Source organism: Amycolatopsis methanolica 239 (assembly GCF_000739085.1).
GTDB classification, from domain to species: domain Bacteria; phylum Actinomycetota; class Actinomycetes; order Mycobacteriales; family Pseudonocardiaceae; genus Amycolatopsis_E; species Amycolatopsis_E methanolica.
Genome location: NZ_CP009110.1, coordinates 1,455,868 through 1,511,469, shown reverse-complemented (window position 1 = coordinate 1,511,469; position 55,602 = coordinate 1,455,868). Strand labels below are relative to the sequence as shown.

The window sequence follows — 55,602 nt, the reverse complement described above, 5'->3', positions numbered from 1 at the left end:
CTGGTGCCCGCGCACCTCTTCCGCGAGCGCGCCGTGGCGCTCGCGGACCTCGGCGGGGACCTCGGTGACGTCCTGTGCGGCTGGAGTCTCACTCACAGTCCGTCAGCTTAGTCAGCACCACCGACAGTTTCCGGGCGTTCCTCGTCCAGACCACGGACCAGGTCACGCAGTTCGAGGAGCGTGATGGCGCCGGCAGGCTCGGTCTCGGCCGTCTCCACCCTGCGTAACCGTTCCGCCGCGAGGCGTTCGCCGAGCGTGGCGTCCAGCGGCAGGAACGTCATGGCGGACCGCGCGGCCGCGTCGAGTTCACCCAGCAGCGGGTGGTGGACCGCGACGTCGACCACCCCCTCGGCCTCGTCCACCTGCGCGGCGACCCGGACGTCGGCCAGCGCGACCGAGCGCGTCCCGAGGTTCACCGTCACGCCCGTCGGATCGGGCACCGGCGGCACCGAATCGTGGTACTCCCAGATCGCGTCCTCGGGCGGCGCGGCGGCCTTCCACGCGTCGGTGAACGGCCGCAGCGCCGGGTCCTCCTGCCCGCTCACCACGAGGGCGTAGATGGCCCGCTGCCCCCGTTCGAGTGACACGTGCAGGTCCGGGTGCAGCTCGGCGACGGCCGCGGCCAGCTCGCCCTCGACGCGTTGCGGCTCGCGGTCACCCAGCGCCGCGCTGATCTCCGGCAGCATCGCCGACCAGCGGCGCCAGAAGCGCTCCGCGGCCGCCACCGGGTCGTCCGGCACCGCCTGCTCCGGCCACGCCGTGCGCGGGTCGGGCAGCTCGTCCTCCGGACGCCGTCGTCGAAACCATCGCATCGGGTAGGTCCTACCAGCCTTCCGGCGGCTCCACGAACGCTTTGCCCAGATCCGTGGTCAGCTTCAGCGCGCGGCGCACCCAGTCCGCGGTCGCCCCGGCGAAGCCGCACGTCGGCGTCGGCACCGCGCGGTCGGCCAGCGTCGTGCGGTTGAACCCGAGCCGGTCGGCCAGCGCCAGCGCGGGCTGCGCCAGCTCCCGCAACGCGGGCAGCCGGGCCGGTTCCAGCGCCGGCACCAGTCCGAGGAACAGCACGGTCCCGCTGTCCCAGGCCTCCCCCAGTTCGTCGAGCAGGGCCGAGGGCGCTCCGCCGAGCAGCGTCGCGTCGATCGCCAGCGCCCCCGCGCCCGCGGCCTGCAGGAGGCCGACCGGCGGCCGCGCGGCGCAGCAGTGCACGACGACCGGTTGCCCGGTGAGCTCGCCCGCCCGCTCGATCACGCGGCTCAGCAGTTCCCGCGCCTCCGGCTCGGGGACCGCCGGGACGGTGCCGTAGCCCGACGGCGTCGGCAGCGAACCGGCCAGCACGTCGGGCAGGGTCGGCTCGTCGAACTGGACCACGACCTCCGCACCGGTGCGCGCCTTCAACTCGGCGACGTGCGCGGCGAGCCCCTCCAGCGCCGATTCGGTGAACTCCCGCACCGCGCCGCGGTCGGTGAGCACGCGGTGCCCGCGCGGCAGCTCGATCCCGGCGGCCAGCGTCCACGGCCCGGCCAGCTGCGTCTTGATCACGGGCGCGGCACCCGCCTCGGTGACCGCGTCGAGGTCCCAGCGCAGCAGGTCCACCGCGCGCCGGTGGTCACGCCCCGGCCGCGCCGCGACCCGGTAGCCGCTGGGCACGACCTCGATCGCGAGGTCCACCAGCATCGCGGCGGTCCGGCCGATCAGGTCCGCGCCGACGCCGCGGGCAGGCAGTTCCGGCAGGTGCGGGAAGTCGGGCAGCTCGCCGAAGACGACGGCGGCCGCCTCCGCCGGGTCGGCGCCGGGCATCGATCCCACCGCGGTGGCCGCACCGGGTGGCCAGACGTGTTCGCTCACACCCCGATTCTCCAAGGCCACCCCACCGGTCGCGCCGCGGCCCCGCGCGCGGCCCGGAAAATGGCGCGGGAGAAAGAGCGGAAAGGCGCCGATGTCGGAAAATCCGGTCAACCGGACATTTCTCCGCAATTCCCCGGTCATCTCCCGTTCTTGATTTCCGCTGGCTAACCTTGACGGGCATGACGAGCGGTTCGCGGCACGCGGGCGGTGGCACCCTGTTCACCGAGCCCTTCCTGGTGGTCAGCCACCGTGCCGGGGCGCCCGGACCCGGCGTGCGGGACCAGCACGGACGGCCGCTGGGAAGCGTCGCGGAGGCCGATCACGGCACGTTCCGGAAAGCGTTGTGGGCGCTCACCGGATCCGCCCGCTTCCGCCCGAACTGTTTCGCCGTGCGCGACTCCGGCGGAAGTGTCGTGCTGAAAGTGCGGGCGCACGACTCGCACTTTCTGGTGACGCGCGCGGACGGCACGCCGATCGGCGGAATCGTGCCCGACGGGCCGGACCGGTTCACCCTGACGGCCCACGGCCGCCCGGCGGGAGTACTGGAGCACCGGCGGACGCGGGAGTTCAGCATCACCGACGCCTCCGGCCGGGAAGTGGCGCGCGCGGCGGACGGGGACGGCCGCGACTACGTCGTGGAGGTGTTCGCGCAGCTCACAGATCCGCTGGCGAGCCTGATGCTCGCCGCCGCGCTGACCGTGGACACCGCGCTGCGGCCGGGGTGACACGGGTCTCAACCACGGCAGGTGGACATTCCACCCGGGAAGTTCCAAAGTGAAATTTCCCGGGTCGGAAAGGACGATGAGGTCTCGTGGAAGCAACTCCGGAAGGCAGCGCCGAGTGGAGCGAGCCCGGCCTGTACACCGTGGCGCCGGGCGTGCACCGGATCCCGTTGCCGCTGCCGAACGACGGGCTGCGGGCCGTCAACGTCTACGCCCTCACCGAGGGGTCGGACCTGGTGCTCATCGATTCCGGCTGGGCGCTGGACGAGGCGCGCGAGCAGCTCGCCGCCGCGCTCAAGGGACTGGGCGCCGAACTCGGTGACGTGAGCCAGTTCCTGGTCACCCACGTGCACCGCGACCACTACACGCAGGCGGTCGCGCTGCGGCGGGAGTTCGGCGGGCGGATCGCGCTGGGCTCGCTGGAGGAACCGTCGCTGCGCATGACGGCGGACCCGGACGTGGTGCCGCTCATCGGGCAGATCCGGTTGCTGCGCATGTGCGGCGCGGATCCGGTGGCCGACGAACTGGTCCGGGTGTTCGAGATCCACGGCCGCAACACGGAGGCGTCGATCTGGGAGCAGCCCGACGAGTGGCTCACGCCGGGCCGCCGGTCCGTGCTGCCCAGCAGGCAGCTCGACGTCGTGCACACGCCGGGGCACACGGCCGGGCACGTCGTGTTCGACGACGGCGCGGCGGGGCTGATGTTCACCGGCGATCACGTGCTGCCGCACATCACGCCGTCGATCGGTTTCCAGCCCGCGGTGGCGGAGATGCCACTGCGCGACTTCCTGGACTCGCTGCGCCTGGTGCGGGGCATGCCGGACCGGCGGATGCTGCCCGCGCACGGCCCGGTGGCCGACAGCGTGCACGCCAGGGTCGACGAGCTGCTGGACCACCACGCCCAGCGGCTCGACGTCATCGCGACGACCATTGTGGACGGTGCAGCGACCGCGTACGAGTCCGCGCTGCGGCTGGGCTGGACGCGGCGGCAACGCAAACTGGGCGAGCTGGACGTGTTCAACCAGATGCTGGCCGTCCTGGAGACCGCGGCGCACCTCGACCTGCTGGTGCACCAGGGCAAGCTGGCGCTGCTCGTCGAGGACGGGGTGCGGCGCTACTCGGTGGCCTGAGCGGGCGGCGAGGACGGCCGTGTGAGCGACTTCGCGTAGGGTGGGTGCCGGCGGGCGGGTTCGGTCGCCGTCGACGCCGGTTGCGAGGAGCACCGGAACGGTGAACCTGCTGCGATGCTGATGCTCGCCCCCCGCTGCCATCGACTCCGCCGGTCACGGGCTGTTTCCCGGACCGGCCGTCCTCACCGCTTGGCTGCCGCGCCGGACGGCGCCGGCCACCCCTCCAGGAGCTCACCTTGATGAAGACCACCCGTCACACCCGTACCCCGGACGCGGCCGCGCCCGTCCTGTTCAGCCACCCCTTGGTCGAGGAACCCGCGCGGACCGCGGGCCAGGTGGACGTCACCCCCGCGCGGCACGTCCGCTTCGCGGCACCGACGTCCGCCCCGGCCCGCCGCCGGTGACCGGCGCCACGGCTACTACGCCCGCCGGATCACGACCACGCTCCTCGTCTTCGCCGGCGCCTGGACGGCCTTCGCCTTCCTCGGCGACAGCTGGTGGCAGTTGCTGATCGCCGCGCTGCTCGCCGTGGTCTCGGCGCAGCTGGCGTTCCTCGGGCACGACGCCGGGCACAAGCAGATCTTCCGGACGCGCCGCCCCAACGACGCGCTCGGGACTCTGCACGGCGGCCTGATCGGCATGAGCTACCAGTCGTGGATCTCCGGGCACAACCGGCACCACGCGAACCCCAACCACGAGGAACACGACCCGGACCTGGACATCGCGGCGCTGGCCTTCACCCGCGGGCAGGCGAGCCGCAAACAGGGTTTCCTCCGCTGGATGGCCAAGCACCAGGCGGTGTTGTTCTTCCCGCTGCTCACGCTGGAGGGGCTGAGCCTGCACGCCTCCGGCATCCGTTCGGTGTGGCGGGGCGAGACCAGGGCCCGGTGCCTCGAAGGCGCGCTGCTGGTCGCCCACACCGTGGGGTACCTGGCCGCCGTGTTCCTCGTCCTGTCGCCCGGCGTCGCCGGGTTGTTCGCCGTGGTGCACCAGGCGCTGTGGGGTGTCTACATGGGATGCTCGTTCGCCCCGAACCACAAGGGCATGCCGACGATGACCGGCGAGTCGCCCGACTTCCTGCGCAAGCAGGTGCTGACGTCGCGCAACATCCGCGGCGGCCGGTTCACCGACTTCCTGCTCGGCGGGCTGAACTACCAGATCGAGCACCACCTGTTCCCCAGCATGCCCCGGCCGCACCTACGGCACGCGCAGCCCATCGTGCGGCGGTTCTGCGCCGCGCACGGGATCTCCTACCGCGAGACCGGCCTGGTGCAGTCCTACCGCGAAGTGTTGCGGCACCTGCACGAAACGGGCGCACCGCTGCGGGCCCGGACCGTGTAGTGTCCGTGGTGCCGGGACTTCCCGGCACCACACCGGCCGTTCTTCCGGCCGGGGACGGGAGCGCCGGCATGACGCCGGGTTCACCCACATCCACCACTTCCACGGCCGCTGGGCAGCCCGGGCCGGGTCTGCGCATGACGCTGAAGCCGGAGACGCCCACCACCGGGCAGGTCGACGGCGCGTGGTGGCCCAGGTCCCGGGACCTGTCCGCCGAATTGCCCGCGCTGCTCGCGGCGCTGGCGACCCGGCTGGGCGCCGTCGAACGGTCGACCTACCAGCTGCACGGCTGGAACCCCACCGGCACCAAGCTCGCCACCGGCGGGCGCACGGTGCGGCTGGACGGGTTCCGGTCGCAGCGCCCCGGCACCGTCACGCTGGTCGGCACGGGCACGCGCCGCCTGACGCTGTTGGTCGTGCCGCCGGACACCACCGACGCCGCCGCGGCGGAGGCGATGCGTGAGGCGTCCCGGCCGGGCGGCGACGACAGCGTGGACAGCCTGATCGGCGACGAGCTCAGGAGAACTGCTCCCGCAGCTCGCGCTTGAGGATCTTACCCGAGGCGTTGCGCGGCAGGTCCGGGACGAAGCGGACCGCCTTCGGGACCTTGAACGCGGACAGCCGTTCCCGGACGTGGGCGATCAGCTCCTCCGGAGCGACGTCCGCTTTGGACACCACGACCGCGGTGATCGCTTCGATCCACTTCTCGTCCGGGACGCCGATCACCGCGGCTTCGGCGACCGCCGGGTGGGTGTACAGCGCGTCCTCGACCTCGCGGGACGCCACCAGCACGCCACCGGTGTTGATCACGTCCTTGATGCGGTCGACGACGTAGATGTAGCCCTCGTCGTCGATCCGCACCAGATCGCCGGAGTGGAACCAGCCTCCGTGGAAGGCTTCCGCCGTCTCGTCGGGCTTGTCCCAGTACCCCTCGCACAGCTGGGGGCTCCGGTAGACGCATTCGCCGGACTCGCCGGGTGCCACGTCGTTGCCTTCGGCGTCCACCACCCGCAGCTCCACGAACAGCACCGGGCGGCCGGCCGAGTCGGGGCGCTCGGCGTGGTCCTCGGGGCGCAGGATCGTCGCCAGCGGGCCGATTTCGGACTGCCCGAAGCAGTTGTAGAAACCGAGCTGCGGCATGGCCTGGCGGAGGCGGTCGAGCACCGGCCCCGGCATGATCGACGCGCCGTAGTACGCCTTGCGCAGCGCGCTCAGGTCCCGTGAGCCGAAGTCGGGGTGGTTGGCCAGCGCGACCCACAGGGTCGGCGCGGCGAAGAACGCGCCGTGCCGGTCATCGGCGAGCCGGCGCAGGATGTCCGTCGGATCCGGGGTTTCCAACAGGGTGTTCGTCGCGCCGACGGCCAGCCACGGCACGAGGAACACGTGCATCTGCGCCGAGTGGTAGAGCGGCATGACGTGCAGCGGGTCGTCGTCCGCGGTGAGGTCGAGGCCGGTGATGCACGAGAGGTACTCGTGCACCAGCGCGCGGTGGGTCATCATCGCGCCCTTGGGGCGGGACGTCGTGCCGGAGGTGTACAGCAGCTGCACGAGGTCGCCGTCGGCCACGTCGACGTCCAGCGCGGGCGCCTCACCGGACAGCGCGACCAGCGCGCCCTCGGCGTCGCGCAGCGGCACCACCTGCTCCAGCGGCGGCAGGTTGCCCGCCAGTGCGGGGTCGGCGAGCGCGACGCGGCTGCCGGACTGCTCGACCAGGTACGCCAGCTCGTCGCCGGTCAGGTTGTAGTTGACAGGCACGTGCACGAGCCCGGCGCGGGCGCACGCGAGGAAGCCGATCAGGTAGGCGTCGGAGTTCTTGCCGTAGGCGGCGACCCGGTCGCCCTTGACCAGTCCGAGGCCGAGCAGGTGCGCGGCGGCGCGGGTGACGGCGGCGTCGAGTTCGGCGTAGGTCCAGGTGCGGTCGGCGAACTTCAGCGCGACGCGGGCGGGCCAGCGCGCCGCACTGCGCCGGAGGATGTCCGCGACGGTGCTGGAGCGGAGCGTGGTCAAGGGGACTCCTCCTTCGGCGCCGGTGCCATACTCGACTGTCGTGAGTGAGATCCACATTAGACGTGCTCGGCGCTCCGATGTCGAGGAGATCGTGGCGATGCTGGCCGACGACCACCTCGGCGCGCAGCGGGAGGCGCCCGGTGACCCGGCCTACCTGCGGGCGTTCGAGGCGATCGACGCCGACCCCGGCCAGCTGCTGGTGGTCGCCGAACGGGACGGCGACGTGGTGGGCACGCTGCAGCTGACGTTCATCCCGGGCCTGTCCCGCCGCGGCGCGACGCGCGCGCTGGTCGAAGGCGTGCGGGTGCGGTCCGACCAGCGCGGGGGCGGGCTCGGGGCGGCACTGATGGAGTGGGCGGTCGAGGAGTCCCGGCGGCGGGGCTGCACGCTGGTGCAGTTCACCTCCGACGCCTCCCGCACCCGCGCGCACCGCTTCTACGAGCGGCTCGGCTTCGAGGCCACCCACCTCGGGTTCAAGCTGCCGCTGTAGGCGGCTCCCAGTTCCGCCCCAGGTCGAGCAGCCCCGGGAACCGGGCGTCGAGGTCGGCGCCCCGCACCTCGCTGCGGCGCTCCAGGCCGTACTGCCGCTGGGTCGTCACCCCGGCCCGCAGCAGCTTGAAGTGGTGGGTCAGCGTCGACTGCCGGCGGTCGATCCGAGAGGACCTCCGCCTGGAGGCGGTGCTGTCCGTGCTGAGCGAGCCGCTGCGGCTGGGGATGGTGCGGAAGCTGCTGGTGGACTCGCTGGGCGTGCCGCGATCGTGCGAACTGGTTCGGAATCGTGAGCGCACCACCTGGCCGGTCCTCGCTTCTCCGCCGGCGTCCTGACGGTCGCGGGCGTGCTCTCGGACCGGATCGGGCGCAAACCGGTCCTGCTGACCGCGCTCGCGCTGGGCATCGTGGCGTGCGTCCTCTTCGCGACGGCAGGTTCGGTGCTCGTGCTCGCGGTCGCGCGGTTCCTCACCGGGCTCGCGGTGGGCGGCGCCGTCGCCGGGGCACTCGCATTCGTCATGTTCCTCGGCGCGACGGGCGTTCAGTTCGCGGTGCGCGGCCTGCCGGTGCGGGCGATACCGCCCGCGGGCGCCGCCTCGACCACGGCCGGCATGGTCGCGCTGGTCGTCTCGCTGCAGACCTCGTCGCCGGCCCTGCTGGCGGTCGCCGCGGTGCTCGCCGGGACCGGTCATGCCAGTTCGGGCGGCCTCACCCTGATCAACGCGAGCGTCCCGGCGAACCGGCTCGCCGAGGCGACCGCCGCGCAGAACGTCGCCAGGCTACGTGCCCGCCGCGGGCCTGCCGCTCGCCGCCGGGTTCCTCAGCGACGCCGCCGGCCTCGCGACCGGCGCGACCGCGTTCGGCGCCGTCGTGATCGCCGCCGCCGGGGCGGGCGGCCTCGTCGCGGGACGAGGCCGCCCTGACGGTCAGGTCGCCGCCTCCACCGGGCTGCGGAACTGCGCCGAGTACAGCCGGTAGTAGGCGCCGCCCGCGTCGAGCAGCTCCTCGTGCGTGCCCTGCTCCACGATCCGCCCCGACTCCATCACCAGGATGAGGTCGGCGTCGCGGATCGTGGACAGGCGGTGCGCGATCACGAAGGACGTCCGGTCGGTGCGCAGCGCCGCCATGGCCTGCTGCAGCAGCGCCTCGGTGCGGGTGTCGACCGAGCTGGTGGCCTCGTCGAGGATCAGCAGCGACGGGTCGGCGAGGAACGCCCGCGCGATCGTCACCAGCTGCTTCTCCCCCGCGCTGAGGTTGGTGCCCTCGTCGTCGATCACCGTGTCGTAGCCGTCGGGCAGGCTGCGCACGAACCGGTCGACGAACGTGGCCCGCGCGGCCGCCTCCACCTGCTCCGGCGTCGCCGACGGGTTGCCGTAGGCGATGTTGTCCCGGATCGTGCCGTTGAACAGCCAGGTGTCCTGCAGCACCATGCCGGTCTGGCCGCGCAGGTCGTCGCGGGTCATCGCGGTGATGTCCACGCCGTCGAGCGTGATCCGCCCGGCGTCCAGCTCGTAGAACCGCATGATCAGGTTCACCAACGTGGTCTTGCCGGCCCCGGTCGGCCCGACGATCGCCACCGTCTGCCCCGGCTCCGCGACCAGCGACAGGTCCTCGATGAGCGGCCGCTGCGGGTCGTAGGAGAAGTCCACGTGCTCGAACTCCACCCGGCCCCGTCGCCGCTCCGGCAGGACCGGGGACGCGGTGTCCGGCTCCTGCTCCGCCGCGTCGAGCAGCTCGAAAACCCGCTCGGCGGAGGCGACGCCGGACTGCAGCAGGTTCGCCAGCGACGCGGCCTGGGTCAGCGGCTGGGTGAACTGGCGCGAGTACTGCAGGAACGCCTGCACGTCGCCGAGCGTCATCGTCCCCGTCGCGACCCGCAGCCCGCCGACGACGGCCAGCACGACGTAGCTGAGGTTCGACAGGAACATCATCGCCGGCATGATGATCCCGGAGATGAACTGCGCGCCCATGCCCGCCCGGTAGAGGTCGGCGTTGCGGCGCCCGAACTCCTGCTCCACCTCGCGACGCCGGCCGAACACCGTGACCAGCTCGTGCCCGCTGAACGCCTCCTCAATGTGCGCGTTGAGGGCGCCGGTGTGCTTCCACTGCGCCACGAACAGCTTCTGCGAACGCTTCCCGATCGCCCTGGTCAGCACGATCGACGCGGGCACCACCAGCAACGCGATCACCGCGAGCAGCGGCGACACCACGAACATCATCACCAGCACGCCGATCAGCGACAGCAGCGACGTGAGCAGCTGGCTCAGGGCCTGCTGCAGCGTCAGCGCGATGTTGTCGATGTCGTTCGTGACGCGGGACAGCAGTTCCCCGCGCGGCTGACCGTCGAAGTACCGCAACGGCAACCGGTGCAGCTTCGCCTCGACGTCCGCACGCAGCCGGTACACCACGCGCTGCACGGCGCCGTTGAGCAGGTAACCCTGCAGCCAGCCGAACACCGACGCCGCCACGTACAGCACCAGCACCCAGGACAGCACCCGGCCTAGGGCGGCGAAGTCGATGCCGGCGCCCGGCACCACGTCCATCCTCGCGAGCATGTCGGCGAGGTTGGTGTTGCCCTCCGCCCGGGCCGCCGCGATCGCCTGCTCGGTGGTGGTGCCCGCGGGCAGGCGGCGGGAGACGAACCCGCCGAAGATGATGTCGGTGGCGTGACCGAGGATCTTCGGCCCCACCACGGTGAACGCGACGCTCGCGACCCCCAGCGCGACCACGAACACGAGCGTGAGCCGTTCCGGGCGCAGCCGGCCCATCAGGCGGCGGGCGCCCTCGCCGAAGCTCTTCGGCTTCCGCACCGGCCCGGCGGGAGCGCCCGGGAAACCTGGTCTGGTCACGCCGCTTCCTCCGCGGTGAGCTGGGACTCCACGATTTCGAGGTAGGTGGGGCAGTCACGCAGCAGCTCCGCGTGCGTGCCCAGCCCGACGATCTCCCCGTTCTCCAGCACGACGATCTGGTCGGCGCCGACGATCGTGGAAACCCGTTGCGCCACCACGATCACCGCCGCCTCCGCGGTGTGCGGGGCCAGCGCGGCGCGCAGCCGGGCGTCAGTGGCGAGGTCGAGCGCCGAAAACGAGTCGTCGAACAGGTACACCTCCGGTTTGCGCACCAGCGCCCGCGCGATCGCGAGCCGCTGCCGCTGCCCGCCGGAGACGTTCGTGCCGCCCTGCGCGATCGGGGCGTCCAGGCCGCCGGGCATCTCCGCCACGAACTCCCGCGCCTGCGCGATCTCCAGCGCCTGCCACAGTTCTTCGTCGGTGGCGTCCGGTTTCCCGTAGCGCAGGTTGCTCGCCACGGTGCCGGTGAACAGGTACGGCCGCTGCGGCACCAGCCCGATCCGGCTCCACAGCACGTCCGGGTCGAGTTCCCGCACGTCGACGCCGTCGACCAGGACGCGCCCCGCCGTCGCGTCGAACAGCCGCGGCACCAGTGACAGCAGCGTGGTCTTGCCTGCGCCGGTGCTGCCGATGATCGCGGTGGTCTTCCCGGCCTCCGCGCGGAAACCGATGTCCCGCAGCACCGGTGCGTCCGCGCCCGGGTAGCGGAATTCGACCCCCTGGAACTCGACGACGCCGTGCTCGGCGACCTCCCGCACCGGGCGCAGCGGCGGCCGCACCGACGACTCGGTGTCCAGCACCTCGGCGATGCGCTCCGCGCACACGGACGCGCGGGGGATCATCGTCGCGATGAAGGTGGCCATGGTGACCGACATGAGGATCTGGATCAGGTAGTTCAGAAACGCCGTGAGCGCCCCGATCTGGATTTCGCCGCCGGCCACGCGGTGGGCGCCGAACCACAGCACGGCGACGCTGCTGGCGTTCATCACCAGCAGCACCGTCGGGAAGATGACCGCCTGCAGGCGGCCGACGCGCAGCGCGGTGACGGTCAGCTCGTCGTTCGCGACAGCGAACCGGCGCACCTCGTCCGGTTCGCGCACGAACGCCCGCACCACGCGGATGCCCGACAGCTGTTCCCGCAGCACCCGGTTGACGCGGTCGATGCGGGTCTGCATGAGCCGGAACTGCGGCACCATGCGCGACACCACGAGCCCGATGGCCGCCAGCAGCACCGGCACCGCGACCAGCAGCAGCCAGGACAGCCCGGCGTCCTGCCGCAGCGCGAGCACGATGCCGCCGACGCACATGATCGGCGCCACGATCAGGATCGTGCAGCCCATCACCACGATCAGCTGCACCTGCTGCACGTCGTTGGTGGTGCGGGTGATCAGCGACGGCGCCCCGAACTGCGCCACCTCGCGCGCGGAGAAACCGCCGACCCGGTGGAAGACGGCGGCCCGCACGTCGCGCCCGAAACCGGCCGCGCTGCGCGCGCCGAAGTACACCGCCGCGACGGAACAGGCGATCTGCAGCAGCGTCACGGCCAGCATCCACCCGCCGACGGAGAGGATGTAACCGGTGTCGCCGGTGGCGACGCCGTGGTCGATGATGTCGGCGTTGAGGCTCGGCAGGTACAGCGACGCGATGGTGCCCGCGAGCTGCAGCACCACCACCGCGGCGAGCGCTCGCCAGTACGGACGCAGGAATGTCCGCAATATCCGGTTGAGCACGTTTCCCCCTAGGAACGGTCGGTATCCGCTGTGTAGCGCTACGCCCCTAAGAAACGCAACGTTTTTTAGGAGGGTGGGTGCCGGAGCCCAAGTCGAGGCGCCACGGGGCTGAGCTGGAGGCCGCGATCCTGGACGCGGCGTGGGCCGAACTCGTCGAGGTCGGGTACGCGAGACTGACCATGGAAGGCGTCGCGGCCCGCGCGGGCACCAGCAAACCGGTCGTCTACCGGCGCTGGCCCGGACGTCCCGAACTGGTCCTCGCCGCGTGGCGCCGTCGAATCCCGGACGCCGACAACCTGCCGGACCTCGGCGACCTCCGCTCGGATTTGCCGGCATTCATGCACCGGTTGGCGCATCGTTTTCACGACACGCCTCGCGATGTGCTGGCCGGACTGATGAGCGAAACGTTCCGCGACCCCGAGGTTTTCGCCTTGCTCCTCAAGCAGATCGCCGCCGCGAAACACCGTCCGACGTTCGAAACGATCGTGCGCAGGGCCGTGGCACGCGGGGAAATCCCGCCCGTCGAGATCACCCCACGCGTCGCGCGGGTCCCCCTCGACCTCATCCGCGCGGAGGCGATCTTCCACCACAAGGAGATGGATGAGAAAACGATTACCGAGATTGTCGACGAAGTTTTCCTCCCTCTGTTGCGCGGATTGGCGCACAAGGAGTTCGATGGGGAGGAATGACCGGCCCTCCGGCGGGTATCCACCCCGCTGACACGACCGACGAGAAGTGTGGAGGCGGTGTCGGGAGAATGAGCACCGCTGAATGGGTTCTGATCCGGCAACGGGACGTCGCGGGGTGCACTGTCGTCGACCTCGCCGGCAGGCTGAACGCCCTGACCTACGGGGAACTGCGGGACAACCTGATCAAGCTGACGCTGGACCAGCCGCGGGCGTTGATCGCACAGGTCGACGACCTCGACATCGCCGCTGAACCCGCGCTGGCGGTCTTCTCCGCCGTCCGGATGCGCACCGACGAGTGGCCGTCCGTGCCGGTGCTGCTCGTCGCGCACGACCCGCAGCGGCACCGGATGATCGCCGGCAGCGCCATCCGCCGGTTCGTCCCGGTCCACTCCTCCCTCCACGCCGCGATCGAGGCGGTGGCGGAACCGCCGCCCCGGCGACGGCGAAGGGCCGTCTTCCTCCCGCTCCCCAGCAGTTCGCACGGCGCGCGGGCGTTCGTCCAGGAGACCTGCCGCGAGTGGAACATCCGGCACCGGCTGGAGGACGCGCTCGGCATCGCCACCGAACTGGTCGAGAACGCGATCACACACGCGGGCACGGCGCTGGAGGTCCGGCTCGAGCTGCGCTCGGGTTACCTGACCATCGCCGTCCGGGACGAGAACGCGCACCCGGCCGTCCTGCGCCAGCGGCCGAGCGGCCGGCTGCAGGGCTACGGCCTGCAGGTCGTCGCCGCACTGTCCCGGGCCTGGGGCTGCTCCCCCGCCCAGGACGGCGGGAAGATCGTCTGGGCCGTGCTCAGCGTCGGTCCCCGTCGCCTCGCGCCGTTCCCTGTTTGACGTCCGGCAGCGCGTCCGAGATCCCGTCGAGGGTTTCCATCACCAGGATCGCGCCCGCCGACTCACCGCGGCGGTTGCGCAACGCGCCGCAGGCGATCCGGACGGTGACCGAACGGCCGCGCCGGTTGACCGCCTCCAGCACGACCTGCTCCGTGAAGGACGCGTCGGCGAGCGCGGGCCGCACCACCGGGCGCAGCTCCGCCACCGGCAGCCCGATGTCGAGGTTCAGCAGGTGCTCGCCCTCGGCCTCCTCCGAGCGCAGTCCCCACAGGTCCTCCGCGCCCGCGTTCCAGGCGACCACGCGCATCTGCTGGTTCACCACCACGACGCCGGCCCGCAGCGAGGTCAGGACCGACTCCAGGAACTCGTTGACGTCGTCCAGTTCGCTGGTGCGGTCCCGCAACGTGTTGTTGATCGTCTGCAGCTCGTCGTTGGTGGACTGGAGTTCCTCGTTCGTGGTCTCCAGTTCCTCGTTGGTGGACTGGAGTTCCTCGTTCGTCGTCTCCAGCTCCTCGACCGTGGACTGCAGTTCCTCGTTCGTCGTCTCCAGTTCCTCCGTGGTGGACTGCAGCTCCTCGTAGGCGTTCTCGCGCTGCCGGTTCGCGGTCGCCAGCTCGGCCAGCAGTCGGTGGTTCGTGGTGACGTCGTGGAACACCACCGACACACCGACGATGTCGTCGGACAGCGAGATCAGCGGGCTGATGTGCAGTTCCAGCGCCAGCACCTCACCCGGCCCGCGCTGCCACTCCACGTCCTTGACCCGCACGGCGCGCCGCTCCATGCGCACCTGTTCGATGTAGGGCCGCAGTTCGACCGGCCGGTAGGAGATCTCCAGGTCGCGCAGCGGGCGGCCGATGTCGCGATCGGTCAGGGTGAAGATCTGCTGCGCCTGCTGGTTGGCCAGCGCGAGTGCGTCGTCGGCCGTCACCACGACCTGCGCGACCGGGTTCGAGTCGAAGGTGAGGGCACGCAGCTCGTCGACCTGTTCCAGCGAGCTCCGGCGCTCCGGGATCAGCGGGTGGCCGAACGGCGACGTGTTCTGGATCCCGGTCGGCACCTTGCGGAAGATCCGGTACCGCAGGTTCACCGGGTCGAAGATTCGGCTGTGCGACAGCAGCATTTCGGCCTTGCCCATGAACAGCACCCCGCGCGGCACGAGCGCGAAGTGCAGTTTCCGCAGGATGTTCGTCTGCGTGTCGGCCGTGAAGTACATCAGGGTGTTGCGGCAGACGAGCAGGTCGATGCGGGAGATGGGCGCGTCCTGGACCAGGTCGTTGCGGCCGAAGATCACCGACCGCCGCAGGTCCTTGTGGAAGACGTACCGGCCCGCGGTGTGCTCGAAGTAGCGCTGCACGTACTCCGACGGGAGGTCTTCCAGGTCCTTCGCGGTGTAGGCAGCCTGCCGGGCCTGGGCCAGCGCTTCCTCGTCGACGTCGGTCGCGTAGATCTTGACCCGCTGCCGGAACTGCTCCAGTCCCAGACTCTCAGCCAGCACGATGGCCAGGCTGTAGGCCTCCTCGCCGGAGGCGCAGCCCGCGCTCCACACCCGGATCTGGTCGTCGGGCGAGCGCTCGGCGAGGATCATCGGCACGATGTCCGACTGCAGGTAGTCCCACGCGTCGGGGTCGCGGAAGAAGTTCGTGACGTTGATCAGGATCGTGTTGAACAGCGCGCCGAACTCGTCGCTGTTGGCCTGCAGGTGATCGAGGTAGTCTCCGTAGTCCTCGCAGCTGATGACGCTCATCCGGCGTCCCACGCGGCGCATGAGGCTGCTGCGCTTGTACCCGGTGAAGTCGAAACCGCGCGTCTCCTTCAGGTAGTCGAGGATGGCCTCGAAACCCTCGTCCGTCGCAGGTTCGATCTGCTCGTTCACGTTGCGGACCTTACGAGGTCAGGCGGTTTCGTCCGAGGCGCCGTCCGGCAGGTCCGTCACGGTGGGCAACCCCTCGAACAGGAACTTCCGCAGCACCAACGCCGCGTGGCCTGCTTCGTCCCGGTGCCGGGAGTAACGCCCGGCGACGAGGGGGTAGCCGCGGCGTTCGGCGTCCCGCGTCATCCGGCCCGCCAGGTCCCGCTTCTCCTCGAGCGCACGAAGAGCCGCCCACAGCGCCTGCTCGATGTCGCGGGACTGCTGCTGGAAGAGGGCTTTCGCCGTCCAGGCGTGGCCGACGCGGCAGCGGTACCGGGTGCCCTCCTTGTCGAGTGAGAACAGCACCCCCTGGCAGTCCGGGCACCCCAGGCCCGATGGCTCGGACACGTCGAGCACCTCCAGCGAGACCGCGTTGCCGGGACCGTCGGACCGGGCGATGCGTGCTTCGATCTCCTCGATCAGGGGCAGGGGTTGGTCGTCGCGCACCCCGACCGGCTCCCGCACCCGTCCGGCCAGCACGCGGCCGATCTCCACGGCGGGGACCATGTGGTCCACGGACACCCTGGCCATCGCGTTCTCCGGCATCGCCGGGTAGATGGCGTCCTCCGGGTCCTGCACGATCGCGAGACCCCCGCGGGACTTGATCGTGTCCAGCCCGGTCGAACCGTCGTCGAGCGAGCCGGAGAGCACCACGCCGATCACCGCCGGACCGTGCGAGAGGGCCGCGGACCGGAACAACGCGTCGATCGCCGGCCGGTACCCGTTCTCGGTGGGCCCGCGCGAGAGCCGGCACGCGCCGTCCTCGACCAGGAGGTGGTGGTCCGGCGGGGCGACGTAGATCCGCCCGTGCCGCAGCGGCTCGCCGGAGCGGGCCGCCACCGCCGGCAGCGAGCCGGACCGGCTCAGGATCGCAGGCAGCGCGCTGGCCCCGCCGGGCGGCAGGTGCAGCACGACCAGCACCGCGGCAGGCAGGTCCCCGGGGAGACCGTCGGCGAAACTGCGCAGCGCTTCGACCCCGCCGGCCGACGCACCGACGACGACGATGTCCCTGAACCGTTCGGCCACCAGAATGCGCCTCCCGCGAGGGTCCCGAGTCCGCACCTCCGACGGTAGCCCCTTTCGCGGTGGTCAGCAGATCATGGAGCCACGGCCTCGCACACGGACTCGTAACGGGGCAGGACCGAGGTCAAGCCGGTGAGGTCGAGGACGCGGTTCGCGCGGCAGCTCCGCGGCGCGACCAGACGCAGCTCCCGCCCGCGTCCGCGCACCTCGAGCATCGCCTGCACACCGGCGGCGCTGAGGAACGCGACCGCGGTGAGGTCGAGCACGACGGTCCCGGGCTGTTCGGCGAGGGTCTCCGCGAGCCGCGGCGCGGTGGACAGGTCGATCTCGCCGGCCGCGTGGATGACGGACATCCCGGACCGGTACTCGACGGCGAGGTCCAGCAGCCGCTCGGTGAGCGGCGTGCGCGGCTCGTCGGACACCAGGTTCGCCCCCTCGGCACGTGGTCGCGTCTCCGGCCGGAACCGGACCATGATGCTAGCGCCACCGGGCTAAACCGAACAGCCACCCGGTTCACCGGTTCGGGCGTTACCCGTCGGTTGCCGCGATCTTCGCGCTGCCCAGCACGACGTCACCTGCCGCGTCCGGCCGGTAGAGCACGGCGACCTGACCGGGCGCTACGCCGGTGAGCGGTTCACGCAACTGGATCCGCACCTGGTCGCCGTCCACCTCGGCGACGGCCTCGCCGAGACCGCCGTGCGCCCGGACCTGGACGACGCACTCGGTCGGGCCGTCGAGCGGGCCCGCCGGCCACACCGGGCGGTGGGCGCGGATCTCGCGGACGGTGAGCGCGTCGGCCGAGCCGACCTTGACCGTGCCGGAGACCGGCTCCAGCGCCAGCACGTACCGCGGCTTGCCGTCCAGCACCGAGCGGTCGATGCCGAGGCCCTTGCGCTGACCGATGGTGAAGCCGTGCACGCCGGTGTGCCTGCCGAGCACGGCGCCGGTCTCGGCGTCCACGAGGTCGCCGGGCCGATGGCCGAGGCGCTTCTCCAGGAACTTCTTCGTGTCGCCGTCCGGGATGAAGCAGATGTCGTGGCTGTCCGGCTTGCGGGCGACGGCGAGGCCGCGCCGCTCGGCTTCCGCGCGGATGTCCGGCTTGCGGGTGTCGCCGACCGGGAACATCGAGTGGCGCAGCTGCTCCGGCGTCAGCGAGGCCAGCACGTAGGACTGGTCCTTGTCCGAGTCGACCGCCCTGCGCAGCTCCGGCACACCGTCCGCAACGGACAGCCGGGCGTAGTGTCCGGTGGCGACGGCGTCGAAGCCGAGCGCGATCGCCTTCTCCAGCAGCGCCTCGAACTTGATCTTCTCGTTGCAGGTGACGCACGGGTTGGGGGTGCGGCCCGCGGCGTACTCGCCGACGAAGGTCTCGATGACCTCCTCGGTGAACCGCTCGGCGAAGTCCCAGACGTAGAACGGGATGCCGAGGATGTCCGCGGCGCGGCGCGCGTCGTGCGAGTCCTCGATCGTGCAGCACCCGCGCGAACCGGTGCGCAGGGTGCCCGGCTTGGCCGACAGCGCCAGGTGCACGCCGACCACGTCGTGCCCGGCGTCCACCGCGCGGGCCGCCGCCACGGCCGAGTCCACTCCCCCGCTCATCGCGGCAAGTACCCGCATCACACCTCCTGCTTGTTCTTGCGCAGCCCGGACAGCCCGGCCTGCCGCGCCCGAGCGACCACGGCCGCGATCTCCCGCGCCACCGCGTCCACGTCGTCCGGAGTGGACGTGTGCCCGAGCGAGAACCGCAGCGAGCCGCGGGCCGACGCGGCGTCGGCGCCCATCGCCAGCAGCACGTGGCTGGGCTGCGCGACCCCCGCGGTGCACGCCGAGCCGGTCGAGCACTCGATGCCCTTGGCATCCAGCAGCATCAGCAGGCTGTCGCCGGCGCAGCCGGGGAACGTGAAGTGCGCGATGCCGGGCAGCCTGCCCTCGCCCGTCGGCATGCCGTTGAGGATCACGTCCGGCACCTCGCGCCGGACGGCCTCGATGAGCGCGTCCCGCAGGCCGCCGACCCGCTCGGCGTAGCGGGGCTGCTCGCGCACCGCCTCCTCGACAGCCGTCGCGAAGGCGCGGATGGCGGGCACGTCGAGCGTGCCGGAGCGGACGTCGCGCTCCTGGCCGCCGCCGTGCAGCAGCGGCACGCACTCGGTGTCGCGGGACAGCACGAGCGCGCCGACGCCGTAGGGCCCGCCGAGCTTGTGGCCGGTGACGGTGAGCGCGCTGACGCCGCTGTCCGCGAAGTGCACCGGGACGCCGCCGACGGCCTGCACGGCGTCGGTGTGCAGCGGGATGTCGTGCTCCGCGCAGATCGCCGCGAACTCGGCCATCGGGTTGACCGTGCCGACCTCGTTGTTCGCCCACATGACGGTGACCAGGGCCACGTCGTCCGGGTCGGCCTCGATGGCCTTGCGCAGGGTCTCCGGCAGCACGCGGCCGTGCTCGTCCACGTCGAGCCAGGTGACCTCGGCCTGGGCGTGGTCGGCGAGCCACTGCACCGCGTCCAGCACGGCGTGGTGCTCGACCGCGCTGGCCAGCACGCGGCGGCGCTTCGGGTCGGCGGCCTGGCGCGCCCAGTAGATGCCCTTGACCGCGAGGTTGTCGCTCTCCGTGCCGCCCGCGGTGAAGATCACTTCGGACGGACGGGCGCCCAGCGCCTCGCCGATGACCTCCCGCGCCTCCTCGACGGCCCGCCGCGCGCGGCGGCCGGAGGAATGCAGCGAGCTGGCGTTGCCCACCGTGGACAGCGCCTCGCTCATCGCCGCAATGGCGGACGGCGACATGGGGGTGGTCGCCGCGTGGTCGAGATAGGTCATCGCACTACCAGGGTAGACCGTGCGGTATCACTCGCGTGTGGGCCACCGCCGGGTGATGACGACGCCCACCGTGGCGAGCGCGGCGAGCGTGAGCGCGAGCACACCCAGGGCCGGAGCGGGTTCGGCTGCCGAGGCGAGCAGGCCGAGCAGGACCCCGCCGAAGCCGACCGTGAGCGCCGAGGTGACCCAGTCGCCCAGCTGCATGGCCGAGGTGTTGAACCCGCGCTCGTGCTCGGGTGAGAACCGCAGCAACAACAGGGAGATCGACGGGTAGGCGATGCCCATGCCCGCCCCGCCGGCCAGGCAGGCGACGAACGCCAGCCAGCCGGGGAACCACGGCTGCGCGACGAACCCGAACAGCAGCACGGCCACGGCGACCATCCCGAACCCGGCGCGCAGCAGCTTCTCGCGGGACCAGTCCGGGTGGCGGCCCTGCACGGCGGAGGCCGCGGACCAGGTGAGCGCGGAGGCGGTCAGCGGGAGCCCGGCCAGCGCCGGGCTGTAGCCGTGGACGGTGGTCATGGCCAGCGGGAGGTACGCCTCCATCCCGGCGAAGGCGCCGCCGAGCAGCGCGCGGGAGGCGACGACCGTCGGCAGGCCGGGCCGCGCCGTGACCGTCCCCGGCGGCACGAGGCGGCGGACGGCGATGGCGAGCGCGAGGAGGCCGGCCGCGCCGTAGCCGAGCGCGGCCGGGCTGGGATGCTGGGCGGCCCAGGTCAGCGCGGCGACCCCGGCCGCGGCGGCGAAGGCCACCACGACCCCGGCGCGACGTTGTTCGGCGCCCGCGGTGTGGGTGAGCCGTCGCGCGACCGGGATCAGCATCAGCAGGCCGGCCAGGGCCAGCGGCACGAGGCCGAGGAACACCCAGCGCCAGCCGAGGTGCTCGGTGATGAGGCCGGCGACGGTCGGCCCGACGACGGCCGGCAACACCCAGGCGGCGGCGTTGGCCGCGTACATGACGGGCCGTTCCCGGTCGGTGTAGACGAGCGCGATCAGCAGCGAGACGGCGACCAGCACGGTGCCCGAGCCGAGCCCCTGGAGGATTCGGCCGGCGAGCAGGAAGCCCATGTCCGTGGCGGTTCCGGCGACGACCAGCCCGGCGAGGAACAGTCCGGGCCCGGCGACCATCGGAACGGCGGGCCCGCGGCGGTCGCAGACCCGCCCGGACAACACGGTCGCGACGACGCTGGCGACCAGGAACGCGGTGAACGGCCAGGAGTAGAGGCGCTGCCCCGCCAGGTCGGCGACCATGGTGGGCATCGCGGTGGCGACGCCCATGCTCTCGAACGCGATCAGGGTGACGACGAGCAGGCTGGCCACGGTGGTCGTCCGGTGCTCGGCCGTCCACAACACGCCCCGAGCCCGGGCTTCGACGATCATGACTTCAGACTGACACCTCCACCACACTGGAGGTCAAGAAAGAAGCCACAAAACCGCCACCCGGCAACGAAACGCACCAACCCCCCGAACCACTCCCTCCCGCAACCCGACTCATCCGGGCGTAGCGAAGCGAAACCGGCGCCGTTCAGATACGCGCGTAGCGCCTCGCCCCAACCGCCCGCTGCGAAGGCAAGGCCACATTCCCCAACGCAGCCTGCACCGACGCCTCGGCCAGCGCAGCCAGCTCCCGCCGATCCGCGGCACGCCCCGGCGCGATCTCCCCGCACACGGTCACCTCGAGCACCAGCCCGCGCAGCGCCGCGACCCGTTTCAGCGAATCGATCAGCGACTCCGGCCCGATGAACGCGGGCTGCGTCGTCTCGCGGCCGTCAGCCATCCGGTACCGCAGTGCGAGCGGCCGCACCGGGACGCCGGCGTCGATCGCGGCCTGGAAGGTCGCCGGGCGGAACCGGCCGGACGCCAGCCCGCACCAAGTCGTGCCCTCGGGCGTGACGTTCACCAGCGAACCCGCCCGCAGCGCCGCGGCGAGTTCGTCGATTGTGGACGGCAGCGTCGACAGCCGTTCGCGGTCCAGGAAGATGCTGCCGCCGCGCGCGACGAGCGTGCCCAGCACCGGCCAGCCCGCGATCTCCCGCTTCGCCAGCGCACGCATCGGGCGCACCGCGTTGACCGCCACGATGTCCAGCCACGAGATGTGGTTGTTCACCACCAGCGCTCCGCGGCCCCCGCCGTCCAGCGGCTCGCCCCGGACCACCAGCCGCACGCCGAACGCCCGCAGCACGCCGCGGAACACCAGGCACACCACCGAATCCCGGCACCGCGGCACGAACATCGCAGGCAGGGCACCGAAAGCCAGCAACACCACGCCGAGAGCGGCGGTGAACCGCAGCGCCCGCCGCACCCCGCCGACCGATGGCGCGCCCGGTGTCAGGCACCCGTCGCCGCACGGCGAAGCGGGCATCCAGGGGTGGCTCATGCCTGGTTCCCGAGGAAGAACTTGAGGTAGCGCTCGTCCATCTGCTGCAGGTCGAGCAGGGTGAAGAAGTCGGCGACGGCGAAGTCCGGGTCGTGCGCCGGCGGGCCGCACACCTTCGCGCCGAGGCGGGTGTAGCCCTTGATCAGCGGCGGCAGCAACGCACGGGCCGGGCGGGCGATGTCCGCGTCCTGCCATGGTTTCAACGGCGTCACGCGCTGAGACTCGGGCGCGTAGTGCTTGGCGCGGAGGAGATCCCACACGCCCGCGGCATAGGAACCGCCGTCGGTGAGCGGGACCGAAGCGCAGCCGCCGAGGTAGCGGTGGCCGGAGAGCAGCATGTACCGCCCGATCCCGGCCCACACCAGGCTCACCACGGCGCCGGTGCGGTGGTCGGGGTGCACGCAGGAGCGGCCGGTCTCGACCAGGGAGCCGCGCAGGCCGGCGAGGTTGGACAGGTCGAACTCGGTTTCCGCGTACAGTCCGCCGGCCCGCTCGGCGCGTCCCGGCGGGAGCATCCGGTAGGTGCCGACGATCTCGCCGGTGTTGTCGTCGCGCACCACGAGGTGGTCGCAGAACTCGTCGAACCGGTCAGCGTCCACGCCGGGCGCGGAGTGCAGGGTGGCCCCCATCTCCTCGGCGAAGACCTGGTAGCGGAGCCGTTGGGCGGCAACCACTTCGTCGTTGTCGTAGGCGACGAGGAGGGAGTAGCGGGCAGCGCCATCTGGCAGCTGGCCGTCCTGGCTGTCGGTGCTGACGAGCAACTGGGACCGCGTCATGCCTGTAGGTGTACCGGCGGGAAGGAAACCGCCAGGAGGTTCATCGCGTGACCACCTCGTGCACGTTGGATGAACCGCGGGTTCTCAGGGTTCTCTCAGGAAGCCGCGCGTGATCAGGCTCAAGTCATGAGATCGACACGCTCGGGGTATGACCCCACGGGACGTGGTGCCGACCGGAAGTGAGAGGGATGTCCGGCAGCTGGTTGCGGATCGTGGTGGCTCTCGGCGTGGCGGCCGTGGTGTTCGGCCTGTTCCTGGCCGTGGAGTACGTGCTGCGGCGGGTCCTGCGACGGCTCGGTCAGCGCGCGACCGTGCTCGGCGAGCTCGCCGAGCACATCCACGCGCCGCTGCGGTGGTTCGGCGCGATGGTGGTCCTGCGCATCACCGTGCTCGTCGCGTTGCCCACCGGGTCCTGGCGCAACGTCACCTCGCACGTGCTGACGCTGGCGCTGATCGGCACCGGCGCGTGGCTGCTCGCCGGCGTGCTGACCGCGATCGAGCAGACGATGCTCGGCCGGTGGCGCGTCGACGTCGCCGACAACCGGCACGCGCGGCGCATGCAGACGCAGATCCGGCTGGTGCGGCGGGTGATCGTCGCCGCGATCGCGGTGATCGCGCTCGGTGCGATGCTGATGACGTTCCCCGGGCTGCGCACGGCGGGCACCAGCCTGCTGGCCTCCGCCGGTGTCATCGGCGCGATCGCCGCGCTGGCCGCGCAGTCGCTGCTGGGCAACGTGTTCGCCGGGCTGCAGATCGCGTTCAGCGACGCCATCCGGCTGGACGACGTCGTGATCGTGGAGAACGAGTGGGGCCGCGTCGAGGACATCACGCTGACCTACCTGGTGGTGCACCTGTGGGACGACCGGCGGCTGGTCATCCCGACCGCGCAGTTCATGTCCCAACCGTTCGAGAACTGGACCCGCCGCGACGCCGCGCTGCTCGGAACGGTGGAGCTGGACGTCGACTGGACGTTGCCGGTCGACGAGATGCGCGACGAGCTGCGGCGGATCCTGGAGTCGACCGACCTGTGGGACGGCCGGGTGAGCGTGCTGCAGGTGACCGACGCGACGCACACCCTGGTACGGGTGCGGGCCCTGGTGAGCGCGGTGGACGCCGGCACGCTGTGGGACCTGCGCTGCCTGGTGCGCGAACAGCTGGTGCAGTGGGTCCGGGGCAAGCACCCCTACGCCGTGCCGCGGCTGCGCGCCGAGCAGGTGCCGAGCACTCCCGTCAGGCGCGTGGAGGACAGCGCGCCCGATCACGACGCCCGCGTCTTCGGCGACAGCGTGGACGGCCTGGTGCGCGAGCACGCCTTCAACGGGCCGCGGAAGGCTTGACGCGGCACGCGGTCGACTGCATGTGTCCGATGCCGATCAGGCGTGCGCGGAGCAGATCGCGGAGGACCTTCCGCCGACGTCCCTCGTCGAGCTCGGCGGCGGCCGGGTTCAGCTCGACGGCCGCGTCCCAGAAGGTTCACAGCATCCCCGTGCCGTCCGCGTAGTCCCACACTTAGGCGGCGACGGTGGCGCCGGGCGGATGGCCCCGGTGAGCACCGCGGTCCCGCGGCCGACGTCCAGCCAGCGCTTCCCGCCCGGCACGGCGAGGCGGCGCAGGAACTGCTCCGCCACGAGCGCGCTCCAGCGGCCCATGTGCGTCTCGTACGCGCCACCCGGCGGTCCAGGCGTCCGCTGGGGGAGGTAGGCCCGGAAACGCCGACGGGCCACCGCCGGGGAATTCCGGCGGTGGCCCGTGAGGCATCAGGCGAACCTCAGCCCTTGCGCTTGGTGACCTCTTCGGTCAGCTGCGGCGCGACGTTGAACAGGTCGCCGACCACACCGAAGTCGGCGATCTCGAAGATCGGCGCCTCCGGGTCCTTGTTGACCGCGACGATGGTCTTCGAGGTCTGCATGCCGGCGCGGTGCTGGATCGCACCGGAAATGCCGAGCGCGACGTACAGCTGCGGCGACACCGTCTTACCGGTCTGCCCCACCTGGAACTGCGCCGGGTAGTAGCCAGAGTCGACCGCGGCACGCGACGCGCCGACAGCCGCGCCGAGCGAGTCGGCCAGCTTCTCCACGACCTCGAACTTCTCGGCCGAACCGACACCGCGGCCACCGGACACCACAATCGTGGCCTCGGTCAGCTCGGGGCGGTCACCGCCGACGACCGGCTCGACACCGGTGATCTTCGCGGACTTGGCGGCGTCGACCGCGGGCAGCTCGACGGACTCCTCGGCCGCCGCACCCTCGGCCTGCGAAGCCTCGACCGCACCCGGGCGCACCGAGATGATCGGCAGGCCCTGGGCCTTGGACTTCACCGAGTACGCGCCACCGAAAATGGACTGCTCCACGGTGCCGTCGGAGTTGACACCCACGGCGTCGTAGATCAGGCCGCCGCCGACGCGGATCGCCAGACGGCCGGATACCTCCTTGCCCTCGGCGGACGCGGTGACGATCACCGCCGCCGGGGAGGCCTGCTCGACCAGCTTGGCCAGAGCGTCGACCTTCGGGGTCACCAGGTAGTTCGCGGCGTCCTCGGACTCGGCCACGTACACCTTCTGCGCGCCGTAGGCGCCCAGCTGCTCCTTGAACTTGCCGGCGGTGCCCGGGGCGCCGACGACGACGGCCGACGGCTCGCCCAGCTCGCGCGCGGCGGTCAGCGCTTCGAACGTGGTCTTCTTCAGCTCGCCGTTGAGGTGGTCGACGAGAACCAGAACTTCAGCCATTGCTCCGTTGCTCCTGCCTCAGATGATCTTCTGGCCGACCAGGTACTCGGCGATCTTGCTGCCGCCGTCACCCTCGTCCTCGACGCGCTCACCCGCGGTGCGCGGGGGCTTCGGGGCCGCTTCGACCACAGTGGACAGCGCGCTGCCGAGGCCGACGGCGCCCGCGTCGACGCCCAGGTCGGCGATCGTCAGCGTCTCCACCGGCTTCTTCTTCGCGGCCATGATGCCCTTGAAGGACGGGTAACGCGGCTCGTTGATCTTCTCGGTGACGCTCACCAGCGCGGGCAGGCTCGCCTCGAGGTGGGTCAGGCCGTCGTCGGTCTCCCGGTCGGCCTTGACGGTGGTGCCCTCGACGGTCAGCGACCGGACCTGGGTCAGCTGCGGCAGCCCGAGGAGCTCGGCCAGCATCGCGGGAACGGCGCCGGCGCGGCCGTCCGAAGCCTCGTTGCCCGCGATGACCAGGTCGAAGCCCTCGACCTTGCCGACGGCGGCGGCGAGCACCTTGGCGGTGGCCACGGCGTCGGAGCCGTGCAGGGCCTCGTCCGAGACGTGGATGGCCTTGTCCGCGCCCATCGAGAGGGCCTTGCGGATGGCGTCGGTCGCGCGCTCCGGGCCCACCGAGATCACGGTGACCTCGCCCTCGCCGGCTTCCTTGATCTTCAGCGCTTCTTCGACCGCCTTCTCGTTGATCTCGTCGAGAACGGCGTCGGCGGACTCGCGGTCGAGCGTGTGGTCACCATCGGAGAGCTTGCGCTCCGAATAGGTGTCCGGCACCTGCTTGACCAGGACAACAATGTTCGTCATTGGTCCCCTTCGACCTCCCTGAACCAGCCTTACTGGTCGGTAGCGTAGGGAGATTTCAGCCCCGACGCGCCCCGAGGTGACGGCATTCACCCGGAATCCCGATTTATCGGGACGATCGTTCAGCTTTATCTCCGATGCGCCCAGGCTACTCCGAGTGGACGCTTGCGCGGACGGGTTACCCCCGATGGTGCGTTCGGTCTAACCTGACTTCCCGTGCCCAACCACGTCGCCGTAGTGACCGACTCGACCGCCTCCCTGCCGGAGCAACTGCGCAAGCAATGGGACATCACGGTCATCCAGCTGCAGCTGCAGGTGGGCGACCAGGTCGACGAGGAGAACCGGTTCGACCGCGGCGAGCTGACCGAGGCGCTGAAGTCCGGGCAGCGGGTGAGCACAAACCCGCCGGATCCCGGCGCCTTCTTCTGGGCCTACCAGGACGCCGCCGCGGCGGGCGCGAGCGCGATCGTGAGCCTGCACATCTCCGAGCGCATGTCGGCGACGCTGGCGTCCGCGCGCGAGGCGGCGCGGCAGGTGCAGATCCCGGTGTACCCGCTGGACAGCGGCACGACCGGGATGAGCCTCGGCTTCGCCGTGCTGTCCGCGGCCAGGGCCGCCGCGGCGGGCGGACGGGTCGAGCGGGTGATCGAGGCGGCGCAACGGCGGTTCGCCACCAGCAGCGAACTGCTCTACGTGGACACGCTGGAGTACCTGCGCCGCGGCGGCCGGATCGGCAGCGCGGCCGCGCTGCTGGGCACCGCGCTGTCGATCAAGCCGCTGCTCACCGTGCGCGAGGGCGAGGTGGCCCCGCTCACGCGGGCCGCCGGCAGCAGGCGGGCGCTCGCGAAGCTCGTCGACCTGGCCGCCGCACGGGCCGGCAATATGCCCACCGACCTGGCGATCTCCTGCTTCCGCCCCAGCGAGCGCGAGCTGATGCTGGTACAGCAGCTGCGCGACCGAATCCCGAACGTGACCGAGCTGAGCATCGTCGAGGCCAGCACGGTGATCGGCGCACACGTCGGCCCCGGTGCGCTGAGCATCACGGTCTCGCCCGGGTAGCCGTGGAACCAGCGGGGTAACCCGTCCGTTGACACGGTGACGAAACCGGCATACCGCCCCGGAGGACGGACATGGCTTCGCTGTTCAACAAGATCGCCCGATTCGCCAACTCCCCGCAGGGCAAGCGCGCCATCCGGCAGGCGCAGCAGTTCGCCAACGACCCCCGCCGCCGCGCGCAGGCCAAGTCGGCCATCGCCAAGCTCAAGGCACGCGTGAGCGGGCACGGTCGCCGGCCGTACTGACCTTCCCCGGCCACACCACGACCGCCAGCGCGAGCAGGGCCAGCCCGGGCAGCGCGACCGCGTTGATCACCTGGTCCAGCGGCTGGAACACGTGCAGGTGCGTCAGGTGGTAGATCGCGTGCGGCACCGAGAAGACCAGCCACGCGACACCGGCCAGGCGCGCGGCGGTCGGAGTCCGCACGACGATCGCCCCGATCGTCACCGCGCCGAGTGCCAGAAACATCGAGCCCACGTCGCGGATCAGGTGCTCGTTGTAGGGGCCGTCGAGCGAGATCCAGATCGGCCGGATCACCGGGAAGTCGCCGTAGAAGCTCTCCGGCAGGACCGCTGCCCAGAAGCCCACCACGAGGCCGGTCAGCGCGAGCAGTGTGAGAATTCCGAGTCGCATGCCATGAGGACTGCGCAGCCGTCCGGAACGTGACAGCCGGAAGTTGTTGGATCGTTTCCGCCGGAACCGTAACGGAGTAGCTTGCTCACCCGATAGGGTTACGCCTCAGCTCGCACTGCTGCTACTGAGGGGAGCCGTCACGGTGCACACGGCTACGAGCGTCCGGGACGACCAGCACATCCAGCCCGACCTCCGCCGCTTCGCCGCGGTGCCCTTCGACAGCAGACCGGTGGCGACCGCGACCGAGGCCGACCTGGACGTGCGCCTGTTCCGCACCACCTACCTGCCGTCGTTCGTGGCGAGCGAGGCACTGGAGGAAAATTCCCGTCCGGTCGAGAAGGACCTCGCGTGGCTGCGGCTGACGACGCCGGGCGGCGTGCCGACCGCGCTCGGGGTGCTGACGATCGGACGCGACCCGAGCGCGCACGTGCCCGGCGCCTACGTCCAGTTCGTCCGCTACCAGGGCCTCGACCCGGACGCGCCGGTCGCCGACCAGCAGGAACTGCGCGGCAACCTGGTGGAGACCGCGGTGCGGCTGAGCGCGCTGCTCAGCGGCCACCTGCGGACGCGGCTGGCCGACGGCGAGGGCTTCCGCGAGGAGCAGCTGCCGGACTACCCGCTGGAGGCCCTGCGGGAGACGTGCATGAACGCGGTGATGCACCGCAACTACGAGACCTCGCACGCGCCGGTGCGGATCAGCTGGTTCGACGACCGCATCGAGGTGACCAACCCGGGCGGCCCGTACGGGCAGGTCCGGCCGGACAACTTCGACCGCGTGCACGACTACCGCAACCCGAACCTGGCGCGTGCGATGAAGGCGCTGGGCTACGTCAACCGCTTCGGCCGCGGCATCTTCCGGATCCGCTCGGCGATGGCGAAGGCGGGCAACCCGGTGCCCGAGTTCCGCGTCGACGCCTCGTCGTGGTCGGTCGTGCTGCGGAAGTGGCCCTGACTCACCCAGTAGTGTCGCCGGGGTGAGTACGTCGCGCGCCGAAGCACTGCACCTGACCGGGGAACGCACGGTCCCGGGCATCGCCGAGGAGAACTACTGGTTCCGGCGGCACGAGGCGGCCTACCACGCGCTGCTGCCGTGGTGCGCCGGCGCCGTGGTGCTGGAGGCCGGCTGCGGTGAGGGCTACGGCGCCGGGCTGATCGCCTCGACGGCGAAAGCCGTGCTCGCGCTCGACTACGACCAGCCGACCACCGAGCACGTCGCCCGGCGTTACCCCCAGGTGTGGACAGTCCGGGGGAACCTGGTGCGGCTGCCGCTGCGCGACGGGGCCGCCGACGTGATCACGAACTTCCAGGTGATCGAGCACCTGTGGGACCAGGGCGCGTTCCTGGCGGAGTGCCTGCGCGTGCTGCGGCCGGGCGGGCGGCTGCTCGTCACGACGCCGAACCGGATCACGTTCACCCCGGACAGCGACACGCCCCTGAACCCGTTCCACACCAGGGAACTCTCGGCAGACGAGCTGGATTCGCTGTTACGCGAGGCGGGTTTCGCGGTCGAGCTGATGCACGGCCTGCACCACGGGCCGGGCGTGCGGGAGCTGGACGCACGGTACGGCGGGTCGATCATCGACGCGCAGCTGGAGGTCGTGATGGGGCACCTGCCGGGGCAGGCGCCGTGGCCGCCGGAGCTGCTGGCGGACGTCGCGGCGATCCGCGCTGCCGACTTCGAGATCCACGGCGAGCGCGTGGACGAGAGCCTGGACCTGGTCGCGGTGGCGGTGCGGCCATGACCGGGGAGGGGACGTTCTGCCTGGTGCTGCACAGTCACCTGCCATGGCTGCCGCACCACGGGTCGTGGCCGGTCGGCGAGGAGTGGCTGTACCAGGCGTGGGCGCACTCGTACCTGCCGGTGGTGGACCTGCTGCGGCGGTTCGCGGCGGAGGGCAGGCGGGACGTGCTGACGCTCGGGGTGACGCCGGTGCTCGCGGCCCAGCTGGACGATCCATACGCGTTGCGGGCGTTCCACGAATGGCTCGGGCACTGGCAGTTGCGGACGGTGCAGGCCGGGACGCTGTGGCGGGAGGACCCGTTGCTGCGGGAACTGGCGGCGGCGGAGTACCGCACGGCGACACGGTCGCTGGAGGACTTCGAAACGCGGTGGCGGCACGGCTTTTCGCCGCTGCTGCGGTCCCTTGTGGACTCGGGCGTGGTGGAGTTGCTCGGCGGCCCGTACGCGCACCCGTTCCAGCCGTTGCTCCAGCCGCGGGTCCGGTCGTTCATGTTGCGTGGTGGTCTGGCGGACACCGAGTTGCGGATCGGGCACCGGCCGGCGGGGATCTGGGCGCCGGAGTGCGGTTACGCGCCGGGCATGGAGGAGGACTACGCGGCGGCCGGCGTGCGGCGGTTCCTGGTGGACGGCCCGTCGCTGCACGGGGACACGGCGTTCGCGCGGCCGGTGGGTTCGACGGATGTGTTGTGCTTCGGGCGGGACCTGGCGGTCACGTACCGGGTGTGGTCGCCGCGGGCGGGTTATCCGGGGCACGCGAACTACCGGGATTTCCACACGTGGGCGCACGAGGTGGGGTTGAAGCCGTCGCGGGTGACGGGCAAGCAGGTGGAGCCCGCGGACAAGGCGCCGTACGACCCGGCGCTGGCGGCGGACACCCTGCGGGCGCACGTGAAGGACTTCGTGGAGACGGTGGTGTCGCGGCTGCGTGCGTTGCGTTCATTGCACGGCCGGGAAGCGCTGGTCGTGGCGGCTTACGACACCGAGTTGTTCGGTCACTGGTGGCACGAGGGCCCGGCGTGGCTGGAGGGCGTGCTGCGGGCGCTGCCGGAGGCGGGCGTGCGGGTGACGACTTTGCAGGGCGCGGTTTCGGCGGGGCTCGTCGGTGCGCCCGTGGAGTTGCCCGCGTCGTCGTGGGGTTCGGGCAAGGACTGGCGCGTCTGGGACGGCGAGCAGGTGGCCGACATGGTGGCGGACAACGCGGCGCTGCAGCAGCGGTTGCTGGCCCTCCCCCGCGCCGAGACGCGCGACCGGGTGGCGGACTGGGCAGTCGGCGAGGCGACGATGGCCCTGTCGAGCGACTGGGCGTTCATGGTGACGAAGGACTCCGCGGCGGACTACGCCCGCCGGCGCGCGGCCGTGCACACCGCACGTTTCGACGAACTGGCGAGCCTGATCGGCCGCGGCCCGCTCCCGCCGGCGGTGGAGCGCTGGGCGCGGGAGGACAACCCCTTCGGGCAACTGGACGCGCGGCAGCTCTGAGGCCTCGCCAACCGGACAACCTGAACCGTCGCCCCCTGTATCGACTCCCCGCTGCCGACAACACCACTCGCCGCCCCGGGCCGGCCGCCCGGCCCACTCCCCTCACGCCCGGCCACACCCTGCTCGCCCGGTCCTGCGGCACGCCCGGCCGCCCGTCCTCTCCCCTGCACGCCCGGTCCCGCCGCCACCCCCTGCACGCCCGACGCGGCCACTCCCCTTCACGCCCGGCAATCCCAGCCCACCACCGCGTCCTCACCCGTCATGTGATCGACATCACCCGCCGGCATCGCGCGTCGTCGGGCGGTTCAGTTCTTAGTTGACCAGTGAGTAACCTCCTGTCATGCGTGTGCTGATGCTGTCCTGGGAGTACCCGCCCGTCGTGGTCGGTGGGCTGGCCCGCCACGTGCACGCGCTGGCCCGGCACCTCGCCCAGGACGGGCACGACGTCGTGGTCCTCTCCCGGCACCCGGCAGGCACCGACGCCCACACGCATCCGACGACGGACCTGGTGGTCGAGGGTGTGCGCATCATCCGCGTCGCCGAGGACCCGATGCACGTGACGTTCGAGCGGGACCTCGTGGCGTGGACGCTCGCGATGGGCCACGGCATGGTGCGCGCGGGGCTGGAGCTGGCCCGGTCGTGGCAGCCGGACGTCGTGCACGCCCACGACTGGCTGGTGGCGCACCCGGCGATCAGCCTGGCCGGGGCGCTGCGGCGCCCGCTGGTCGGGACGATCCACGCGACCGAGGCCGGCCGGCATTCGGGGTGGTTGTCGCAGCCGCTGAACCAGCAGGTGCACTCCGTGGAGTGGTGGCTGGCGAACCGGTCGGACGCGCTGATCACGTGTTCGCAGGCGATGCGCGCCGAGGTCGCGAAGCTGTTCGAGGTGTCGGCGGACGACATCACGGTCATCCACAACGGCATCGAGGAGCGCGGCTGGCAGGTCGCGGCGGATGAGGTCGCGCGGGCGCGGGAGAAGTACGCGCCGGGTGGTGAGCCGTTGCTGTTGTTCTTCGGGCGCCTGGAATGGGAGAAGGGCGTCCAGGACCTGGTGTCGGCGCTGCCGAAGATCCGGCGCGCGCACCGCGGCACGCGGCTCGTGGTCGCCGGGCGGGGGCGGCACCTGGACGAGCTGGTCAAGCAGGCGCGGCGGATGCGGATGCAGCACGCGGTCGAGTTCGCCGGGCACCTGCGGGACCGGGAGCTGCGGGCGGTGCTGGCGGCGGCGGACGCGGTGGTGCTGCCGAGCCGGTATGAGCCGTTCGGGATCGTCGCCCTGGAAGCGGCGGCCGCGCGGGCGCCGCTGGTGGCTTCGACGGCCGGTGGGCTGGGTGAGGTCGTCGTCGACGGGGTCACCGGGTTGTCCTTCGCGCCCGGGGATGTGCCCGCGCTGACGGCGGCCGTGAACTCGGTGCTGCGGGACCGCGCCGCCGCGGAGAGCCGCGCACGGACCGCGCAGGCCCGCCTCGCCGACGACTTCGACTGGGCCCGAATCGCGGCGACCACCGCGGAGGTCTACCGCAAGGCCCGCGTCCGCGAGCACGGCGAGCTGGGACGCCCCAAGATCCCGACGGGCAACGTGCTCAACCCCGAACCGCCACCGGTGGTCGTCGAGCGGAAGACCACCGCCGCGGCGCGGAAAAGCGCGCCGAGGAAGCCGGCGCACTGAAGTCGTCCTCGGACCTTCGCGGTTGAGAAGTGGCCCAACGCGCGCCCCGCAACGAGCAGCGGTCGGTCGCGTGACTGCGGTTGTCATCAGCGCACAACGCGCTCGAAAACCAGCCAGGGCCCGTCAGGCAGTTGTGGTCCGTCGACCTTGAGGAATCCGCTCGTCGCAACCAGGCGCTGGGAGACGGTGTTGTGCGGCCGGATCACCGCGCGCACGACCCGGACGTCGGGTTCACGCACGGCGCGAGCGACGAGTTCCGCCAGCGCGGCGCGGGCGAATCCGCGTCGGCGCCAAACCGGTTCGATCTCGTAGGTCACCTCGTCGACGCCCTGCTCGTCCGGCGGCCCGTGGTAGCCGGCGCGACCGACCACGCCGTCCGGCCCGGCGATGGCACCGGCGAGCCAGTCGGTCGCGCGCGGGTCGGCACGGACACGGGCGCTCGCCCGGCCCCAGCCCGGTAGCCAGCGCGGGTCCACGAAGTACGGCGTCAGCTCGACGGGCGCGACACGGTTCGCCGCGGCGAGATCCCCGGCGGCGAGAGCGTGATAGGTGTCCGGAGGCAACGGAACGACGCGCACGCCCTACCGTCGCAGCCCGGCCGCTCACCTGTCGATCGAATTTGCCATCGGGACACCTGCCGCGCCCGGAGCCCGCCACGCTCGCCGCTGAGTCTCGGCGGACTCCCACCTGACCCCGTCGGCCCGCGCCGCGCGGTGGCGCAGCCACACGCCCCCTCGCCCATCGCCTCCGTCCCACTGCCTCCGGGCGTGCGTCGCCGTCCACCGCCGCCCGTGCCGCGCGCGAAACCCCGGTGCCCCAGGGGTCTGCGGCCTTACCGGCCGCCCCGGGATCGGCAAGGCTGGGATCATGCACGCCTGGCGAGTGTTCCGGCCCGGGCCCGCGGGCATCCGCAAGTTCGAACTCCGCAACGAAACACAGCGCCGGAACTTCCGCTGCCCTTGCGGCCGTTCAGAACACCGGCAACAGCTGCCCACGCTCGGATTCCGGGCGGGGGCCGAAGATGCGGCGCTCGGCCTCCGAGATGGGCCTGTCGTCAATGCTCGCCTCGCGTCGGCGCATCAGGCCGTTCTCGGTGAACTCCCAGAGCTCGTTGCCGTAGCTGCGCCACCACTGGCCCTCGGCGTCGTGGCATTCGTACTGGAAGCGCACGGCGATCCGGTTGCCGCGGAAGCCCCACAGCTCCTTGCGCAGCGCGTAGTCCAGCTCGCGTTCCCACTTGCGGCGCAGGAACTCGACGATCGCGTCGCGGCCGACGACGTGCTGGTCGCGGTTGCGCCAGACCGACTCCGGCGTGTAGGCCAGCGCGACCTTCTCCGGGTCCCTGGTGTTCCAGGCGTCCTCGGCGGCCTGGACCTTTTGCGCGGCGGTGGCCTCGTCGAACGGCGGGAACGGCGGACGGTCGGACATGGGGCAACCCCAATCTGGAGAACGCACGTTCTCCACTCGTACGCTACAGTAGAGAACGCACGTTCTCCACGCAAGGGGCGGGACCGGGATGGATCACGACGAGGCACGCGTGCGGCTGCTCGACACGGCCGAAGAGCTCTTCTACGCGCGCGGCATCCGGGCGGTGGGCATGGATGCCATCCGCTCGGGTTCGGGCGTCTCGTTGAAGCGGCTGTACCAGTGCTTCCCGGCGAAGAGCGATCTCGTCGAGGCCTACCTGCGCCGCCGCGACGAGCGCTGGCGGCGGTCGCTGGCGGACTACGTGTCGGCGCAGCCGCCGGAAGACGCTGTCCCGGCGGTGTTCGACTGGCTGCGGCAGTGGTTCAGCGAGGACGACTTCCGGGGGTGCGCGTTCATCAACTCCTTCGGCGAACTGGGCGACGGGTCACCTCGTGTCGCTGCGGTGGTGCGCGAGCACAAGGACCTGGTGCGGGAGTACCTGCGCGCCCTGGCCGGCTCCGACGAGCTGGGCGACCAGATCTTCGCGCTGGTCGAAGGCGCGACGGTGATCGCGGGCATCACCGGCGATCCGGACGCCGCCGAGAGCGCCAAGACTGCGGCGGTGGCACTGCTTCGGGCTTTCGCCGAGAGGTGAGGCCGGGGCGGATTGACCTCCTTGCTTGTGGAATCGGGTAATCCGGCCTAATTTGCCGGGTTTGGTTACGGGAGACGGTTGACGGCGAGCTTCGGCAAGGTGGGGTCTTGCGGGGACGGCCTGGACGAGGCTGTTTGCAGAAGTGGGCGCCGTTGAGTGGGCTGCGAGTTGCCTCCCAGCCCACCCCCTGCGGTCGTATCGCCTCCGGTGAGGCGCCAAAACGAGCCCAAGGGGTAGGCGCCGTCAGCACCACACCTCTAGTGGAGCCACACCACCGGCGCCGCGTCTCGAGCCACGCCATGCCCCCGGCGGCGAACCTCCAGGGAAGGCACTGCCACCAGCACCGCGCTCCCATCGGTCCCGTGCAGTCAGCACCACGCCTCCAGGGAAACCACGCCCTCTGCACCGTGCGTCAGGCCGAGTCAGTCAACGGGACCACGGGAGGCGGTACCGACGGCGAGACGGCATGACGCACCTCTCCTGGAACGGATGCGACGGGGCCGGTGACGACGGCGCGAAGCATCTCGTGAGGGGCGCACGTCGGCGCACCGCTGACGGCGAAGATGACACGAGGTGCCCCTCGCACAGCGGCATGGGGCAGAGCCGCTGGCGAGAGTGCGAGGCGTGAGCGGGTGCGCGTCAGGGCAGTACTTCCGCTGGGGTCAGCTGGGCTTGCAGCTCGTCGTGGTAGGAGCCGACCCGGGCGTAGACTCCGGGCTTTCCTGGCTCGGCACAGCCTTCGCCCCAGGAGACGACTCCCACGACCCGTCCGGCGGCCACCAGTGGGCCTCCCGAGTCGCCCTGGCAGGTGTCCACCCCGCCCTCCGGGTAGCCGGCACAGACCATCGCCTCGGGGCTGTACTGCTGGGGGTACGCCTTCGTGCAGTAGTCGTCACTCGTGACGGGCACGGTCGCCTTCAGCAGGACGTCCGACGAATCGCCCATCGGCTCGGTGTTGCCCCAGCCCAGGATCGTCGCCTCGGTGCCGGCCTGGTAGCCGGGGTCGTCCTTCGTCGCCAGTGGCAGCGGCTGCGCCGTCAACGGCTGCGTCAGGGTCAGCAGCGCCACGTCGTAGCCCTGCGTGGCGTCCTTGAACTGGGGATGCACCCACACGTGGGACACAGTGGACACCGTCCCGTCCCGGCCGCTCAGCTGCGTCCGTCCACTGACGACTCGCAGCGACGGCGGGCTCTCCCCCTGCGCGCAGTGCGCCGCTGTCAGCACTTTGTCCGCCGCGACCAGCGTCCCGCCGCAGAACTGGAGGCCGGTGGCATCGGTCAGCGCAACCGTGAACGGGTACTCCGCGATGTTCGCGGGCTTGCCACCGACGATGCCGGGCTCCGCGTGCGCGGCCGGCACGCACACACACGCGGCGACCAAACTCGCGAGAACCACGATCGAACGGGTGAAACGGCGGACTGCAGGGATCATTACCAGCTCCTTCGGCGCCCTGGTGAACGGTTTCGCAGTCCAGGATTGCGCGTCGGGAGGGTTCTACACATCTACCAAAAGACAGAAATTTTGCGGACAGGTCGGGCCCGGTAGGTGGAGCATACCTACCGGGCCCGAGTGTCCGCGCTGTCCGGCCACAGCCAGCGCGAGCCGGTTCTCCCCGTCAGGAGAGGGAAAACCGGGGTCCTCTCGGCACAGACAGAGCTCTAGACCAGATCCGTCAGGTAGCGCGCGTACGCGCCGGTGGTCAGGAAGTTCGGCAGCTTCTCGCCGAGCGCCGTCTCGACGAAGATCTCGCGAGCATCGTCCAGTTTGGCCTCCGGGCCCAGGTCGGCCCGGACCGACGCGAGCTCCTCGTCCAGCATGGTCCGGACCAGCGACTCGGTCACCGCCGTGCCGTCGTCGAGCTTCGTGCCGTTGCGGATCCACTGCCACACCTGCGCCCGGGCGATCTCCGCGGTCGCGGCGTCCTCCATCAGGCCGAAGATCGCGGCGGCGCCGGTCCCCCGCAGCCACGAGTCCACATAGCGCAGAGCGACGTTGATGTTCGCCCGCACACCCTTTTCGGTGACTTCGCCGCCGGCGCTCGCCACGTTCAGCAGATCCTCGGCGGTCACCGAAACGTCCTCGCGCGTCCGGCCGAGCTGGTTCGGCCACCCGCCCAGCACGTCGTCGAAGACCTCGCGGCAGACCGGGACCAGACCGGGGTGCGCGACCCACGAGCCGTCGAAGCCGTCGCGCGCCTCGCGTTCCTTGTCCTGGCGGACCTTCTCGAACGCCAGCGCGTTCGCCTCCGGGTCCTTGCTCGGGATGAACGCCGCCATGCCGCCGATCGCGTGGGCGCCGCGCTTGTGGCAGGTCCGGACCAGCAGCTCGGTGTATGCGCGCATGAACGGCGCGGTCATCGTGACCTCGGCGCGGTCGGGCAGCACGAAGTCCGCGCCCGCGTCGCCGAAGTTCTTGATGATCGAGAAGATGTAGTCCCACCGGCCCGCGTTCAGGCCGGCCGCGTGCTCACGCAGCTCGAACAGGATCTCGTCCATCTCGAACGCCGCGCTGATCGTCTCGATCAGGACGGTCGCGCGGATCGTCCCCTGCGGGATGCCCAGCTCCTGCTGCGCGAGGCGGAACACGTCGTTCCACAGCCGCGCCTCGAGGTGGTTCTCCAGCTTGGGCAGGTAGAAGTACGGCCCGCTGCCCCGCGCCAGCAGCTGGCGCGCGTTGTGAAACAGGTACAGCCCGAAGTCCACCAGGCTCGCCGAGACCGGCCGCCCGTCGATGCGCAGGTGCTTCTCGACCAGGTGCCATCCACGCGGGCGAACGACGATCGTCGCGGGGTTGTCGCAGATCGTGTAGCGCTTGCCCGACTCGGTGGTGAAGTCGATGTCGCGCCGGATGGCGTCGAACAGGTTCAGCTGCCCGCCGACGATGTTCGACCAGGTCGGCGAGGTCGCGTCCTCGAAGTCGGCCAGCCACACCTTCGCGCCGGAGTTCAGCGCGTTCACGGTCATCTTGCGGTCGGTCGGGCCGGTGATCTCCACACGCCGGTCCTCGAGGCCGGGCGCCGCGGGCGCCACCTGCCAGGAGTCGTCGTTGCGGATCCAGCGGGTCTCCGGCCGGAAGTCGAGCACCTCGTCACCGCTGGCGAGCTTCTCCCGCCGCAGCCGCCGCTCGTCGAGCAGCTCGCGCCGCCGACCGGCGAACTCGTTGTCCAGCCGCGCGATGAAGGCCAGCGCCGCCGGGGTGAGGATCTCGTCGTACCGCTCGCCGGCCGGGCCGGCGACCTCGATCTGCGAGGTGAACCTGTGGGACATGGCAAGCCTTCCTGGAGGGGCCGCGAGCGGCCAGGGCGAGCGCGCCCTGGCCGCTCGCGACTTCTTCTAGAACTGGGCTTCTTCGGTGGAGCCGGTGAGCGCGGTGGTCGAGCTCTCCGGGTTCAGCGCGGTGCTGACCAGGTCGAACCAGCCGGTGCCGACCTCGCGCTGGTGCTTCGTGGCGGTGTAGCCCCGCTCCTCCGAAGCGAACTCGCGCTCCTGCAGGTCGACGTAGGCGGTCATGCCCTCGCGGGCGTAGCCGTGCGCCAGGTCGAACATCGAGTAGTTCAGCGCGTGGAAGCCGGCCAGCGTGATGAACTGGAACTTGTAGCCCATGTGGCCCAGCTCGCGCTGGAACTTCGCGATGGTCGCGTCGTCCAGGTGCTTCTTCCAGTTGAAGGACGGCGAGCAGTTGTAGGCCAGCATCTGGTCCGGGTACTTGGCCTTGATCGCCTCGGCGTACTGGCGGGCGACCTCGAGGTCCGGCGTGGAGGTCTCCATCCACAGCAGGTCGGCGTACTCGGCGTAGGCCAGGCCGCGGTCGATGCAGGGCTCGATGCCGTTGCGGACCTTGTAGAAGCCCTCGGAGGTGCGCTCGCCGGTGATGTACTTCCGGTCGCGCTCGTCCACGTCGCTGGTGATCAGCGTGGCGGCCTGCGCGTCGGTGCGGGCGACGACCAGGGTCGGCACGTTCAGTACGTCGGCCGCGAGGCGGGCCGCGTTCAGGGTGCGCTCGTGCTGCTTGGTCGGGATCAGCACCTTGCCGCCGAGGTGGCCACACTTCTTCTCGGACGCGAGCTGGTCCTCCCAGTGCACACCCGCGGCGCCGGCGGCGATCATGCCCTTCATCAGCTCGAACGCGTTCAGCGGGCCACCGAAGCCGGCCTCGGCGTCAGCGACGATCGGCGCGTACCAGTCGATGTCGTTGTTGCCCTCGGCCCAGTTGATCTGGTCGGCGCGGCCCAGCGCGTTGTTGATGCGGCGGACGACGGCCGGGACCGAGTTGGCCGGGTACAGGCTCTGGTCCGGGTAGGTCTGGCCCGCGAGGTTCGCGTCGGCCGCGACCTGCCAGCCGGACAGGTAGATGGCCTTCAGGCCGGCGCGCACCTGCTGGACGGCCTGGTTGCCGGTCAGCGCGCCGAGGGCGTGGACGTAGTCCTCGGTGTGCAGCAGGTTCCAGAGCTTCTCGGCGCCGCGGCGGGCCAGCGTGTGCTCCTCGACGACGCTGCCCCGCAGCTTCACCACGTCGGCCGCGCTGTAGGAGCGCTTGACACCCTTCCACCGGGGGTCCGACGCCCACTGCTGCTCGAGCTTCGCGGCTTCCTGCTGCAACTCGTTGGGCTGCTCTGCCATGGGAGTTCTCCACCTTTGCGAACTTTGCGATGACTCGCTTGCTTGGAACGACCATGACATGCGCTGCGCAAACACCGCCAGCGCTCCAATTTGCCAATTTCTGCGAATTTGGGCGTAGCATGTTGTGAAGGTTGCGAAACGAGGTTTCGCAGCCGCTGCAAAGTTCGTGGACTGAATCGGTCACGTGATCGGTGCGGTCGGGAAAAGATCCTCGGGAAGGGCCTGTCGTGGAGAAGACTTTCGCCGGCGCGAAGCTGCGCCACCTACGCGAGAGCCGGTCGATGAGCCAGGCGGACCTGGCCAGGTTGCTGGAGATCAGCCCCAGCTACCTGAACCAGATCGAGCACAACTCGCGTCCCTTGACCGTTCCAGTGCTGCTGCGCATCACCGAGGCGTTCGGGGTCGACACCGAGTTCTTCGCCAACAACGACACCAGCCGCCTGGTCGCCGACGTGCGCGAAGCGCTGCTCGACGAGGCGCTCGGCGTCGAGGCCACGACCAGCGAGCTCAACGAGCTGGCCACCAACCTGCCGACCATCGCGCAGGCACTGGTTCGGCTGCACCGCAGCTACCGGGCGGCGGTGGAGAGCACGGCCGCGCTGGTCACCGAGAACGGCATGGGCCCGCACGGCAGCGCCGCCGCGCCCCTGCCCCACGAGGAAGTCCGCGACTTCTTCTACGAGCGCGAGAACTACGTCGCCGAGCTGGACGAACGCGCCGAGCGGATGGCCGAGGACATCGGCCTGCGCCGCGGCGGCGTTCACAAGACTTTGCAGGAGCGGCTCGCCGACCACTACGGCGTGCAGGTGACCAGCGACGGCATCAACGAGGCCGCGGGTGAGCAGCACCGCTACTCCCCCGACTCGAAGATCCTGCGGCTCGCGCCGAGCCTGCGCGTGGGCCAGCGGGCGTTCCGGATGGCTTCGCAGATCGCGTTGCTGGAGTACGACGACCTGATCACCGAGCTGGCGGACTCGTGGGCGTTCTCCGGCCCGGCGGCCCGGTCACTGGCGCGGGTGGGCCTTGCCAACTACTTCGCAGGCGCGCTGATCCTGCCCTACGGCGCGTTCCTGTCCATGGCGGAGAGTTTCCGCTACGACATCGAGCGGTTGTGCGACCACTTCGGCGTCGGGTTCGAGACGGTGTGCCACCGGCTGTCCACCCTGCAGCGGCCCAAGCGGCGCGGCGTGCCGTTCTCGTTCGTGCGGGTGGACCGCGCCGGCAACATGTCGAAGCGGCAGTCCGCGGCGGGCTTCCACTTCTCCCGCGTCGGCGGGTCGTGCCCGCTGTGGAACGTCTACGAGGCGTTCAGCTCGCCGGGCAAGATCCTCACCCAGATCGCGACGCTGCCGGACGGCAAGAGCTACTTCTGGATCGCGCGCACGGTCTCGCGCAACATCGGCGGCTACGGAAGCCCGGGCAAGATGTTCAGCGTCGGCCTCGGCTGCGAACTCCGGCACGCCGGGCGGCTCATCTACTCGACCGGTCTGGACCTCGACGCCAAGGCGGCCGCCACGCCCATCGGCATGGGCTGCAAGGTGTGCGAACGGCCGGCCTGCCCGCAGCGCGCGTTCCCGACGATCGGCAAGCAGCTCACGGTCGACGAGAACACCAGCACCTTCGTCCCGTACCCGGCGGTGCCCAAGGGATAGCGTGGGCGCATGACGACGCTCTGCCGGGTCCTGGCCGTGAGCGGGAGCACGCGGGCGGGCTCGACCAACCCGGCGATGCTCGCCACCGCGCAGGCGATCGCGCCGGAGGGCGCGGTCGCCGAGGTCTACGACGGGCTCCGGTCGTTGCCGCACTTCGACCCGGACGAGGACCGGGACCCGCTCCCGGACGCCGTCGCCGACCTGCGCGGGCGGTTGCGGGAAGCGGACGCGGTGCTGTTCTGCACGCCGGAGTACGCGGGCGCGCTGCCCGGGTCGTTCAAGAACCTGCTCGACTGGGCGGTCGGCTCGGACGCGATGGACGGCAAGCTGGTGGCGAGGATCAACGTGTCGTCGTCGATCACCGGCGCCGCTGGGGCGCACGAGTCACTGCGGACCGTGCTGGGCTACCTGGGCACGCGGATCGTCGAGGAGGCTTGCGTGCACCTCCCGGTGCCGCGGGATGCGATCGGCGCGGATGGCCTGATCGGCGACGAAGCCATCCGCGAGCGGGGCGCGCGGCGCTGACCGCGCTGGCAACGCGCTAAACCCTGTCTTCCAGGGTCTTCTGCAGCGCCTTGTTCGCCTTGCGGGCCATGTCGGCGATGGCCTCGCGGCGTTCGGCGTCGGCTTCGTAGTCGGCGCGGCGGTCACGCACGACGCGCGCCGGGGAGCCGACCGCGATGCCGTAGTCCGGGATGTCGCCGCGCACCACGGCGTGCGCGCCGAGGACGCACCCGCGGCCGACGCGGGTGCCGCGCAGCACCGAGACCTTCGTGCCGATCCAGGTGTCCGGCCCGATGCGCACCGGGGTCTTCACGATCCCCTGGTCCTTGATCGGCAGGTTGATGTCGGTGGTGACGTGGTCGAAGTCGCAGATGTAGACCCAGTCGGCCACCAGGGTCGCCGCGCCGAGCTCGATGTCGAGGTAGCAGTTGACGACGTTCTGGCGCCCGAAGACCGCCTTGTCGCCGATGCGCAATGAACCCTCGTGGCAGCGGATCGCGTTGCCGTCGCCGATGTGGACCCAGCGCCCGATCTCCAGGCGGCCGTAACCGGGGCGGCAGTGGATCTCCACGTCCTTGCCGAGGAAGACCATGCCGCGCAGGATGATGTGCGGGTTCGCCAGCCGGAACTTGAGCAGGCGCCAGTACCGCACCAGGTACCAGGGGGTGTAGGCGCGGTTGCGCAGGACCCAGCGCAGCGAGTCGGCGGTCAGGAACTTCGCCTGACGAGGGTCGCGCCGGGCGCGGCGCCAGGCCTGCACCCGGGACAGCACCGGCGATCCCCACATCGATGTCATAAGTTGACAGTATGCCGACTCCGTTGATCATCGATACCGACCCGGGCGTGGACGACGCCTTCGCGATCGCGCTGGCCGCGCTGAGCGTGGACGTCGAACTGCTGGGGATCACCACGGTTTTCGGCAACGTCCCGCTCGAAGCGACCACCCTCAACGCTCGCCGGGTGCTGGCGCTGTGCGGGCGCGCTGACGTGCCGGTCGCGGCCGGCGCCGCGCGGCCGCTGGTGCACGCCCAGCTGCAGCGAGCCAGCCACGTGCACGGCTCGGACGGGCTGTCCGGGCGGTCGGCCGCGCTGCCCGAGCCGGTCCGGGCGCTGGAGCCCGGCGGGGCGGTGGGCCTGCTGGTTTCGCTGCTGGAAGCGGCCGCGGAGCCGGTCACGATCGCGCCGATCGGGCCGCTCACGAACATCGCGCTGCTGCTCGCGGCGCACCCCGAGGTGCGGGAGAAGATCGCGCGCATCGTCGTCATGGGCGGCGGGCTGGCCGGCGGCAACACCACAGGCGCGGCCGAGTTCAACATCTGGAGCGACCCGGAGGCGGCGCGGCGGGTCCTGGTCGAGGAGCCGGTGCCGTGCGTGCTGGTGCCGATGGACCTGACCTACCGGTGCGCGGTGGACAGCACGTGGCTCGGCAAGCTGGCCGCGTCCGGGCCGATCGGCACCGCGCTGGAAGCGCTGACGCCGGACTACCTGGCGCACTACCGCAAGGCTCTTGGGTGGGACGGGATCGTGCTGCACGACGCGGTCGCGGTGGCGGAGGCGATCCGGCCCGGGATCCTGCAGACGGAGAGCTATCCCATCGAGGTGGAGTGCTCGCAAGGCCCCGCGCGCGGCGCGACGCTGGTCGACCGGCGGCGGCAGGCGCTGCGCGCGGACGCGGAAGGTGATGTCGCGCCGGGGCGGGTCGAGGTGTCCGTGGACACCGACCTGGAAGGCCTGCGGGGCTTCATCCTGGAGCGGCTTGCGCAGGGCTGACAGCCCGGGGACCGGTCGTCAACGGGTGAGCCTCGCCCTGGCCTCTTCGGTGAGCGGCGCGAAGAAGTTGACCAGGTTGCCGTCGGGGTCGCGGAACAGCAGCGAGCGGTTGCCCCAGGGCATGGTCGTCGGCTTCTGCACGATCTCGGGGACGACCGCCAGCGACGTCAGCCGTTCGTACGCCTGGTCCACGTCCTCGACGACGAACTCGAGGATCGCGGTCCGGTTCCACTCGGGCACGGCCGCCCCGGGGCTGAACAGCGACGTCGTCTCGGCGCCGCCGATCGCGAGCGTGCACGAGGAACCGGCGAACTCGGCGAACTGCTCGGCGAGCCACCGCGCCCGCAGGCCGGTCACCTGCTCGTAGAACTCGGCAAGACGGGCGACATCGCGGGTGATGACACGGACGGAGACAAGCTGCACGGCGGGTCCTTTCTCGGAGGGGACACCGGCCACGCTAAAGGCGATAGTGGACAGGATCCGCCCGGTATTGCGAGGATCTTCGGGTGACCCGGCCGACCGCCCGTGTGCTGGCAATGCTGGAGATCCTCCAGAGCGGCGGAACCCGGACCGTTGCCGAACTCGCCGGGCGGCTCGACGTCGACGAGCGCACCGTCCGCCGCTACGTCGATCACCTCCGCGACCTCGACGTCCCGGTCCGCACGGTGCGCGGGCGACACGGCGGGTACCGGCTGTCGCCCGGCTACCGGATGCCCCCGCTCATGCTCACCGACGAGGAGGCGCTCGCCGTCCTGCTCGGTCTCGTCGCGGGGCGGCGAGCCGGCCTGATCACAACATCGGTCGCGGCCGCGGAGAGCGCGGCCGCGAAGATCCGGCGGGTGCTGCCCGACGCCGTCGGGTGGCGGCTCGACGCGCTGCTGGAGATCGCCGGTTTCACCGCGCCCCCACGACCGGCGCTGACGGCGGAGGCCGGGGTGCTGCTCACCGTCGCGGAGGCAGCGCGGGATCGCCGGCCGGTCGAAATCGCTTACACCGCGGGGCATGGCGGCGCCAGCGAACGCGTCGTCCACCCGTACGGGGTGGTGGCGCATTCCGGCCGGTGGTACCTGAACGGCTTCGACTCGGCCAGCGGGCAGGTGCGCACGTTCCGGATCGACCGGATCAGAACCGTCGAAATGGGCGCCGGTGCGTTCGACGTACCGGCGGGTTTCGATCCCGCCGAACGGGTGCTCAGCGCCCTCGCCAAGGCGCCGTACGAGCACGAGGTGTCCGTGCGGATCAGGTCGACGCCCGAACGAATCCGCTCCGTCTTCCCACCGTCCGTCGCGTCGCTGGAGACCGGCGGCGATGCCTGGGTGCGGGCCCGGATACGGGCGCAGCGACTCGACTGGATACCGCCCCTGCTCGCGGCGCTCGACCAGCCGTTCGTCGTCGAGCAGCCCGCCGCACTTCGCGCCCTGGTCACAGCACTGGCGGATCGGCTGGCCCGCCAAGCCGGAGCACGACCGGACGACTGATCACCGCAAGGCGGTCAGGGGTGCGCGGGGTGCGGGATGCGCACGGCGGCCAGGCGCTTGTTCCGGGCGGAAGCGCTTTCCCCCACCTTGGACACGCTCGTGCAGCGCGGGTACGTCAGGCCCGGATCCGGGTCGAGGATCTTCTCGCACGTGACGGAGTGCTCGGCCGGGCCGAGGAAGAACCGCAGGCTCGTGCCCGGCCGCACCAGGACGTGGGACAGCCGCACGTCGTGTTCGTCGCGGTCCTCGCCGAGGCCGAAGAACGGGTCGGCGTAGCGGACACCGTCGGCCTCGAAGTGGTGCTCCGCGCCGTCCGCGTCGAGCGCCTCGGCGAGCACGCCGAGCGTCACGCTCGCCGGGATCACCAGCCGCCACCACTGCGGCGGCTTGCTTCCGTTCACGGTGACCTTCAGCTGGTACACGGCCAGCTTCACGGTTTCCGCGAACGCCCGCAGCTCGCGCCGCAGCGCCGTCGCCTCGGGCTCGAGCGCGTCGAGCCCGCCGCGGTCGCGCACGTAGTGGTAGGCCTCCTCGACCCCGCTGCGCTCCCGCGCCGACAACGCGTACTCGGTGACCAGCCGTCGTCGCTCCGATTCGGACAGCCCCGGCCCGTCGTCCCACATCTCCAGCATCGCCGCGGCGTGCGGGCGCACGTTGCGGTACCCCAGGGCGACGTGCCAGGCCGGCAGCACCTCGTCGCCGAAGCCGGCGACCACCTCGATTGCCGCGACGCGTTCGACCGGTGACGCGAACTCCGCGGCGTGCAGGAGTTGCGCGGCGCCGTCGACCGGGCGCCTGCCCTCGAACCAGCGCAGCGCCTGCCGCCAGGCCTCGTCGGCGGGCAGCGGCGCGAGACGGCCAAGCAGCTGAGTGGCGCGCAGCCCGGGCGTGACCGGTCGTGGTTCCCGAGCGGCCCACTCGTCGAGCGCCCACTGGCCCAGCGGCGTCACCTTCCGGTCGGCGTCGAGAGCGCCGAACTCGGCCAGCACGTCCAGCGCCGCGTCGAGAGGGAACAGGTCCGTGCCGCCGAAGCTCGACGCGACCGCGTCCCCGTCCTCGCTGCCCTTGAGCAGCCGGTGGACCGAGAACACCAGGTCGTCGAGCAGCGGGCCATTGGCCAGCGCGGTCAGCACCGCCCGGCACATCGCGAACGCCCCGCGGCGGCGCGGGTCGGCCGACTCCGCCCGCAGGACCGCGTCCAGGCCCTTGAGCCACAGCTGCGCCGGATCGTCGTGCGGCGGGCGCGCGACCGCCTCCGCGACGCCGACCTCGATCAGCCCCGCGCCTTCCGCGGCCACCCACGGCCGGTGGATCGTGACGACGTCCGCGGCCGACCGGACCTTCTCGCCGACCTCGACGCCGAGCACCCCGGCGACCGACGGGACGTCGGCCGGACGCAGAACTCCTTTGGGGGTAACGGGTCTCCCGTCGCCGACCCAGCTCGCCAGCGCCCTCGTCCGGGACAGAGCTGGGCACTGACTCGCCAGTGTGGAGATTCCGGTACTCACCCGCAGGACTTTAGCGAGGCCGCCCCGTTACCCGGACGGGTGTTTCCGTCCACAGTAGAGTTGTCGACTTGTCGATCATGTTCCGCAGGCTAAGCTCGGCCCGGTGAGCGATCTCAGCCTGACGGTCCTCGGCTCCGCCACGCCGTATGCCGAGCCGGGCAACCCGTGCTCGGGCTACCTGGTGTCCAGCGGCGAGACGCACGTGTGGCTCGACGCGGGCCCCGGCACGCTCGCCGAGCTGCGCCGCCACACCGGCCTGGACCGGCTCGCCGCCATCTGGATTTCGCACCTGCACGCCGACCACTGCGCCGATCTGCTCACCGCTTACTACGGCGCCCTCTTCGCGGACGTCGAGCTGCCCGCGCCGATTCCGCTGTTCGGCCCGCCCGGGATCGCCGACCGGCTGGCCGGCTTCCTGACCAACGGACCGTCGCGCAGCCCGGTCGAGCGGGCGTTCGCCGCGCAGGAGCTGTCGGACGGGCACCGGGCGGAGATCGGCCCGATGACGTTCACCGCCGCGGCCGTCGAGCACCGCATGCCCGCGTTCGGCGTGCGCATCGAGGCGGGCGTGGCTTCGCTGGCCTACTCCGGCGACAGCGCGCCCTGTCCGGCGGTGACCAGCCTGGCCAAGAACTGCGACGCCTTGCTGTGCGAGGCGGACGGCCCGGCGCCGTCGGAGGCGCACCACACCCCGGAGGACGCGGGCGAGGCCGCGTCCGGAGCGGGGGCGCGGCGGCTGATCGTCACGCACGTCGGGCCGTTCCTCACGCCGGGCGACGCCGTCACCCGCGCCGCGGCGCGCTTCGAAGGGCCGGTCGCGTACGCGGCTCCCGGCGCCGTCTTCCACCTGCCCTGATCGGCCTGGGCGAACACTCCGGTTCCTCCGGGTCGCGAAATTAGTGAGCGTTGCTAACAGCTCTTAAACAGAGCTATCTTGGGCGACGTGCGAGAACTGGCCGACAACCTGATGACCACCACGGCCGCGCTGCGGCGGGTCGTCCGCAGGCGCGTGCGGGACACGCTGCCGCACGCGCCCCTGCGCCCGGCGCAGATCGAGCTGCTCCGCGTGGTCGACGAACACCCCGGGATCGGCGTCGCCGCTGCTGCTCGTGCCCTGCACCTGGCCGGGAACTCGGTCAGCACGCTCGTCAACCAGCTCGTCGACGCCGGGCTGCTGGACCGCCACGTCGACCCGGACGACCGGCGGGCCGCGCGGCTCGAACTCACCGGCGCGGCGCGGGCCCGGCTGGACAACTGGCGCCGCACCCGCACCGGTTTCGTGGCCGAGGCGATCGCGACCCTGCCCACTGGGGACCGCGACGCGATCGAGGCCGCTCTGCCCGCTCTCGGCCGGCTGGTCGCCGCGATCCAGGAGGAGAGATGACCACACCCGCGGTGCGCTGCGCCGGGCTCCGGCACGCCTTCGGCGACACGGTCGCCGTCGACGGCGTCGACCTGGAGATCCCGGCGGGCCAGGTCTTCGGACTGCTCGGCCCCAACGGCGCGGGCAAGACCACCACCATCCGCATGATCACCACGCTGCTGCCCGCGAAAGCCGGCGCGATCGAGGTGTTCGGACTCGACGCGGCGCGCCGGAAGATGCCCGTGCGGCGGCTCATCGGCTATGTGCCGCAACAACTTTCCGCCGACGGCGCGCTCAGCGGCCGGGAGAACGTCGCGTTGTTCGCCCGCCTCTTCGACGTCCCGCGCCGCGAGCGGGCCGAGCAGGTCGACAACGCCCTGGGCGCCGTCGGCCTGCTCGGCGACGCCGACCGTCCGGCCTCGACCTACTCCGGCGGCATGATCCGCCGCCTCGAACTCGCGCAGGCGCTGGTGAGCGCGCCCCGGCTGCTGATACTCGACGAACCGACCATCGGGCTCGACCCGGTGGCCCGCTCCAGCGTCTGGGAGCGCATCCAGCAGGTCCGCGCCGACACCGGCATGACGGTGCTCGTGACCACGCACTACATGGACGAGGCCGAGCAGCACTGCGAACGGGTCGCACTCATGCACCGCGGCCGGATCCGGGCCATGGGCAGCCCGGCGGAACTGCGGGCCGAACTCGGTCCGGAGTCCACTTTGGACAACGTCTTCCGGGCAGTCACCGGAGACGCGTTCGACGACGCAGACAAGGGAGGGATCCGGGATGTCCGTGCCGCTCGCCGCACTGCCCGCCGCCTCGGCTGACCCGGGCGCGGTCCGCCGCCTGCTGTCCAGGGTGGGCACCATGTGCCTGGTCGAACTGCAGAAGCTGCGCCGCGACCGCGCCGAACTCCTCACCCGCGCGATCCAGCCCGCGCTGTGGCTGCTGATCTTCGGCGAGACCTTCACCCGCCTGCGGGCGATCCCCACCGGGAGCACGCCCTACCTGGACTTCCTCGCCCCGGGGATCCTCGCGCAGTCCGCGTTGTTCATCGCGATCTTCTACGGCATCCAGATCATCTGGGAACGCGACGCCGGCGTGCTGGGCAAGCTGCTCGTCACGCCGACCCCGCGCGCGGCGCTGGTCACCGGCAAGGCCTTCGCCGCCGGGGTGCGGGCCCTCGCACAGGCTGTGATCGTGCTGGTCCTCGCCGCGATCCTGGGCGTCGGACTGACCGTTAACCCGTTGAAGCTGGCCGGCGCGGCGCTCGCCGTGGTGCTCGGATCGGCGTTCTTCTGCTGCCTGTCCATCGTGATCGCCGGGCTCGTGCTGTCCCGCGAACGGCTCATGGGCATCGGGCAGGCGATCACAATGCCGTTGTTCTTCGGGTCGAACGCGCTCTACCCGGTGGATCTGATGCCCGATTGGCTGCGCGTGCTCAGCCACGTCAACCCGCTCAGTTACGAGGTGGACGCCCTGCGCGGGCTGCTGATCGGCACCGCGAACCACGTCTGGGTGGATTTCGGGGTGCTCGCCGGCTCCGCCGCCATCGCCATCGCCGTCGCATCCGCCCTGCTCGGGCGGCTCGTGCGGTGAGTTTGCCCGATTCGACCACCGGGTAACCCGCTGGGCACATCACGCAATCGTGGTGACCGTCGGATTAAGGGGACAGGCGACATGTCTCGTTCGGAACATGCCCGCGTCCGGGTGGCCGGCTTCCAGCCGGTCCAGGTGCTCGCCGCGCTCGTCGGTCTGGTCTACCTAGCGATCGGCATCGTCGGGTTCGTGCGTACCGGGTTCGGTGACTTCACCGGGAACACGGACCACATGCTGATGGGCTTCATGATCAACCCGTTGCACAACCTGGTGCACGTGGTGGTCGGCGTGCTCGGCCTGCTGTTCGCCGCGACATCGGCCTCGGCCCGCACCTACGGCTGGGTCCTGTTCATCGGGTTCGGCCTGGTGACCATCTGGGGCCTGATGATCACCGGGGTCATCTCGTCCAACCCGGTGTCCGGCCTCGGCAACCCGCTCAACCTCAACACCGCCGACAACTGGCTGCACGGGGCGACCGCGATGCTCGGCCTGATCATGGCGATCATGCCGGCGCGCAAGAAGGTGCACGTCGAGAGCACCGACCCCGCCACCACCACGCAGCAGCCGGTGGTGACCGGTGACGACGTGCCGGGCAACGCGGACGTCCCGACCCGCCCGGTGCCGCAGCAGACCGCGGCGGCGCAGACCGGCCACCACCGCCCGTCGCGCTGGCGGATGCACCGGTCGGGCCGCGCCGCCCACTGACCGTCGGGCAGACTGCCCGGCGTGAGCGGAACGGTGCTGGTGCTCGGCGGGCGCAGTGAGATCGGGCTCGCCGTGGCACGGAAACTCGTGGACGGCGGGCGGAAGTTCGTGCTGGCAGCCCGGCGCAGCGGCGACCTCGACTCCGAGGAAGCGTCGCTGCGCCGGGCCGGCGCTTCGGAGGTGGTCCGCGTCGAGTTCGACGCGGACGACGTGGCCAGGCACCGCGAGGTGCTCGACGGGATCGTCGCCGAGCACGGTCCACTGGAGACGGTCGTGGTGTCGTTCGGGATCCTGGGCGACCAGGAGCGGGCCGAACGGGACGCGGCGCACGCGATGGCCGTGATCCACACGGACTACGTCGCACACGTGAGCATCCTGACGGAGCTGGCGAACCTGCTGCGCGCGCAGGGCAGCGGACAGCTCGTCGTGTTCTCCTCGGTCGCCGGGGTCCGGGTGCGGCGGGCGAACTACGTGTACGGCTCGGCGAAAGCCGGGCTGGACGGGTTCGCGAGCGGCCTGGCCGACGCCCTGCACGGCAGCGGTGTGCGGCTGCTGCTGGTGCGCCCGGGTTTCGTCATCGGCCGCATGACCGAGGGCATGTCGCCCGCCCCGTTCTCCAGCACGCCGGAACAGGTCGCGACGGCGACGGTCCGGGCGCTGCGACGGGGCCGGGGAGAGGTGTGGGTGCCGCCGGTGCTGCGGCCGGTGTTCTTCCTGATGCGGCTGCTGCCGCGCGCGATCTGGCGGCGGATGCCCCGCTGAAAAGACCGAAGGCCACTCCCGCCGGGAGTGGCCTTCGCCGTGGTCAAGGGGTGGTCAGCCGCCGAGGAGACCACCGACAAGGCCGCCCACGACGTCCAGCAGGCCGCCGTTCTTCTTGGTGCTCGGCTGGGTCGTGCTGGGCGAGCTGCTCGGCTGCTCCGAGGTCGGCTCGGTCGTGGTCTCCGGCGACGTGGTCGCCTCCGGGGACGTGGTCTGGGTGCTGCCGGAGCCGGTCGTCGTGCTCACGGCGGGCGCCGGGGCCGCCTGCGAGGTGGTCGGCGCCGCGGTCGCGCCACCGGCCGTCGACTGGCTGGTGCGCGCCTGGCTGCTCGCGCTGCTGGTCCCGTTCTTCGCGGCAGACGTCTGGGCCTGCGACGACGCGCTGCCGGACGGCGGTAGCTCGGCGCTGGTCGAGGTCGGGGTGCTGCTGGCGAGCAGTTGCTGCTGCGGAGCGGCGATCGTGCTGGTCGGCGTGTGGCCGGTGCTCGTGTCGGGGCCCCCACCCGCGCCGCCTGGCGCGGCCGCGTCGTGCAGCTGCCCGGTGGTCAGGGTGCTGACCGCGACCCCGGCCAGCGCCGCCACACCGGCGGCGAGGGCGCCGATGCGGCCGGCCTTGCGCTTGTCCCACCGGCTGCCCGGCTCGCTCTCGCGGCGCAGGATGCTGGCCGCCGGGATGCGCACGGTGGGTGCGTCGGCCATCTCCTGGGTGATGCCGGAGTCGTCGACGGGCTCCTCCTTCGGCAGCTTGATCGCGGTGAACTCCTGCGTGACGCCTTCCCTCCGCAGCAACTCCGCGACGCTGATCTGCCGCGTCGTGTCACTCGGCCGAGTGCCTTTGTCGTCGCTCGTCACGCTGAACCTCTCCAAATCCGCTTACTGCCCGCGACATGATTACTGCTGTTATCAGTTCGTTGCTTCAGGTCGTGATCGAGGTCACAGTCATTAGGCCAAATGTCGTACACACCGTGACGAGTCGATGGCTGAGGCGACCCGATACTGTGAGCCGCATCGCGCAGTTCCGGAGGTGACAGCGTGGCGGGCCGCAACCCCTTGTCGTGGGTGAGCAGTGTGGCGGACTGGTTCGAGCAACGCGGCGTGTACGTGCCGGGCGAGGACAACCACACGGTCGACCCCTGGCGCGACTTCGGCTGGCTGATCGTCGCCTGGCTGGTCGGTTGCGGCACCTTCATCCTCTTCCTCGCGATGGCCGTGTGACCCGGCCGGGGTGAGCGCGATCATGGCTGGTGCCTCGCCGATCACGGATCGGCCACAGCCCGACACCAGGTCCGCGTCAACCCCGCGCCGTGACTCGCACCCACCCGCGACTAGGGACAGAGTGGAGCGCGCCCGGCCGAAATACCTACCCCGAACGGACCAACCGGCCGGGCAGCCGAAAATGTGAGGAAGTGGCCCCTGTGCGCACCCCGAGGCACGCGATGGCCGCTCTCGTCCTGGTGGCGGTGACCGCTTGCGGTGTGCCGGCGCAGGTCGAGGGCGGGTCGACGAGCACCGGCGGTGACGTCGCGATCCAGCAGGCGGTCCCCGCGCTGCACACCCTGGACTTCGGCGGCCAGTACCGGTTCGACGACGGGGTCGCGGTGTCGGTGTCCGCGCCGAAACCGTTCAAGCCCAGCAACAGCGCATATCCGCGCAGCAACCGGGCGGTGGCGTTCGAGATCATCATCCGCAACGACGGCGACCAGCCGTACCGGCTGTCCGGGCTGAGCGTGTCGGCGACCGTCGGGGACGTCGCGTCGAAGCAGGTCGTGGACTCCACCCAGGGCTACAGCGGCATCGTCGACGCGGGCAAGGACGTGCAGCCAGGGCGCGACGTGCGCGTGAACCTGGCTTTCACCGCGCCGCCCGAGCCGGCCGAGATGCGGCTGACGCTGCGTCCGACGGCGACGAGCCCGGTCATCGCCGTGTACTGCGGGCCGGCCTGACCGCCGCCCGGATACGCTCGGGGCATGACTGACCCGCAGCGGCTCACCGCCGGTGACACGGCCCCCGACTTCACCCTTCCCGACAGCACGGGCAAGCAGGTCTCGCTGTCGGACTTCCGGGGCAGGCACGTCGTCGTCTACTTCTACCCGGCCGCGGGCACGCCGGGGTGCACCAAGCAGGCCTGCGACTTCCGGGACAACCTCGGCGAACTCGACGGCGCCGGCTACCAGGTGCTCGGCATCTCGCCGGACAAGCCGGAGAAGCTCGCGAAGTTCGCCGAAGCGGAGCAGCTGACGTTCCCGCTGCTGTCCGATCCGGACAAGACGGTGCTCACGGAGTGGGGCGCGTTCGGCGAGAAGAAGAACTACGGGCGCATCGTGCAGGGCGTGATCCGGTCGACGTTCGTGATCGACCCCGAGGGCACGATCGTGAAGGCGATGTACAACGTCCGGGCGACCGGCCACGTGGCGAAGCTCCTGAAGGACCTCAAGATCTCCGCCTGAGCGGCACCGCTACGCCACCCAAACCGGCCAACACGCCGCCCGCAACAGCAAACACGCCGCCCGAATCGGCCAACACGCCGCCCGCAATAGCAAACACGCGCGTGTTGGCTGCTCATAGCGGCGTGTTGGCCGGTCGTGGCGGCGTGTTGGCCGGTCGTGGTGTCACATCACCCGGCGGTAGGCCTCCACCAGCTGCTCCTCCGCGTCGTCGAGGTACGCGGCCAGCTGACGCTCCGCCGTGACGCCGTCGCCGGTGCGCAGCGTCTCCAGGATCTCCCGGTTCCGCTCCAGGTACGGCTCGTGGAACGGCTGCGGGTCGGCCATCACGTGGAACACCAGCCGCAGCTCGGCGAGCAGCCCGCGGACCAGCTCGTCGACCCGTGGGCTGCCGGCAAGCGTGATCAGCGCCTGGTGGAAGTGGATGTTCGCGGTGCCCAGTTCTCGCCAGGCCTGCCGCTTCTTCGCGTCCTCCCCGTCGGCGACCGCAGCCTCGACGGCCTGCAGCTTGTCGCCTGGCGGGCTGGTGATCTCCCGCAGCACGGCGCACTGCACGAGCTTGCGCACCTTGTACAGGTCGATGACGTCCTCGACCGACAGGCGCCGCACGAAGACGCCCCGGTTGAGTTCGTGCACCAGCAGCTTTTCGTGGGTGAGCAGCCGGAACGCCTCACGCAGGGTGTTCCGGGAGACGCCGAGCGCCCCGCCGATCGCCTCCTCGGAGAGCCGGCTGCCGGGCTCGAAGAAGCCCTCGGTGATGCGCCCCCGCAGGATGTCCGCCAGCCGTTCGGCCGTGCTGGTGCGACCCAGCAGCAGGCGGTCGGCCTCGAGCCCGGTGCTGAGGATCGAGCCCATGGACTCGGCGTCGGTGGTCACGCTGGGCCTCCGGTTTTTCAGGGGTCGGACCGTGTAACGGAAACTTAACCAGTCCATCGAAGGACGGTCCAACCTGCGACTTGTTCTACGAAAAGTCTATCCAGACGCTTCGAAGCGGCGTCGATGTTCCTCGAAAGTATTGACGGATCGTTCAACAATCCCTAACTTCATGACCTACCTCACTCCCCTTCGATGGATGGACACCGTGATGACCGCTTCGACTGAGCCCACGGACAAGCGCTCACTGCGCCGCGCGTTCGTGGCTAGCCTGTCCGGCACCACTCTGGAGTACTACGACTTCGCGGCCTACTCCGTGGCGGCCGCGACGTTGTTCGGCAAGCTGTTCTTCCCCTCGGGGGACAGCCTCGCCGGCACCATGGCGGCCTTCTCGACCTACGCCGTCGGTTACCTCGCCCGCCCGCTCGGTGGGTTCATCTTCGGCCGCCTCGGTGACAAGCTGGGCCGCAAGCAGGTCCTGGTGTTCACCCTCCTGCTGACCGGTATCGCCACCTTCCTGATCGGTGTCCTGCCCACCCACGCCGCGATCGGCGGCTGGGCCGCCGTGCTGCTCGTGGCGCTGCGGTTCGCGCAGGGTGTCGGTGTCGGTGGTGAATGGGGCGGCGCCGTACTGCTGTCCAGTGAGTTCGGCGATCCCAAGAAGCGCGGTTTCTGGGCCTCGGCGGCTCAGATCGGCCCGCCCGCCGGCAACCTGCTGGCCAACGGTGTGATCGCGCTGCTGGCCGCGGTGATGACCACCGCCGCGTTCGAGTCCTGGGGCTGGCGCATCGCGTTCCTGCTCTCCGGTGTCCTGGTGCTGTTCGGCCTGTGGCTGCGGATGAAGCTGGAGGAGACCCCGGTCTTCAAGAAGATCGCCGAGCAGGGCGAGAAGCCGAAGGCCCCGCTGAAGGAGGTCTTCACCCGGGAGCCGCGTGCCCTGATCGCCGGCATCCTGATCCGCATCTGCCCGGACGTCCTGTACTCGCTGTTCACGGTCTTCGTCCTCACCTACATGACCAGCGAGCTGGGCATGAGCCGCAGCCAGGGCCTGACCGCCGTCATGATCGGTTCGGCGTTCCAGCTGTTCCTGATGCCGGCCGCCGGTGCGCTCTCCGACCGGGTCAGCCGCCGCAAGCTCTACGCGATCGGCACCATCGCCGCCGGTATCTGGCCGTTCCTGTTCTTCCCGCTGGCCGGCACCAAGTCCTACCTGGCGATCGCGGTCGGCATGGTCGTCGCGCTGGCGATCCACGCTCTGCTCTACGGCCCGCAGGCCGCGATGATCACCGAGCAGTTCTCCGAGCGCCTGCGTTACACGGGTAGTTCGCTGGCCTACACCCTCGCCGGTGTCGTCGGTGGCGCTGTCGCTCCGCTGATCTTCACCGCCCTGCTCGACGCTTACGACTCCTGGCTCGCCGTGGCGCTCTACGTCCTGGTGACCGCGATCGTCACCGGCATCGGTGTCGCCCTGAGCCGCCGGGCGCCCGAGGACGAGCCGGTCGTCACCTCGGCCGAGACGGTGGAAGTCGCACGATGAGCGCCCCCGCGACCACCGCCACCATCGACCTGAACTGCGACGTGGGCGAAGGGTTCGGCGCCTGGCGGATCGCCGATGACGAAGCCCTGCTG

At 71.1% G+C, this 55,602-nt stretch carries 60 protein-coding genes (2 of these 60 cut by a window edge); 32 read left to right on the top strand and 28 right to left on the bottom strand.

What is annotated here, in order from left to right:
* The 3 genes in view from ligA to AMETH_RS07420 are tightly spaced (at most 11 nt apart) and all read right to left on the bottom strand, a layout consistent with a single transcriptional unit that may run on beyond the window.
* Positions 1-96, bottom strand: the 5' end (the start) of a protein-coding gene (gene ligA, locus AMETH_RS07430) for an NAD-dependent DNA ligase LigA (protein WP_017987437.1). It extends 2,025 nt beyond the left edge of the window; 96 of the gene's 2,121 nt are visible here — the first part of the coding sequence; it begins with the start codon at positions 94-96; its stop codon lies off the left edge, out of view.
* An 11-nt stretch (positions 97-107) separates the two neighbouring features.
* Complete coding sequence (locus AMETH_RS07425) at positions 108-812, bottom strand: hypothetical protein (protein WP_017987436.1); 705 nt, start codon at positions 810-812, stop codon at positions 108-110.
* Between the two features lie 10 nt (positions 813-822).
* A complete protein-coding gene (locus tag AMETH_RS07420) occupies positions 823-1,845 on the bottom strand; it encodes a uroporphyrinogen decarboxylase/cobalamine-independent methonine synthase family protein (protein ID WP_017987435.1) in 1,023 nt (340 codons plus the stop codon).
* Between the two features lie 179 nt (positions 1,846-2,024).
* Between AMETH_RS07420 and AMETH_RS07415 the strand changes: the two genes are divergently transcribed.
* The 5 genes from AMETH_RS07415 (at position 2,025) to AMETH_RS07400 (ending at position 5,583) form a co-directional block, all read left to right on the top strand.
* Positions 2,025-2,570, top strand: coding sequence for an LURP-one-related/scramblase family protein (locus AMETH_RS07415; RefSeq protein ID WP_017987434.1), 546 nt, complete (start codon positions 2,025-2,027; stop codon positions 2,568-2,570).
* A gap of 86 nt (positions 2,571-2,656) precedes the next feature.
* Positions 2,657-3,697 (top strand): MBL fold metallo-hydrolase, encoded by a 1,041-nt coding sequence (locus AMETH_RS07410; protein ID WP_017987433.1) that lies wholly within the window; start codon positions 2,657-2,659, stop codon positions 3,695-3,697.
* A gap of 239 nt (positions 3,698-3,936) precedes the next feature.
* Complete coding sequence (locus AMETH_RS38615; RefSeq protein WP_017987432.1) at positions 3,937-4,101, top strand: hypothetical protein; 165 nt, start codon at positions 3,937-3,939, stop codon at positions 4,099-4,101.
* 28 nt (positions 4,102-4,129) lie between these two features.
* Positions 4,130-5,038, top strand: a complete 909-nt coding sequence (locus AMETH_RS07405; RefSeq protein WP_081617681.1) for a fatty acid desaturase family protein — start codon at positions 4,130-4,132, stop codon at positions 5,036-5,038.
* A gap of 134 nt (positions 5,039-5,172) precedes the next feature.
* On the top strand, positions 5,173-5,583 hold the full coding sequence (locus AMETH_RS07400; protein ID WP_017987430.1) for a DUF5994 family protein: 411 nt from the start codon (positions 5,173-5,175) through the stop codon (positions 5,581-5,583).
* Here AMETH_RS07400 and AMETH_RS07395 read toward each other — a convergent pair.
* Positions 5,552-7,042: an acyl-CoA synthetase gene (locus AMETH_RS07395; protein ID WP_017987429.1), complete on the bottom strand. Its 1,491-nt coding sequence runs from the start codon at positions 7,040-7,042 to the stop codon at positions 5,552-5,554. The genes AMETH_RS07400 and AMETH_RS07395 overlap by 32 nt on opposite strands.
* A 49-nt stretch (positions 7,043-7,091) precedes the next feature.
* On the opposite strand from AMETH_RS07395, the gene AMETH_RS07390 reads away from it, so the two are divergent.
* Positions 7,092-7,532: a GNAT family N-acetyltransferase gene (locus AMETH_RS07390; RefSeq protein WP_410468246.1), complete on the top strand. Its 441-nt coding sequence runs from the start codon at positions 7,092-7,094 to the stop codon at positions 7,530-7,532.
* Here AMETH_RS07390 and AMETH_RS39720 read toward each other — a convergent pair.
* Positions 7,516-7,833, bottom strand: coding sequence for a hypothetical protein (locus tag AMETH_RS39720; protein ID WP_223843076.1), 318 nt, complete (start codon positions 7,831-7,833; stop codon positions 7,516-7,518). The two genes, AMETH_RS07390 and AMETH_RS39720, sit on opposite strands and share 17 nt — an antisense overlap.
* Before the next feature lie 45 nt (positions 7,834-7,878).
* Between AMETH_RS39720 and AMETH_RS07380 the strand changes: the two genes are divergently transcribed.
* The gene (locus AMETH_RS07380; RefSeq protein ID WP_026153903.1) at positions 7,879-8,454 is read left to right on the top strand and encodes an MFS transporter; all 576 of its coding nucleotides are present in this window, start codon (positions 7,879-7,881) and stop codon (positions 8,452-8,454) included.
* A 3-nt stretch (positions 8,455-8,457) separates the two neighbouring features.
* On the opposite strand, the gene AMETH_RS07375 is transcribed toward AMETH_RS07380, so the two are convergent.
* Positions 8,458-10,341 (bottom strand): ABC transporter ATP-binding protein, encoded by a 1,884-nt coding sequence (locus tag AMETH_RS07375; protein WP_017987426.1) that lies wholly within the window; start codon positions 10,339-10,341, stop codon positions 8,458-8,460.
* 35 nt (positions 10,342-10,376) lie between these two features.
* On the bottom strand, positions 10,377-12,110 hold the full coding sequence (locus AMETH_RS07370) for an ABC transporter ATP-binding protein (protein WP_026153902.1): 1,734 nt from the start codon (positions 12,108-12,110) through the stop codon (positions 10,377-10,379).
* A 77-nt stretch (positions 12,111-12,187) separates the two neighbouring features.
* Here AMETH_RS07370 and AMETH_RS07365 point away from each other — a divergent pair, with 77 nt between their 5' ends.
* On the top strand, positions 12,188-12,799 hold the full coding sequence (locus tag AMETH_RS07365) for a TetR/AcrR family transcriptional regulator (protein ID WP_017987424.1): 612 nt from the start codon (positions 12,188-12,190) through the stop codon (positions 12,797-12,799).
* A gap of 68 nt (positions 12,800-12,867) precedes the next feature.
* Positions 12,868-13,635, top strand: coding sequence for an ATP-binding protein (locus AMETH_RS07360; protein ID WP_017987423.1), 768 nt, complete (start codon positions 12,868-12,870; stop codon positions 13,633-13,635).
* Here AMETH_RS07360 and AMETH_RS07355 read toward each other — a convergent pair.
* The 8 genes from AMETH_RS07355 to AMETH_RS07320 all read right to left on the bottom strand — a co-directional run bounded on the left by AMETH_RS07355 (position 13,595) and on the right by AMETH_RS07320 (position 22,533).
* A complete protein-coding gene (locus tag AMETH_RS07355; protein WP_017987422.1) occupies positions 13,595-15,508 on the bottom strand; it encodes a CheR family methyltransferase in 1,914 nt (637 codons plus the stop codon). The genes AMETH_RS07360 and AMETH_RS07355 overlap by 41 nt on opposite strands.
* An 18-nt stretch (positions 15,509-15,526) precedes the next feature.
* Complete coding sequence (locus AMETH_RS07350) at positions 15,527-16,570, bottom strand: chemotaxis protein CheB (protein WP_017987421.1); 1,044 nt, start codon at positions 16,568-16,570, stop codon at positions 15,527-15,529.
* 71 nt (positions 16,571-16,641) lie between these two features.
* Entirely contained in the window at positions 16,642-17,040 is a 399-nt protein-coding gene (locus AMETH_RS07345; RefSeq protein WP_017987420.1) for an STAS domain-containing protein, read from the bottom strand.
* Between the two features lie 55 nt (positions 17,041-17,095).
* Positions 17,096-18,184, bottom strand: coding sequence for a tRNA 2-thiouridine(34) synthase MnmA (mnmA, locus tag AMETH_RS07340; protein ID WP_026153900.1), 1,089 nt, complete (start codon positions 18,182-18,184; stop codon positions 17,096-17,098).
* Entirely contained in the window at positions 18,184-19,380 is a 1,197-nt protein-coding gene (locus AMETH_RS07335) for a cysteine desulfurase family protein (RefSeq protein ID WP_017987418.1), read from the bottom strand. Before AMETH_RS07335 ends, mnmA begins: the two co-directional genes overlap by 1 nt.
* A gap of 27 nt (positions 19,381-19,407) precedes the next feature.
* Positions 19,408-20,760 (bottom strand): MFS transporter, encoded by a 1,353-nt coding sequence (locus tag AMETH_RS07330; protein ID WP_017987417.1) that lies wholly within the window; start codon positions 20,758-20,760, stop codon positions 19,408-19,410.
* A gap of 145 nt (positions 20,761-20,905) precedes the next feature.
* Entirely contained in the window at positions 20,906-21,757 is an 852-nt protein-coding gene (locus AMETH_RS07325) for a lysophospholipid acyltransferase family protein (RefSeq protein ID WP_017987416.1), read from the bottom strand.
* Complete coding sequence (locus AMETH_RS07320) at positions 21,754-22,533, bottom strand: GNAT family N-acetyltransferase (protein WP_017987415.1); 780 nt, start codon at positions 22,531-22,533, stop codon at positions 21,754-21,756. Before AMETH_RS07320 ends, AMETH_RS07325 begins: the two co-directional genes overlap by 4 nt.
* A 188-nt stretch (positions 22,534-22,721) precedes the next feature.
* Between AMETH_RS07320 and AMETH_RS07315 the strand changes: the two genes are divergently transcribed.
* Positions 22,722-23,870 carry a mechanosensitive ion channel family protein gene (locus AMETH_RS07315; RefSeq protein WP_017987414.1) on the top strand — a complete coding sequence of 383 codons (1,149 nt, stop codon included), beginning with the start codon at positions 22,722-22,724 and terminating at the stop codon, positions 23,868-23,870.
* A 431-nt stretch (positions 23,871-24,301) separates the two neighbouring features.
* Here AMETH_RS07315 and AMETH_RS07310 read toward each other — a convergent pair whose 3' ends face one another.
* Positions 24,302-25,258, bottom strand: coding sequence for an electron transfer flavoprotein subunit alpha/FixB family protein (locus tag AMETH_RS07310; protein WP_017987413.1), 957 nt, complete (start codon positions 25,256-25,258; stop codon positions 24,302-24,304).
* A gap of 18 nt (positions 25,259-25,276) precedes the next feature.
* Positions 25,277-26,062, bottom strand: coding sequence for an electron transfer flavoprotein subunit beta/FixA family protein (locus tag AMETH_RS07305; protein ID WP_017987412.1), 786 nt, complete (start codon positions 26,060-26,062; stop codon positions 25,277-25,279).
* Positions 26,063-26,275: 213 nt separating this feature from the next.
* Here AMETH_RS07305 and AMETH_RS07300 point away from each other — a divergent pair, with 213 nt between their 5' ends.
* On the top strand, positions 26,276-27,118 hold the full coding sequence (locus AMETH_RS07300; RefSeq protein WP_017987411.1) for a DegV family protein: 843 nt from the start codon (positions 26,276-26,278) through the stop codon (positions 27,116-27,118).
* Positions 27,119-27,189: 71 nt separating this feature from the next.
* Positions 27,190-27,360, top strand: a complete 171-nt coding sequence (locus tag AMETH_RS38610) for a hypothetical protein (RefSeq protein WP_017987410.1) — start codon at positions 27,190-27,192, stop codon at positions 27,358-27,360.
* On the opposite strand, the gene AMETH_RS07295 is transcribed toward AMETH_RS38610, so the two are convergent.
* Positions 27,320-27,748, bottom strand: coding sequence for a hypothetical protein (locus tag AMETH_RS07295; protein ID WP_017987409.1), 429 nt, complete (start codon positions 27,746-27,748; stop codon positions 27,320-27,322). The two genes, AMETH_RS38610 and AMETH_RS07295, sit on opposite strands and share 41 nt — an antisense overlap.
* Before the next feature lie 142 nt (positions 27,749-27,890).
* Between AMETH_RS07295 and AMETH_RS07290 the strand changes: the two genes are divergently transcribed.
* The 4 genes from AMETH_RS07290 (at position 27,891) to AMETH_RS07275 (ending at position 32,637) form a co-directional block, all read left to right on the top strand.
* A complete protein-coding gene (locus tag AMETH_RS07290) occupies positions 27,891-28,700 on the top strand; it encodes an ATP-binding protein (protein ID WP_017987408.1) in 810 nt (269 codons plus the stop codon).
* A gap of 22 nt (positions 28,701-28,722) precedes the next feature.
* Positions 28,723-29,490 carry a class I SAM-dependent methyltransferase gene (locus AMETH_RS07285; protein WP_017987407.1) on the top strand — a complete coding sequence of 256 codons (768 nt, stop codon included), beginning with the start codon at positions 28,723-28,725 and terminating at the stop codon, positions 29,488-29,490.
* Positions 29,487-30,968, top strand: coding sequence for a 1,4-alpha-glucan branching protein domain-containing protein (locus tag AMETH_RS07280; RefSeq protein ID WP_017987406.1), 1,482 nt, complete (start codon positions 29,487-29,489; stop codon positions 30,966-30,968). Before AMETH_RS07285 ends, AMETH_RS07280 begins: the two co-directional genes overlap by 4 nt.
* A 340-nt stretch (positions 30,969-31,308) precedes the next feature.
* Positions 31,309-32,637 (top strand): glycosyltransferase family 4 protein, encoded by a 1,329-nt coding sequence (locus tag AMETH_RS07275; RefSeq protein ID WP_017987405.1) that lies wholly within the window; start codon positions 31,309-31,311, stop codon positions 32,635-32,637.
* Positions 32,638-32,723: 86 nt separating this feature from the next.
* On the opposite strand, the gene AMETH_RS07270 is transcribed toward AMETH_RS07275, so the two are convergent.
* Complete coding sequence (locus AMETH_RS07270; protein WP_017987404.1) at positions 32,724-33,215, bottom strand: GNAT family N-acetyltransferase; 492 nt, start codon at positions 33,213-33,215, stop codon at positions 32,724-32,726.
* Between the two features lie 391 nt (positions 33,216-33,606).
* The gene (locus tag AMETH_RS07265; RefSeq protein ID WP_017987403.1) at positions 33,607-34,065 is read right to left on the bottom strand and encodes a nuclear transport factor 2 family protein; all 459 of its coding nucleotides are present in this window, start codon (positions 34,063-34,065) and stop codon (positions 33,607-33,609) included.
* Positions 34,066-34,153: 88 nt separating this feature from the next.
* Between AMETH_RS07265 and AMETH_RS07260 the strand changes: the two genes are divergently transcribed.
* On the top strand, positions 34,154-34,699 hold the full coding sequence (locus tag AMETH_RS07260) for a TetR/AcrR family transcriptional regulator (protein ID WP_017987402.1): 546 nt from the start codon (positions 34,154-34,156) through the stop codon (positions 34,697-34,699).
* A gap of 639 nt (positions 34,700-35,338) precedes the next feature.
* Here AMETH_RS07260 and AMETH_RS07255 read toward each other — a convergent pair.
* From AMETH_RS07255 to aceA, 3 genes are all read right to left on the bottom strand, one after another.
* Positions 35,339-36,130: a S1 family peptidase gene (locus AMETH_RS07255; RefSeq protein ID WP_017987401.1), complete on the bottom strand. Its 792-nt coding sequence runs from the start codon at positions 36,128-36,130 to the stop codon at positions 35,339-35,341.
* Positions 36,131-36,357: 227 nt separating this feature from the next.
* Positions 36,358-37,965 carry a malate synthase A gene (aceB, locus tag AMETH_RS07250; protein ID WP_017987400.1) on the bottom strand — a complete coding sequence of 536 codons (1,608 nt, stop codon included), beginning with the start codon at positions 37,963-37,965 and terminating at the stop codon, positions 36,358-36,360.
* 66 nt (positions 37,966-38,031) lie between these two features.
* A complete protein-coding gene (aceA, locus tag AMETH_RS07245) occupies positions 38,032-39,318 on the bottom strand; it encodes an isocitrate lyase (RefSeq protein WP_017987399.1) in 1,287 nt (428 codons plus the stop codon).
* Positions 39,319-39,545: 227 nt separating this feature from the next.
* Between aceA and AMETH_RS07240 the strand changes: the two genes are divergently transcribed.
* Both AMETH_RS07240 and AMETH_RS07235 read left to right on the top strand, forming a co-directional pair.
* Positions 39,546-40,970: a short-chain fatty acyl-CoA regulator family protein gene (locus tag AMETH_RS07240; protein ID WP_017987398.1), complete on the top strand. Its 1,425-nt coding sequence runs from the start codon at positions 39,546-39,548 to the stop codon at positions 40,968-40,970.
* A gap of 9 nt (positions 40,971-40,979) precedes the next feature.
* Positions 40,980-41,495 (top strand): NADPH-dependent FMN reductase, encoded by a 516-nt coding sequence (locus AMETH_RS07235; RefSeq protein ID WP_017987397.1) that lies wholly within the window; start codon positions 40,980-40,982, stop codon positions 41,493-41,495.
* Between the two features lie 16 nt (positions 41,496-41,511).
* Here AMETH_RS07235 and AMETH_RS07230 read toward each other — a convergent pair whose 3' ends face one another.
* A complete protein-coding gene (locus tag AMETH_RS07230; RefSeq protein WP_017987396.1) occupies positions 41,512-42,270 on the bottom strand; it encodes an acyltransferase in 759 nt (252 codons plus the stop codon).
* A gap of 11 nt (positions 42,271-42,281) precedes the next feature.
* Here AMETH_RS07230 and AMETH_RS07225 point away from each other — a divergent pair, with 11 nt between their 5' ends.
* On the top strand, positions 42,282-43,244 hold the full coding sequence (locus tag AMETH_RS07225; protein WP_017987395.1) for a nucleoside hydrolase: 963 nt from the start codon (positions 42,282-42,284) through the stop codon (positions 43,242-43,244).
* An 18-nt stretch (positions 43,245-43,262) separates the two neighbouring features.
* Here AMETH_RS07225 and AMETH_RS07220 read toward each other — a convergent pair whose 3' ends face one another.
* Positions 43,263-43,667 (bottom strand): VOC family protein, encoded by a 405-nt coding sequence (locus tag AMETH_RS07220; protein ID WP_017987394.1) that lies wholly within the window; start codon positions 43,665-43,667, stop codon positions 43,263-43,265.
* 83 nt (positions 43,668-43,750) lie between these two features.
* Between AMETH_RS07220 and AMETH_RS07215 the strand changes: the two genes are divergently transcribed.
* Positions 43,751-44,722, top strand: coding sequence for a helix-turn-helix transcriptional regulator (locus AMETH_RS07215; protein WP_017987393.1), 972 nt, complete (start codon positions 43,751-43,753; stop codon positions 44,720-44,722).
* Between the two features lie 14 nt (positions 44,723-44,736).
* On the opposite strand, the gene AMETH_RS07210 is transcribed toward AMETH_RS07215, so the two are convergent.
* On the bottom strand, positions 44,737-46,230 hold the full coding sequence (locus AMETH_RS07210) for a plasmid pRiA4b ORF-3 family protein (RefSeq protein WP_223843075.1): 1,494 nt from the start codon (positions 46,228-46,230) through the stop codon (positions 44,737-44,739).
* A gap of 103 nt (positions 46,231-46,333) precedes the next feature.
* Between AMETH_RS07210 and AMETH_RS07205 the strand changes: the two genes are divergently transcribed.
* The 6 genes from AMETH_RS07205 to AMETH_RS07180 all read left to right on the top strand — a co-directional run bounded on the left by AMETH_RS07205 (position 46,334) and on the right by AMETH_RS07180 (position 50,656).
* Positions 46,334-47,086, top strand: a complete 753-nt coding sequence (locus AMETH_RS07205; protein ID WP_017987391.1) for an MBL fold metallo-hydrolase — start codon at positions 46,334-46,336, stop codon at positions 47,084-47,086.
* An 87-nt stretch (positions 47,087-47,173) separates the two neighbouring features.
* Positions 47,174-47,614, top strand: a complete 441-nt coding sequence (locus AMETH_RS07200) for a MarR family winged helix-turn-helix transcriptional regulator (RefSeq protein WP_026153899.1) — start codon at positions 47,174-47,176, stop codon at positions 47,612-47,614.
* A complete protein-coding gene (locus tag AMETH_RS07195; protein ID WP_017987389.1) occupies positions 47,611-48,417 on the top strand; it encodes an ABC transporter ATP-binding protein in 807 nt (268 codons plus the stop codon). Before AMETH_RS07200 ends, AMETH_RS07195 begins: the two co-directional genes overlap by 4 nt.
* On the top strand, positions 48,377-49,189 hold the full coding sequence (locus AMETH_RS07190) for an ABC transporter permease (RefSeq protein ID WP_017987388.1): 813 nt from the start codon (positions 48,377-48,379) through the stop codon (positions 49,187-49,189). The genes AMETH_RS07195 and AMETH_RS07190 overlap by 41 nt, the downstream gene beginning before the upstream one ends.
* 81 nt (positions 49,190-49,270) lie before the next feature.
* Positions 49,271-49,894: a DUF4383 domain-containing protein gene (locus AMETH_RS07185; RefSeq protein ID WP_026153898.1), complete on the top strand. Its 624-nt coding sequence runs from the start codon at positions 49,271-49,273 to the stop codon at positions 49,892-49,894.
* Between the two features lie 21 nt (positions 49,895-49,915).
* Positions 49,916-50,656 carry a decaprenylphospho-beta-D-erythro-pentofuranosid-2-ulose 2-reductase gene (locus tag AMETH_RS07180; protein WP_026153897.1) on the top strand — a complete coding sequence of 247 codons (741 nt, stop codon included), beginning with the start codon at positions 49,916-49,918 and terminating at the stop codon, positions 50,654-50,656.
* Positions 50,657-50,710: 54 nt separating this feature from the next.
* Here AMETH_RS07180 and AMETH_RS07175 read toward each other — a convergent pair whose 3' ends face one another.
* A complete protein-coding gene (locus tag AMETH_RS07175) occupies positions 50,711-51,508 on the bottom strand; it encodes a hypothetical protein (protein ID WP_020486773.1) in 798 nt (265 codons plus the stop codon).
* A gap of 180 nt (positions 51,509-51,688) precedes the next feature.
* Between AMETH_RS07175 and AMETH_RS07170 the strand changes: the two genes are divergently transcribed.
* The 3 genes from AMETH_RS07170 (at position 51,689) to bcp (ending at position 53,103) form a co-directional block, all read left to right on the top strand.
* Positions 51,689-51,871, top strand: coding sequence for a hypothetical protein (locus tag AMETH_RS07170; protein ID WP_017987385.1), 183 nt, complete (start codon positions 51,689-51,691; stop codon positions 51,869-51,871).
* A gap of 200 nt (positions 51,872-52,071) precedes the next feature.
* On the top strand, positions 52,072-52,599 hold the full coding sequence (locus AMETH_RS07165) for a DUF4352 domain-containing protein (RefSeq protein ID WP_223843074.1): 528 nt from the start codon (positions 52,072-52,074) through the stop codon (positions 52,597-52,599).
* A gap of 24 nt (positions 52,600-52,623) precedes the next feature.
* Positions 52,624-53,103, top strand: coding sequence for a thioredoxin-dependent thiol peroxidase (bcp, locus tag AMETH_RS07160; RefSeq protein WP_017987383.1), 480 nt, complete (start codon positions 52,624-52,626; stop codon positions 53,101-53,103).
* Positions 53,104-53,265: 162 nt separating this feature from the next.
* On the opposite strand, the gene AMETH_RS07155 is transcribed toward bcp, so the two are convergent.
* Positions 53,266-53,955, bottom strand: coding sequence for a GntR family transcriptional regulator (locus AMETH_RS07155; protein WP_026153895.1), 690 nt, complete (start codon positions 53,953-53,955; stop codon positions 53,266-53,268).
* 217 nt (positions 53,956-54,172) lie between these two features.
* Here AMETH_RS07155 and AMETH_RS07150 point away from each other — a divergent pair, with 217 nt between their 5' ends.
* Positions 54,173-55,510, top strand: a complete 1,338-nt coding sequence (locus tag AMETH_RS07150; RefSeq protein WP_017987381.1) for an MFS transporter — start codon at positions 54,173-54,175, stop codon at positions 55,508-55,510.
* Positions 55,507-55,602, top strand: partial view of a LamB/YcsF family protein gene (locus AMETH_RS07145; protein ID WP_017987380.1) — the 5' portion only. Its footprint extends 681 nt past the window's final position; the window shows 96 of its 777 coding nt (coding positions 1-96); the start codon lies at positions 55,507-55,509; the stop codon falls past the right edge of the window. The genes AMETH_RS07150 and AMETH_RS07145 overlap by 4 nt, the downstream gene beginning before the upstream one ends.

Coding starts and splice junctions, on each gene's coding strand:
- AMETH_RS07425 (WP_017987436.1), bottom strand. CDS start 812: ATGCGATGGTTTCGACGACGGCGTCCGGAGGACGAGCTGCCCGACCCG.
- AMETH_RS07415 (WP_017987434.1), top strand. CDS start 2,025: ATGACGAGCGGTTCGCGGCACGCGGGCGGTGGCACCCTGTTCACCGAG.
- AMETH_RS38615 (WP_017987432.1), top strand. CDS start 3,937: ATGAAGACCACCCGTCACACCCGTACCCCGGACGCGGCCGCGCCCGTC.
- AMETH_RS07400 (WP_017987430.1), top strand. CDS start 5,173: ATGACGCTGAAGCCGGAGACGCCCACCACCGGGCAGGTCGACGGCGCG.
- AMETH_RS07360 (WP_017987423.1), top strand. CDS start 12,868: ATGAGCACCGCTGAATGGGTTCTGATCCGGCAACGGGACGTCGCGGGG.
- AMETH_RS07345 (WP_017987420.1), bottom strand. CDS start 17,040: ATGGTCCGGTTCCGGCCGGAGACGCGACCACGTGCCGAGGGGGCGAAC.
- mnmA (WP_026153900.1), bottom strand. CDS start 18,184: ATGCGGGTACTTGCCGCGATGAGCGGGGGAGTGGACTCGGCCGTGGCG.
- AMETH_RS07335 (WP_017987418.1), bottom strand. CDS start 19,380: ATGACCTATCTCGACCACGCGGCGACCACCCCCATGTCGCCGTCCGCC.
- AMETH_RS07330 (WP_017987417.1), bottom strand. CDS start 20,760: ATGATCGTCGAAGCCCGGGCTCGGGGCGTGTTGTGGACGGCCGAGCAC.
- AMETH_RS07325 (WP_017987416.1), bottom strand. CDS start 21,757: ATGAGCCACCCCTGGATGCCCGCTTCGCCGTGCGGCGACGGGTGCCTG.
- AMETH_RS07320 (WP_017987415.1), bottom strand. CDS start 22,533: ATGACGCGGTCCCAGTTGCTCGTCAGCACCGACAGCCAGGACGGCCAG.
- AMETH_RS07315 (WP_017987414.1), top strand. CDS start 22,722: ATGTCCGGCAGCTGGTTGCGGATCGTGGTGGCTCTCGGCGTGGCGGCC.
- AMETH_RS07310 (WP_017987413.1), bottom strand. CDS start 25,258: ATGGCTGAAGTTCTGGTTCTCGTCGACCACCTCAACGGCGAGCTGAAG.
- AMETH_RS07305 (WP_017987412.1), bottom strand. CDS start 26,062: ATGACGAACATTGTTGTCCTGGTCAAGCAGGTGCCGGACACCTATTCG.
- AMETH_RS38610 (WP_017987410.1), top strand. CDS start 27,190: ATGGCTTCGCTGTTCAACAAGATCGCCCGATTCGCCAACTCCCCGCAG.
- AMETH_RS07295 (WP_017987409.1), bottom strand. CDS start 27,748: ATGCGACTCGGAATTCTCACACTGCTCGCGCTGACCGGCCTCGTGGTG.
- AMETH_RS07280 (WP_017987406.1), top strand. CDS start 29,487: ATGACCGGGGAGGGGACGTTCTGCCTGGTGCTGCACAGTCACCTGCCA.
- AMETH_RS07275 (WP_017987405.1), top strand. CDS start 31,309: ATGCGTGTGCTGATGCTGTCCTGGGAGTACCCGCCCGTCGTGGTCGGT.
- AMETH_RS07265 (WP_017987403.1), bottom strand. CDS start 34,065: ATGTCCGACCGTCCGCCGTTCCCGCCGTTCGACGAGGCCACCGCCGCG.
- AMETH_RS07260 (WP_017987402.1), top strand. CDS start 34,154: ATGGATCACGACGAGGCACGCGTGCGGCTGCTCGACACGGCCGAAGAG.
- AMETH_RS07255 (WP_017987401.1), bottom strand. CDS start 36,130: ATGATCCCTGCAGTCCGCCGTTTCACCCGTTCGATCGTGGTTCTCGCG.
- aceB (WP_017987400.1), bottom strand. CDS start 37,965: ATGTCCCACAGGTTCACCTCGCAGATCGAGGTCGCCGGCCCGGCCGGC.
- aceA (WP_017987399.1), bottom strand. CDS start 39,318: ATGGCAGAGCAGCCCAACGAGTTGCAGCAGGAAGCCGCGAAGCTCGAG.
- AMETH_RS07235 (WP_017987397.1), top strand. CDS start 40,980: ATGACGACGCTCTGCCGGGTCCTGGCCGTGAGCGGGAGCACGCGGGCG.
- AMETH_RS07230 (WP_017987396.1), bottom strand. CDS start 42,270: ATGACATCGATGTGGGGATCGCCGGTGCTGTCCCGGGTGCAGGCCTGG.
- AMETH_RS07225 (WP_017987395.1), top strand. CDS start 42,282: ATGCCGACTCCGTTGATCATCGATACCGACCCGGGCGTGGACGACGCC.
- AMETH_RS07195 (WP_017987389.1), top strand. CDS start 47,611: ATGACCACACCCGCGGTGCGCTGCGCCGGGCTCCGGCACGCCTTCGGC.
- AMETH_RS07190 (WP_017987388.1), top strand. CDS start 48,377: ATGTCCGTGCCGCTCGCCGCACTGCCCGCCGCCTCGGCTGACCCGGGC.
- AMETH_RS07185 (WP_026153898.1), top strand. CDS start 49,271: ATGTCTCGTTCGGAACATGCCCGCGTCCGGGTGGCCGGCTTCCAGCCG.
- bcp (WP_017987383.1), top strand. CDS start 52,624: ATGACTGACCCGCAGCGGCTCACCGCCGGTGACACGGCCCCCGACTTC.
- AMETH_RS07155 (WP_026153895.1), bottom strand. CDS start 53,955: ATGGGCTCGATCCTCAGCACCGGGCTCGAGGCCGACCGCCTGCTGCTG.
- AMETH_RS07150 (WP_017987381.1), top strand. CDS start 54,173: ATGGACACCGTGATGACCGCTTCGACTGAGCCCACGGACAAGCGCTCA.